36 protein-coding genes are annotated in these 46,472 nt (G+C 68.6%); 18 read left to right on the top strand and 18 right to left on the bottom strand.

The genetic code is table 11. From position 1 onward, the window contains the following. Positions 1–175: 175 nt before the first annotated feature. Positions 176–706 (bottom strand): cupin, encoded by a 531-nt coding sequence (locus ACWDNU_RS29140; RefSeq protein ID WP_449671250.1) that lies wholly within the window; start codon positions 704–706, stop codon positions 176–178. A 109-nt stretch (positions 707–815) separates the two neighbouring features. After that, entirely contained in the window at positions 816–2,198 is a 1,383-nt protein-coding gene (locus ACWDNU_RS29135) for a replication-associated recombination protein A (protein ID WP_370938803.1), read from the bottom strand. Between the two features lie 78 nt (positions 2,199–2,276). On the opposite strand from ACWDNU_RS29135, the gene ACWDNU_RS29130 reads away from it, so the two are divergent. After that, positions 2,277–3,032: a metallophosphoesterase family protein gene (locus ACWDNU_RS29130; RefSeq protein WP_449671249.1), complete on the top strand. Its 756-nt coding sequence runs from the start codon at positions 2,277–2,279 to the stop codon at positions 3,030–3,032. Here ACWDNU_RS29130 and ACWDNU_RS29125 read toward each other — a convergent pair. Continuing rightward, positions 2,998–3,849 carry an SGNH/GDSL hydrolase family protein gene (locus ACWDNU_RS29125; protein WP_449671248.1) on the bottom strand — a complete coding sequence of 284 codons (852 nt, stop codon included), beginning with the start codon at positions 3,847–3,849 and terminating at the stop codon, positions 2,998–3,000. The genes ACWDNU_RS29130 and ACWDNU_RS29125 overlap by 35 nt on opposite strands. A gap of 520 nt (positions 3,850–4,369) precedes the next feature. Between ACWDNU_RS29125 and ACWDNU_RS29120 the strand changes: the two genes are divergently transcribed. Continuing rightward, on the top strand, positions 4,370–7,642 hold the full coding sequence (locus ACWDNU_RS29120) for a GH92 family glycosyl hydrolase (RefSeq protein ID WP_449671247.1): 3,273 nt from the start codon (positions 4,370–4,372) through the stop codon (positions 7,640–7,642). 70 nt (positions 7,643–7,712) lie between these two features. Here the strand turns inward: ACWDNU_RS29120 and ACWDNU_RS29115 are convergent, their stop codons facing one another. After that, the gene (locus tag ACWDNU_RS29115) at positions 7,713–9,728 is read right to left on the bottom strand and encodes a glycosyltransferase (protein WP_449671246.1); all 2,016 of its coding nucleotides are present in this window, start codon (positions 9,726–9,728) and stop codon (positions 7,713–7,715) included. Beyond that, positions 9,725–10,342, bottom strand: coding sequence for a DUF998 domain-containing protein (locus tag ACWDNU_RS29110; RefSeq protein ID WP_449671245.1), 618 nt, complete (start codon positions 10,340–10,342; stop codon positions 9,725–9,727). Before ACWDNU_RS29110 ends, ACWDNU_RS29115 begins: the two co-directional genes overlap by 4 nt. Before the next feature lie 407 nt (positions 10,343–10,749). On the opposite strand from ACWDNU_RS29110, the gene ACWDNU_RS29105 reads away from it, so the two are divergent. Together ACWDNU_RS29105 and ACWDNU_RS29100 are read left to right on the top strand one after the other, a co-directional pair. Then, a complete protein-coding gene (locus ACWDNU_RS29105) occupies positions 10,750–11,316 on the top strand; it encodes an OmpA family protein (protein ID WP_370938215.1) in 567 nt (188 codons plus the stop codon). Further along, positions 11,313–12,485, top strand: a complete 1,173-nt coding sequence (locus tag ACWDNU_RS29100; RefSeq protein ID WP_370938216.1) for a polysaccharide pyruvyl transferase family protein — start codon at positions 11,313–11,315, stop codon at positions 12,483–12,485. Before ACWDNU_RS29105 ends, ACWDNU_RS29100 begins: the two co-directional genes overlap by 4 nt. Here ACWDNU_RS29100 and ACWDNU_RS29095 read toward each other — a convergent pair. Then, entirely contained in the window at positions 12,478–13,794 is a 1,317-nt protein-coding gene (locus tag ACWDNU_RS29095; RefSeq protein ID WP_449671244.1) for an MFS transporter, read from the bottom strand. The genes ACWDNU_RS29100 and ACWDNU_RS29095 overlap by 8 nt on opposite strands. A 189-nt stretch (positions 13,795–13,983) precedes the next feature. Continuing rightward, a complete protein-coding gene (locus ACWDNU_RS29090; RefSeq protein ID WP_449671243.1) occupies positions 13,984–14,724 on the bottom strand; it encodes an IclR family transcriptional regulator in 741 nt (246 codons plus the stop codon). Between the two features lie 123 nt (positions 14,725–14,847). On the opposite strand from ACWDNU_RS29090, the gene ACWDNU_RS29085 reads away from it, so the two are divergent. Together ACWDNU_RS29085 and ACWDNU_RS29080 are read left to right on the top strand one after the other, a co-directional pair. Beyond that, on the top strand, positions 14,848–16,032 hold the full coding sequence (locus ACWDNU_RS29085; RefSeq protein ID WP_449671242.1) for an acyl-CoA dehydrogenase family protein: 1,185 nt from the start codon (positions 14,848–14,850) through the stop codon (positions 16,030–16,032). Beyond that, the gene (locus ACWDNU_RS29080) at positions 16,032–17,234 is read left to right on the top strand and encodes a CaiB/BaiF CoA transferase family protein (RefSeq protein WP_449671241.1); all 1,203 of its coding nucleotides are present in this window, start codon (positions 16,032–16,034) and stop codon (positions 17,232–17,234) included. The genes ACWDNU_RS29085 and ACWDNU_RS29080 overlap by 1 nt, the downstream gene beginning before the upstream one ends. A gap of 36 nt (positions 17,235–17,270) precedes the next feature. On the opposite strand, the gene ACWDNU_RS29075 is transcribed toward ACWDNU_RS29080, so the two are convergent. The 3 genes from ACWDNU_RS29075 to ACWDNU_RS29065 all read right to left on the bottom strand — a co-directional run bounded on the left by ACWDNU_RS29075 (position 17,271) and on the right by ACWDNU_RS29065 (position 24,443). Further along, a complete protein-coding gene (locus ACWDNU_RS29075; protein WP_449671240.1) occupies positions 17,271–21,155 on the bottom strand; it encodes a Pls/PosA family non-ribosomal peptide synthetase in 3,885 nt (1,294 codons plus the stop codon). A gap of 271 nt (positions 21,156–21,426) precedes the next feature. Next, entirely contained in the window at positions 21,427–22,860 is a 1,434-nt protein-coding gene (locus ACWDNU_RS29070; protein WP_449671239.1) for an LCP family protein, read from the bottom strand. A gap of 236 nt (positions 22,861–23,096) precedes the next feature. Continuing rightward, the gene (locus tag ACWDNU_RS29065; protein WP_449671238.1) at positions 23,097–24,443 is read right to left on the bottom strand and encodes an MFS transporter; all 1,347 of its coding nucleotides are present in this window, start codon (positions 24,441–24,443) and stop codon (positions 23,097–23,099) included. A 97-nt stretch (positions 24,444–24,540) separates the two neighbouring features. On the opposite strand from ACWDNU_RS29065, the gene ACWDNU_RS29060 reads away from it, so the two are divergent. From ACWDNU_RS29060 to ACWDNU_RS29020, 9 genes are read left to right on the top strand one after another with little or no spacing between them, the layout of a single operon-like run. Then, entirely contained in the window at positions 24,541–25,032 is a 492-nt protein-coding gene (locus tag ACWDNU_RS29060) for a MarR family winged helix-turn-helix transcriptional regulator (protein WP_449671237.1), read from the top strand. Between the two features lie 55 nt (positions 25,033–25,087). Then, a complete protein-coding gene (locus ACWDNU_RS29055) occupies positions 25,088–26,008 on the top strand; it encodes a hydroxymethylglutaryl-CoA lyase (RefSeq protein ID WP_449671236.1) in 921 nt (306 codons plus the stop codon). Between the two features lie 21 nt (positions 26,009–26,029). After that, on the top strand, positions 26,030–26,746 hold the full coding sequence (locus ACWDNU_RS29050; RefSeq protein WP_449671235.1) for an enoyl-CoA hydratase/isomerase family protein: 717 nt from the start codon (positions 26,030–26,032) through the stop codon (positions 26,744–26,746). After that, the gene (locus ACWDNU_RS29045) at positions 26,743–27,933 is read left to right on the top strand and encodes a CaiB/BaiF CoA transferase family protein (protein WP_449671234.1); all 1,191 of its coding nucleotides are present in this window, start codon (positions 26,743–26,745) and stop codon (positions 27,931–27,933) included. Before ACWDNU_RS29050 ends, ACWDNU_RS29045 begins: the two co-directional genes overlap by 4 nt. Continuing rightward, positions 27,933–28,673 carry an enoyl-CoA hydratase/isomerase family protein gene (locus ACWDNU_RS29040; protein ID WP_449671233.1) on the top strand — a complete coding sequence of 247 codons (741 nt, stop codon included), beginning with the start codon at positions 27,933–27,935 and terminating at the stop codon, positions 28,671–28,673. Before ACWDNU_RS29045 ends, ACWDNU_RS29040 begins: the two co-directional genes overlap by 1 nt. Then, the gene (locus ACWDNU_RS29035) at positions 28,670–30,241 is read left to right on the top strand and encodes an AMP-binding protein (RefSeq protein ID WP_449671232.1); all 1,572 of its coding nucleotides are present in this window, start codon (positions 28,670–28,672) and stop codon (positions 30,239–30,241) included. Before ACWDNU_RS29040 ends, ACWDNU_RS29035 begins: the two co-directional genes overlap by 4 nt. Beyond that, positions 30,238–31,200 carry an NAD(P)H-dependent flavin oxidoreductase gene (locus ACWDNU_RS29030; protein WP_449671231.1) on the top strand — a complete coding sequence of 321 codons (963 nt, stop codon included), beginning with the start codon at positions 30,238–30,240 and terminating at the stop codon, positions 31,198–31,200. The genes ACWDNU_RS29035 and ACWDNU_RS29030 overlap by 4 nt, the downstream gene beginning before the upstream one ends. 53 nt (positions 31,201–31,253) lie before the next feature. Then, the gene (locus ACWDNU_RS29025; RefSeq protein ID WP_449671230.1) at positions 31,254–31,883 is read left to right on the top strand and encodes an SMI1/KNR4 family protein; all 630 of its coding nucleotides are present in this window, start codon (positions 31,254–31,256) and stop codon (positions 31,881–31,883) included. After that, positions 31,880–32,461 carry an SMI1/KNR4 family protein gene (locus ACWDNU_RS29020; RefSeq protein ID WP_449671229.1) on the top strand — a complete coding sequence of 194 codons (582 nt, stop codon included), beginning with the start codon at positions 31,880–31,882 and terminating at the stop codon, positions 32,459–32,461. Before ACWDNU_RS29025 ends, ACWDNU_RS29020 begins: the two co-directional genes overlap by 4 nt. A gap of 14 nt (positions 32,462–32,475) precedes the next feature. Here ACWDNU_RS29020 and ACWDNU_RS29015 read toward each other — a convergent pair whose 3' ends face one another. Continuing rightward, entirely contained in the window at positions 32,476–33,120 is a 645-nt protein-coding gene (locus ACWDNU_RS29015) for a VC0807 family protein (RefSeq protein ID WP_370938235.1), read from the bottom strand. 47 nt (positions 33,121–33,167) lie between these two features. Between ACWDNU_RS29015 and ACWDNU_RS29010 the strand changes: the two genes are divergently transcribed. Continuing rightward, positions 33,168–33,746, top strand: coding sequence for a PadR family transcriptional regulator (locus ACWDNU_RS29010; protein ID WP_370938236.1), 579 nt, complete (start codon positions 33,168–33,170; stop codon positions 33,744–33,746). 2 nt (positions 33,747–33,748) lie between these two features. Here the strand turns inward: ACWDNU_RS29010 and ACWDNU_RS29005 are convergent, their stop codons facing one another. Continuing rightward, a complete protein-coding gene (locus ACWDNU_RS29005; protein WP_449671228.1) occupies positions 33,749–34,630 on the bottom strand; it encodes an SDR family oxidoreductase in 882 nt (293 codons plus the stop codon). Between the two features lie 31 nt (positions 34,631–34,661). Next, positions 34,662–36,290 (bottom strand): AMP-binding protein, encoded by a 1,629-nt coding sequence (locus tag ACWDNU_RS29000; RefSeq protein ID WP_449671227.1) that lies wholly within the window; start codon positions 36,288–36,290, stop codon positions 34,662–34,664. A 91-nt stretch (positions 36,291–36,381) separates the two neighbouring features. On the opposite strand from ACWDNU_RS29000, the gene ACWDNU_RS28995 reads away from it, so the two are divergent. Further along, a complete protein-coding gene (locus tag ACWDNU_RS28995; protein ID WP_449671226.1) occupies positions 36,382–37,227 on the top strand; it encodes a LuxR C-terminal-related transcriptional regulator in 846 nt (281 codons plus the stop codon). A 151-nt stretch (positions 37,228–37,378) separates the two neighbouring features. Here the strand turns inward: ACWDNU_RS28995 and ACWDNU_RS28990 are convergent, their stop codons facing one another. Beyond that, complete coding sequence (locus ACWDNU_RS28990) at positions 37,379–38,158, bottom strand: hypothetical protein (protein WP_449671225.1); 780 nt, start codon at positions 38,156–38,158, stop codon at positions 37,379–37,381. Continuing rightward, on the bottom strand, positions 38,155–38,844 hold the full coding sequence (locus ACWDNU_RS28985; protein ID WP_449671224.1) for a hypothetical protein: 690 nt from the start codon (positions 38,842–38,844) through the stop codon (positions 38,155–38,157). The genes ACWDNU_RS28990 and ACWDNU_RS28985 overlap by 4 nt, the downstream gene beginning before the upstream one ends. Before the next feature lie 194 nt (positions 38,845–39,038). Here ACWDNU_RS28985 and ACWDNU_RS28980 point away from each other — a divergent pair, with 194 nt between their 5' ends. After that, positions 39,039–39,962 (top strand): hypothetical protein, encoded by a 924-nt coding sequence (locus ACWDNU_RS28980; RefSeq protein ID WP_449671223.1) that lies wholly within the window; start codon positions 39,039–39,041, stop codon positions 39,960–39,962. A gap of 72 nt (positions 39,963–40,034) precedes the next feature. On the opposite strand, the gene ACWDNU_RS28975 is transcribed toward ACWDNU_RS28980, so the two are convergent. The 3 genes from ACWDNU_RS28975 to ACWDNU_RS28965 all read right to left on the bottom strand — a co-directional run. Further along, positions 40,035–41,048 (bottom strand): 3-deoxy-7-phosphoheptulonate synthase, encoded by a 1,014-nt coding sequence (locus ACWDNU_RS28975; RefSeq protein ID WP_449671222.1) that lies wholly within the window; start codon positions 41,046–41,048, stop codon positions 40,035–40,037. Further along, positions 41,049–42,359: a DHA2 family efflux MFS transporter permease subunit gene (locus ACWDNU_RS28970; protein WP_449671251.1), complete on the bottom strand. Its 1,311-nt coding sequence runs from the start codon at positions 42,357–42,359 to the stop codon at positions 41,049–41,051. Positions 42,360–42,400: 41 nt separating this feature from the next. Further along, a partial coding sequence (locus ACWDNU_RS28965; protein WP_449671221.1) for an amino acid adenylation domain-containing protein occupies positions 42,401–46,472 on the bottom strand: 4,072 nt, incomplete at its 5' end.

Here is a 46,472-nt window from a genome sequence, read left to right as displayed (position 1 = left end):
ATCGAGGCACCCAGCCCCTCCCCCGCACCCCGATACGAAGCCGCCCTGCGGTTCGGGGGTGCTTGTCAAGGCATCTTTCCCGCCTTGACAAGCACCCCCGAACCGTCAGCACACTGAGGCTTCGGGGTGCCCCACGCAACCAAGACGGCAATGTCGCCGCCAGGCGACGAGCCGATCACCCACTCAACACCGAGCCACCCACCCGCTCAGCAACCAACTCCTCAAACCCAGGAAACTCCCCAGGCACCAAAGCCCGCACAACCCCAGCCCCAACCCCAGCCACGCCAGCACGCAAAACCCGAACAGTCACCAGATCCGCCCCACCGTCATGCCAATGCCGAACCCCAGCCGGAACCGTCAACACATCCCCGGCCTCGCACAACACCGCGTGCACCTCACGCCCGGCATGCAGATACCAAACCGCGGCCCCCCGAACGAAAAACCGATCCTCGACAGCGTCCCCAAGACGCTCGACAAGCCCCGGCTCCCCAGCCGGAACATCCACCGAGCAACCCCCGCCGACGCGAGACTCAACCAACCCCCGATACCGAGCCAGCACGTCCCCATCCGAGCCGCCTTCAACAACGGGGAACCGGGCGAACCCAGCCCCCACCCGCCCCAGCTCAGCGACGATCGCCCCAGTGTCCTCAGTCCGCAAAAGCACATGCCCAGGCTGATCGTCAGGCCACACGGTCAACAGCGTCATCGCCGCTCCCCTTTCCTTGAAAAGAAGCAACCGACGACGCACCCGAATGTTCCCGCCCGCAGCACCACCGGGCAGAAAGTGGCGCCCCTCACTCAGCGAGCCGCAAGCCTCAGACCTGCCGCTCACCCCGAATAGTCCGCCGCAGCCGAGGCACCCGCTCCGCCAGCGTCCGCTCCCCGCCCCGCTGTGTGGGCTCGTAATAGTCCCGCCCCACCAGCTCGTCCGGCGGATACTGCTGCGCCAGCACCCCCTCCGGCACGTTGTGCGGATACCGGTACCCCTGCGCGTTGCCCAGCTGCTTGGCCCCCGCGTAGTGCCCGTCCCGCAGATGCGGCGGCACAGTCCCGATCGCCCCCTTGCGAACGTCGCTCAACGCGGTGTCGATCGCAGTGACCACAGCATTCGACTTAGGCGCGGTAGCGAGATGGATCGTCGCCTGCGCCAACGCGAGCCGCCCCTCCGGCATCCCGATGAACTGCACCGCGTGCGCCGCCGCGACCGCCGCCTGCAACGCGGTCGGATCCGCCAGCCCGACATCCTCGCTCGCGTGCACCACCAACCGCCGCGCCAGGAACCGCGGGTCCTCCCCCGCCTCGATCATCCGCGCCAGGTAGTGCAACGCCGCGTCGACGTCCGACCCGCGGATCGACTTGATGAACGCACTGATCACGTCATAGTGCTGATCGCCGTCACGGTCATATCGAACTGCCGCCTTGTCCACAGTGGACTCGACAACGGCCAGATCGATCGTCTTGTTCTCCGTGGCGGACGCCGCGTCCGCAGCCGCCTCCAGCGCAGTCAGTGCGCGACGCGCATCCCCGCCGGCAAGCCGCACGAGGTGCGCCCGGGCTTCGTCAGTGAGCGTGAGTTCGCCGCCGAGCCCGCGCTCGTCGGTCAACGCGCGCTCCAGCACGGCGACGATGTCATCGTCGGTGAGCGGCCGGAGCTGCAGCACCAAGGACCTCGACAACAGCGGCGACACCACCGAGAACGACGGGTTTTCCGTGGTCGCCGCCACCAGCAGCACAGTCCGGTCTTCGACCGCGCCGAGCAGCGCGTCCTGCTGGGTCTTGGAGAACCGGTGCACCTCGTCGATGAACAGGACGGTGTTCTCGGTGTTGTACTGCCGGCGCCGCCGGGCCTCCTCGATGACGCCGCGCACCTCCTTGACGCCCGCCGACAGCGCGGACATCGCGACGAACCGGCGCCCGGTAGCGATGGACACCAGGTTCGCCAGCGTGGTCTTTCCGGTGCCGGGCGGGCCGTAGAGCAGCACGGACGCCGGGGCGGCCCCCTCGACCAGGCGGCGCAGCGGAGCCCCTTCCCGCAGCAGGTGCTGCTGGCCGACCACCTCGTCGAGCGTGCGCGGCCGCATCCGGACCGCGAGCGGCGACGTCGCCGGGTCGGCCTGCGGTTCGACCGGGTTCGCTCCGGTGGGTTCGGGCGGCGGCCCCGCGTCGGGGTTCACCGTGAAGAGTTCGTCCTGTGCCACGCTGACGACGGTAACCGACCACCCCGACAATCCCGCTCGCCCGGCCCCGCAGCGCCGCCGGAGGGGCAGACTGGGGCGATGGTCTCCTCGGTCGCGGTGTTGTCCGATATCCACGGCGTGCTGCCCGCCCTCGACGCGGTCCTCGCCGAACCCGACGTCCAAGCTGCCGATCTCGTCGTCCTCTGCGGCGACCTGGCCGCAGGCCCACTGCCCCGGCAGACCCTGGACCGGCTGGTTTCGCTAGGCGACCACGCGGTGTGGGTGCGCGGCAACGCGGACCGCGAGCTCGTCACGCTCGCGGCCGGCGGCCCCACGAAGATCCCGGACCCGATCGGCCCCTGGGCCGCGACCCAGCTACGGCCGGACCAGGTGGCGCTGCTAGCCGGATTGCCCTTGACGGTCACCCTGGAAATCGACGGCCTCGGCGAAGTGCTGTTCTGCCATGCCACTCCCCGCGACGACGAAGAAGTCGCGCTGGTAGACAGTCCGCTGTCGCGCTGGGCCGAAGTCCTGGACGGCGTCACAGCGGAAACGGTCGTATGCGGCCACACCCACATGCCGTTCCTGCGACTGGCCGACCGCTGCCGGATCGTGAACCCAGGCAGCGTCGGAATGCCTTACGGCACAACAGGTGCACACTGGGCGCGCCTAGGTCCCGGCGTCGAGTTGCGGCGCACCGCATATGACGCGGAGGCCGTGTGCCGCGAGCTGGCGGAAACGTCGGAGTACCCCGGAATTCAGGACTGGAACGACTATTTCGTACGGAATCCAGCGTCAGATGCCGAGGCACTGCGAGTATTCAGCCCACGCGCTCACGGAACGAGCGCCACATGATGACTGCGGCATAAGGCAGAAACTCGCGTCCACGACGCCACAGCCACGGCACCCCCTTCGCGACGAGCCAGCCAAAGTGCCCCGCCGCGCTTGGCTCCACTCCCCCGGAGCAAGTGAGACTCACCGGCTCCGGGACCGCGTAACCCGCTGCTGCGGCAAGGTCCGTGAAGCCCTGGGCGAGCAGACGGTGCCCCAGTTCAGACGGATGCAGGCGGTCGACGCTCCACACCGTGAGGTTGTAAGCACCAGGCAGGGCATCCAGGTCCAGGCAAGCTATGCCTTCAGTTTCCACCACCCGGTCGATCGCCTCGTTCAGTTCCGCTACGCGAGCGCTCAAGGCCCGCTTGAGCGAGGGCGGAAGCCGAAAAACCTTGCTGTGGTCGTGAAAACGCACCGGCAAGACGGTAGTTCCGACCGCGGTGAGCTCACGAACGATCGCAGTGAGGTCCGCCGCGATGTTGTCCGGGTTGAAGTCCGGACGGAGCGTGTCGTTCATGCCCACGACGACCAGCGCTACGTCCGGCTTGTGAGCAAGCGCAAGGGGAAGTTGTTCGGTGCGTACGCAGGCCATCCTCGCGCCGGTAAAAGACGGATTCAGGTAGCCGGCTTCGTCGATGCCGAGGGCCTGCGCGACCAAGGGCCCCACTCCGCGCCAGCCACCGCGATGGGGAAGCGGATCGCCGAGCCCCACGGCGGTCGAATCGCCGAGGATCGCCAAACGTTCGGCTTGACGGAGGGACGGGGTTCGTTCCGGAACTGGTTCTCGGGCTGCGGCTGGGGTGACTCCGACGCTGATCACGGTCACGACCAAGACCATCCGGCATCGAAACTCACCGCTGGTGATGGGAAGGTAACGCGGTATGGACGGCGGTGGGAACTTCCGGTACCCGGCGAGGACGAAGTCTGATTTAGGGCATTTGAGGCTTCACTGACAGCAACCCACGCCACCCCACCCAACAGCCACCGCTGCACCCAACGTTCGAGGCACCCAGCCCCTCCCCCGCACCCCGATACGAAGCGTCCCTGCGGTCTGGGGGTGCTTGTCAAGGCATCTTTCCCGCCTTGACAAGCACCCCCAGACCGTCAGCACAATCAAACTTCGGGGTGCCCCACGCAACCAAGGTTTCGGAAGGGGAACCCTCACGAACCATCGCTGACCGGGAAGGCAACCACCGGAGGAGAAGCCAGCGAGGCTCCCCACACGAAACACAGCCCGGAAGCTGTCCCGTTGTCGCCCTTCTCAAACCCCCTCCAGGATGAAAAGCTGCTCACCAGCCGGTCGCCCCCGCACCGGCTCGCACGATGACAACGTTGTCAGCCCTGGAGGTAGCGCACCCATGTGGTCGCAGAAGAGACGGGTAGCCGCGATCGCGGCAGCGAGCTTCGCAGTGGCCGGGCTGATGTCCAGCACAACCGGCAGCGCCACCGCAGCAACGACAGGAGCGGATCCGATCTCGCTGGTCAACCCGTTCGTCGGCACGCAGAACTTCGGCAACACCTTCCCCGGAGCCAGCGCGCCCTTCGGCATGGTCCAGGTCAGCCCCGACACCGGCGGCCAGGGCGGCTACGACTACCAGCAGAACTCGATCTACGGCTTCAGCCAGACCCACCTCTCCGGCGTCGGCTGCGGCGTGATGGGCGAACTGCCGGTCATGCCGACCACGGGAGCCGTCGACTCGGTCGACAAGAACTCCTACAAATCCGAGTACAGCCACGACGACGAGAAGGCCGAACCCGGCTACTACCGCGTCGGGCTGAAAAAGTACGGCGTCAACGCCGAGCTCACCGCCACCCCGCGCACCGGCTGGCAGCGCTACACCTTCCCGTCCACCGGCCAGGCCAACGTGCTTTTCAACACCGGCCAGGCGAACCAGTCCGTGAAGGATTCCGAGATCCACGTCGTCGGCGACCGGACCCTCGAGGGTCGCGTGCGCGCGGGCGGCTTCTGCGCCGGGCACGACGAGCACACCGTCTACTTCACCGCGACCTTCGACCGCCCGTTCGCCTCCTACGGCACCTGGCGCGGCACCACCCGCACCGCGGGCAGCCGCGATGCTGCGGGCACGGGCGGGAACGGCGCGTGGGTCAGCTTCGACGCGGCCACTGACCACGATGTCGTCCTCAAGGTGGGGCTCTCTTACACCGGTCTCGCCGGCGCGCGGGACAATCTCGCGAAAGAAACCAGCGACAGCTACGACTTCGACGCCACCCGCACCGCGTTGCGCAAGCAGTGGGCGGACCGGCTCGGCGCGATCAAGATCAGCGGCGGCACTACCGAACGTCAGACGGCGTTCTACACCTCGCTTTACCACGCGCAGCTGCACCCGAACCTGGCTGGCGACATCAGCGGCGACTACGCCGGTTTCGACGGCAAGGTCCACCGCGCCAACGGTTACACGCCGTATCAGAACTTCTCCCTTTGGGACACTTATCGCCCGCAGAACCAGCTCCTCGAGATGCTGGAACCGCAGGTCGCCCGGGATGTCGCGCTGTCCGTGCTGTCGATCGGCCGCGACGGCGGCTGGCTGCCGAGATGGGCGCTGGCGGGCAGTGAAACGAACATCATGACCGGCGACCCCGTCACGCCGTTCCTCGTCGAGGCCTGGTCGAAGGGCTTGCTGGCCGGGCACGAGGAGGAGGCGTACGGGCTGCTCAAGAAGAACGCTACGAGCACGCCGCCCGCCGATTCGCCGTACAACGGGCGCTCCGGGGTGAATTACTACAACGACCGCGGCTACATCCCAAGCGGCCTCGCCCTCGGCAAGGATTGCGCGGCCAAAGGCGGCGACAACGACTGCGAGCATCCGACCTCGGCGACCATGGAGTACTCCGCCGCCGACGCCGCGCTCGCGTTGATGGCCAAGGGTTTGGGCCACCAGTCCGACGCGCGCACGTTCGCCGACCGGGGCCAGTGGTACCGCAACGTCTGGAACGCCGCCGACAAGCAGTTCCGGCCGCGCACCACCGACGGCACCTGGCTCACGCCGTACAACCCGGTCGACGCCGACCACCAGTTCCACGAGGGCGGCGCCTACCAGTACCAGTGGCTCGTCCCGCAGGATCCGGCCGGGCTCACCTCGCTGATGGGCGGCAAGCAGGCGACCGAAAAGCGGCTCGACTCCTTCTTCGCCTACGACAACCTGCTCAAGGACCCGGCGGGCACCGCGCGCAAGGATTGGATCGCCAGCCCGTACGACTACTACGCCAAGGCCACCTACAACCCCAACAACGAACCCGACCTGCTCTCCCCCTACATGTACAACTGGGTCGGCGCGCCGGCGAAGACCGCGACCGTCGTCCGCGCGGCGATGACGTTGTTCACCACCGGCCCGGACGGCATGACCGGCAACGACGACCTCGGCACGATGTCCGCCTGGTACGTCTTCTCCTCGCTCGGCCTGTACCCGACGATGAGCGGCGCGAACTTCCTCGCCGTGTCCAGTCCGCAGTTCGAATCGGCGACTGTCCGGATCGGACAGTACGAGGGCAAGCAAGGCGGGACGCTCACCGTCACCGCGCCCAGCGCGAGCGACGCGAACCGTTACGTGCAAAGCGTTTCGCTCAACGGCCGGGACGTCCGGCAGACCTGGCTCGACTGGTCCGCCGTCGCGCACGGCGGCCAGCTCGCCTACCAAGTCGGTGCGAATCCGTCGAACTGGGGCACGCAGCCGGGCACGGAACCGCCGTCGGTGAACAAGGCGACCGGCGATCTTCGTCGACATGTTGATGCGACGTTGCGGCCGAGTTCCGTTGTGCTGCCGCAGCAATCCTCGGCGCAGACTGTCCACTTGAACCTGGACGTCCTCGGTCAGAACCCTGGAGCGCAACCGGTCTTCGTGACGTCGACGGCACCGTCCGGCTGGCGAGTGCAGACCGAACCGCTGCAGCTGTTGTGGTCCTTCCAGTTGCCGACGCAGAAGACCGCGCCGGTCACGGTGACCATTCCGACGAACACGCCAGTCGGCACGTATTCGGTGCAGCTCAGGGCATCCGGGCCGGGGGCGAACACCATAACGCGCACCGCGAGCATCGAGGTCCGAGAACCGACAGTGTGCGCGACGACGTCCGGAACCCAGTGCGCGGTCGACCTCAGCCACGACCGCAACCATGACGGCACGGCGACGGTCGCAGCGTCCACCGAGGGCAACTTCGACGGCAGCGGCTGGAGTTACGACGCCGACCTGATGCCGCCAGCTGGCCCCTTTGTCCACAATGGAGTCACCTACGCAGCACCCGATCCCACGAGCACCGCGGCGAACTTCGTGGAAGCACGCGGGCAATCGCTGCTGCTGCCCGCCGGAAAGCATCAGGCGGTCCAGCTGATCGGCTCGTCGCACAACGGCCCGGTCTCCACCTCGCTGACCGTGCACTACAACGACGGATCCAGCGCGGATCTCCCGGTGACGTTCGGCGACTGGGCCGGGTCGACGCCGTCCGGCACGACCGTCGTGCTCGACATGCCGCACCGGATCAAGGCGGGCAGCGGTGTCGACGGCCCGCCGGTGCGGCTGTTCGGCATCTCCTCCACAGTGGACGGCGCCAAGACCGTCCAGTCGGTGAGCCTGCCGAACGACCCGCGGGTCCAGCTCTACGCGATCACTCTCGCGTAGAGTCCGGCCGGGTTCGCCGGATCCCTCCCCTTCGTCCGGCGAACCCGGCCATCCCCAGTTCCCCCAAGTCTCAGGCGGCCGCGGGCACTGCCGCAACCCGGCCCATCGCCTCGGCGTAGCAGGCCTCGAAAGAGTCCAAAGAGGACTCCAGCGCGTGCCCGGCGATCATCTTGCCGCTCGCCGCCCCCATCCGCGCCAGCGTCGCCGGGTCGGCGATCACCGCGTGCAGCCGCTCGGCCAGCTCCCCCACGTTGCCCGGCTCGAAAAGCCAGCCGTTGTATCCCGGACGGCACAGGTGCGGCAACGCCATCGCGTCCGCGACCACCACCGGTTTCCCGGCCGCCATCGCCTCCATCGTCGCGAGGCTCTGCAATTCGGCGATCCCTGGCATGCAGAAGAGATCCGCCGCCGCGTACGCGTCCAGCAAGTCCTCTTCGGACACAAACCCGCGGAACCGCACCCGGTCGGCGATCCCGAGCTCGCTCGCCAGCTTTTCCCAGTCGGCCCGGCACGAACCGTCGCCGACGATCTCCGCCCGCAGTCCAGGCAGCAGCGCGACCGCGCGCAACAGCTGGTCGACGCGCTTCTCCTCGTCAAGCCGTCCGACGAACAACACCGTCGGATCGTCGGACGTCCGCGAAACCTTGCGCAACCGGTAGCGGTCGATGTCGATGCCGCACGAAACCGGGATCGCCCGCTCCGGGAAACCGTTGTCGTGCAACAGTTCCACCGCACGCGGCGTCGGCGCCGTCACCACGCGGGCTGACGAGAACACTCGCGTCAGATCCCGCCAAGCCCACCGCGCAGCCGCGCCGCGCAGCCACATCGGCACCCGCACATGACCGAACAGGTTCTCCGGCATGAAGTGGTTCGTCGCCACCGCCGGAATGCCCATCGCGGCGGCGTGCTTCAGGACGTACCTGCCGACCACGAAATGCGCCTGGACGTGCACGAGGTCGGGCTGCAGCTCCTCCAGCAGTGCAGCGACGTCCTTGCTCACTTCCCAGGGCAGGCCGATCCGGAAGGTCCGGTGGAACGGGGTGCGATGCGACCGGACCCGGTGCACCACGACGTCGCCGTCTCTTTCGGTGCTCGCCGGGCCGTTCGGGTCGACGCTGATCACGTGGACCTCGTGCCCCCGGCCGGCGAGCCCGGCGGACAGCCGGTACGCGAACTGCGCGGCGCCGTTGACGTCCGGCGGATAGGTTTCGGCGGCGACCACGATGCGCAAAGCCCGGTCGTCGTTCACAGGGTGCTCCGATCTGGTGGAATGGACAGGAGAAGAGCTGCTGCGGCTCAGCACCGCGACGCCGCCGACCGCCAGGACCGCCGCGGTCAGCGCGACCGCGGTCGCCGTGGCGTCGAGGTGGGTGGCTTCGCCGAGCACTCCGGCGCCGAGACCCACCGCGACCAGCGGATCCACGACGGTCAGGCACGCGACGGCGAGGTGCGGCGGACCGCATCGGTAGGACAGCTGCACGAGCCAGCCGCCGGCCAGCAGCGCCGTCACCATCGCGGCGACCGACACAGCGGTGCTGAAGTCGACCGTGCCCTCTTGCACTTCGAGGGAAACCGCTCGCATCAACACCGAAACGAAGCCGTAGGCAGCGCCGCCGGCCGCGCCGAAACACAGCCCGCGGATCGACGGACGCGAAGAAATCGCGCCGATCAAAGTCAGCAGCGCCACGCCCCCCAGCACCAGCAGTGCCGCGCGCGTTTGCGCGTCGGCACCGACCGCGGTGCTCGTGGTGCTGCCAGCGGCGACGGTGACGAACGTCCCGACGCCGAGCATGGTGACCGCGACCGCGGGCAGATCCCGCCGTCGTCGGTCGAGAATCGCAGTAATCGCAACGGCTATCACCCCGACCGGCTGCACGACGGTCAGCGGGGCCATCCCCAATGCGACCGCGTGCACGCCTGCCCCCGAACCGAGCAGGGCGAGCCCGCCGAGCCAGCGCGGCGCCCGGATCAGCTCCCCGATCCGCGGCCGGCCGGACAGCCCGGTGACCACACCGTGCTGCAGAAGTGCGCCGGTGGAAAAGAAAACCGCGCCGAGCACGGCGAGTGCGATGGCAAGGATCGTCATGCGGCCACCTCGGATCGGGCCATCGCGGTGACGGCGAAAAGCTGTGCGTAGAGCAGGGCGTACAGCACGCGTTCAAACAGCCCGAGGAACTCGGGCACGGACTGCTCCAGCAAGGGCGCGTGGGCCAGCAGAAAGGCGAGCGAAGCGGCACCGGACGCCAGGGAAAGCCAGCGCACCGCCTTCGCTTCCGGCCGCCGGCGCGCCAGCAACCATCCCGCCAGCGGCAGGCACACGAACATCGCCGCGCCCGCATACCGGTGCACCGCACCGGAAAACGACGTTTCGACGCCGTTCGGATCGGTCGGAAAGAACGTCGCGATGACCAATCCGGCCGCCCACAACGCGATCAGCACCGATTCCCAGCTGCGTTTCGGCAACCCCTGCCTCAGCAGCGCGTGCCGGACCGCCAGCGACGCGCCGGCCAGCCCGAGCGAAGCCGCCGCCAGCAGCACCGCACCGCCGGGCGGGAAGACGTAGTCGCTGATCACGTCGCGGACCGGGTCGATCGTGCCCGCCACCACGTGCAACAGGAGGATCGGCACCAGCGAAAAAGCCAAGGCCGCGGCGGCGATGACCGGCGCCGTCGCCCTGGCCTTCCGCGTTATGAGGGTCACAGCAATCAGCATGCTGGCGGCTCTGACGGCTCGGCATCGGGGAACACCCTGAGATGCACCCCTGGAATCCGTAGCGGGTCCCGGGGCTTTCTGTGCCGGAGCGGACCGGACGCGCGCCTCCGGTTCGCCGTCGGCAAGGCTGGGCGAAATGCCTCACGGCGAGCTGAATAGGACGTTATACACCAGCCGGAACACCGGCATTTCAGACTGTCCTTTGTGGACTGACCGGGTCCCTCACCCGGGTGGATGTCGACCTTGCCGGGTGAGGCCGCTGTGCGCCGCCCCCGCCCTGCTGACAGCGCGAAACCGCGTGGTGGCTCGGTGCGGTCGCCGGGCGGGCTGCGGTTGCCGCCGAATGGGTGGCGTGTTCAGATCCCGGCGAACCCAGCCGAAGGAGCGCAATTCCCATGCAGAGGGCACTCGTCAAGGCGGTCGTCGGGGCCGCAGCCGTCATCGCGCTGGTCAGCGCGTGCGGGTCGGGCGGATCGAACGACTCGTCCGGATCCGGTGCGTCCGGGCAGAACACCGCGCAGTCCAGCGGAGCCGCACAGCCCAGCGGAGCCGCCCAGTCCGGCGAGAACGGGCAGAACGGCGCCTCCGGCCAGAACGGAGCCCCCGGGCAGAACGGCGGCCCGGCCGCGCAGGCGGTCACCGCGGCGATCCAGCAGGCCTCGCAGGCCTCGCCGATCAAGTTCGAGCCGGAGAAGGCGGAACTGACCAGCCAGGCCAAGGAAGGCCTCGCCGCGATCGCGAAAGCCATGCAGGGCAATGATGTCAAGCTGAAGGTCGAGACCCACGCCGGTTACCCGGACGCGGAAAAGGCGAAGAAGCTTTCCGAAGAGCGCGCGCAGGCGATTTCGACCGCGCTCGAGGGCGACGGCGTCGCCAAGGACCGCGTGCAGGCCGAGCCGAGCGGCAGCGAAAAGGCCCAGGGCGAACAGGCGTTGGACACGCAGCTTACTGTCGCTTCGTGACCCGAGCCCCGTCCCCCCGCCGGCATTACCTGGTCGGGCCGAGCGGTTATCCGAACTTCGGCGACGAGCTGATCGCCGCTGCCTGGATCCGCCGCTTGGCCCGCACCGAACCGGACGCCGAAGTCTGGCTCGACACGCATTCGCCGGGACCGGCCCAGCATTTGTTCGGCGACCTGCATCCGCGGTTGCGCTGCACAGACACGTTGTGGCGGCTCTGCGGCGAAGCGCCGTCGGACGATCCGTGGGAAGTCGCGTCCTGGGTACAAGCCGCGGTGCACGATCCCGGTCGTGCACCGCGCTGGGACGCGGGGATCGAACTGCTCGGCCGGCTCGACGTCGTGCATCTGATCGGCGGCGGCTATATCAACGCGCTGTGGCCCCGGCACCTGGGACTGGTCGCCGGAGCCGCTGCCGCGGCACAGCGTTCTCATGCTCGCTCCGCGATGACCGGACAGGGCTTCGTCCCGTTTTCTCCGGGCGCGGCCGGTTTGTTGCGAGCGCTCGCCGAGCGGTTCGACGTCGTCGACGTCCGCGACGATCCGTCCGCCGAACTCCTGCACGGGGTCGCGGGCGTCGAGCGGACTTGCGACGACGTCTTTCTCGACCCGCATCCGCCGACGACGCCTACCTCGCGGGAGTTCGTCCTGTGCGTGCAGTCGGACATCGGCGCCGAGCGGCCGTCCGTACTCGCGGCGCAGGTGCTCGACCTCGTGCGCGCGTGGCGGCTGCCGCCGGGCGAACTCGCTGTGGTGGAAGGGATTCCTCGCGTCGACCGCGAGGTTTTCGCGTTGCTGGAACACGAACTTCCCGGCGCGGAGTTCCACCCGTTCCGCGACGTGTGGCACCGCGGCCTTCCGCTCGCCGCGGGTCAGACGTGGATCTCCAGCCGTTTCCACCTCCACCTGGTCGCCGCCGCGGCGGGTGCGACCGGCGTGGCGATCGACGTTTCGCCGGAGTACTACACCACGAAACACCGGAGCCTGATCGACCTCGGTTCCGGCTGGACGCTCACGCCCGCCGGTGCCGAGAAGCCGCCGGAACGTCCTTCCGGCACTGGGTTTCCGGCACACGTGCTGCACCACTGCGCGAACCTGAAACGCTCGGTCGCCGAAGCCGTCTATGGTCCGGAACTGCCCAAAACCCGCACCCGGTGGCCACGGCTCAGTTGAGCGCGCCGCGGCTCTGATCGGCCAGCGCCCCGAGCCCGATGCACAACGCGCCCGCCACGAACAGCAGCGAAACACCCCAGGTCGCGTGCGTCGCGGACGCTTCCACGATCGCCAGCGCGGCCAGCGGCGCGAGCCCGCCGGACACCGCTCCCCCGACCTCGCGTCCGGTGCCGAGACCGGTCGAGCGGACCTCGGCCGGGAACTGCTTGGCCAGGAACGCGCCCTGCGCCGACAGCATCGCCGGGACCACGATGCCGGTCGCCAGCACGAGGCCGAGCCAGATGAACCAGCTCGTGCCGGTGTCGAGCAGCCAGAAGAACGGGAACGCCAGCAATCCCGTCGCGACCGCACCGGCGACCACGACCTTCTTCGCGCCGATCCGGTCGCTGATCCATCCGGCGATCGGCACCGTGACGATCGCCATCCCGCTCGCGATGCTGATCCCCAGCGCGCCGATATTCGCTGGTACACCACGGAAATTCGTCAGATAGGCGAGCGAGAAAGTCTTGAACACGTAGCTGACGCCGTTGTAGCCGATGGTGATCACCATGACCACCGTCAGCGCGCGCCAGTCGCTGCGGAACAGCTTGACCAGCGGCCGGTTCGCCCAGCCGCGCGGCCGGTTTCGCTTGGTGCGCACCAGGTTCTCGAACTCCGGCGTCTCCGGCACCCGGCGGCGCACCCACAGTCCGACGCCGACGAGCAGGAAGCTGGCCAGGAACGGGATCCGCCAGCCGAATCCGTGCAGGAATTCTTTGTCCAAAGTGGTCAGTCCGGCGACGGCGAGCGAGGAAACCAGCAACCCGACGTTCACGCCCAGCGCGGGCCACGAACCTTGCCGCCCGCGTTTACGCGGGTCAGCGTGCTCGTACGCGACCGCGATCGCGCCGCCGAATTCCGCGCCGGCGCCCAGTCCTTGCAACAGCCGCAGCACGACGAGCAGCACCGGCGCGAGAAGTCCGGCGCTCGCGTAACTGGGCAACAATCCAATCCCTGCCGAGGAAACGCCCATCAGTACGAACGTCCACGACAGCACCTTCTTGCGCCCGATCCGGTCGCCGAGCGCGCCGAAGACAATGCCGCCGATCGGCCGGGCCAGGAACCCGACGGCGAAAGTCGCGACCGAGGCCATGGTCGCCGCGGCGTCGTTGCCGGGCGGGAAGAAGACGTGGCCGAACACCAGCGCGGCCATCGAGGCGTAGAGGTAGAAATCGAACCATTCGAGCGCGGAGCCGACGACCACCGCCACCCCGACTCCGCGCGGGGCTTTCCGGGCCGTTCCGACGCTGTCGTCCACAACACTGGGCATGGTCCTGCTCTCCGGAACTGGGGCACAGGCAAGCGGAAGCCAGCCGGCGCGCGCCGTTGCGTGCGTATTTGGGAACGCTTGATGCGTATATCCGGATGCTAAGAGACCGCGAACACACCGGTCAAGGGGCAAGGCCGGGTCTCGTGCGTGTTGATCACGGTTCTCACCGCGATAGGCACGCACGAGCAATCAGCCCTGGCGCGCGGCTTCCCAGCGCTTCACGACCGCCGCCGTGATGTCGCCCAGCGCGTCGCCGATCTCGGGCAGTCGTTCGGAAATCCGCGTGGTCGGGCCCGCGACCGCGATGGCCGCGACGACCTCTCCGTCGACCAGGATCGGCCGCGCGGCCGCGCTCACGTCGGGCAGCGTTTCGCCGCGGTTGAGCGCGACGCCCTTGGCGCGGACGGTGTCGAGTTCGTCCATCGCCGCCCGCACCCGCTCGGCATCCGGGAGCACCGACTTCAGGTACGCCTCGCGCCGGCGCGCCGACCAGTACGCGAGGAAGATCTTGCCCGCGCTCGGGGGGTACAGCGGCCGCCGGGTGCGCAGCGGCGCGGAGTAGCGGATCGGCTGCTCGGACTCGACCGCATCCACGTAGATGAGCGAATCCCCGACCGCGGCGCCGAGCATCACCGTCTCGCCGAACCGGCGGCGCAGCTCCTCCAGCGCGGGCCGGGCCGCGGTCGCGATGCCGGGCAGGCCGCCGGTGAGCAGGTTCCCCAGCGCGGGGCCGAGCTCATAGGCGCCGTCGGCCTCGATCAGGTAGCCGGTCGACACCAGCCCTTTGACCAGGCCGAACACCGAGGATTTCGGCGCGTCGAGAGCCACCGACAGCTCGTGCAGCCGCATCCCGGGCTGCCGCGCGACGCACTCCAGGATGCTCGTGACGCGCCCGACCGTCCGGTGGGCCTTGGCGGTCGACTCGGTCATGACGGACTCCCCTGCGTTCGTACATACGAACCCTATCGCGACAGCCACCCTGGCAGCGCTTGACCCGAAGCGCGCGTCGCCTTACGTTGGACGTATATCCGAACTCGGCGTTCTTATATGCGCATGATGGAGAGCAGCACTGTGGACTTCCAGCTGACCCAAGACCAGGAGGACATCCGGCGCGCCGTGCGCGAGCTGGCCGCCCGGTTCCCCGACGAGTACTGGGCGGAACGCGACGAGCGCGCCGAGTTCCCGCGCGAGTTCTACGACGCGTTCGCCTCCGCGGGCTGGCTCGGCATGGCGATTCCGGAGCAGTACGGCGGCGGCGGGCTCGGCATCCTCGAAGCCGCGCTGCTGCTGGAAGAAGTGGCCGCGTCCGGGGCCGGGATGAACGGGTGCAGCACGATGCACCTGACGATCTTCGGGCTGAACACGATCGTCAAGCACGGCAGCGAGGAAATGCGCCAGGAGATCCTGCCCGGCGCGGTCGACGGTTCGCTGCACGTCTGCTTCGGCGTGACCGAGCCGGACGCGGGCACCGACACCACGCGCATCTCCACGTTTGCCCGCCGCGACGGCGATTCCTACGTCGTGAACGGCCGGAAAGTCTGGATCACCAAGGCGGGCCAGTCGCAGAAGATGGTGCTGATCGCCCGCACGACGCCGCGCGAAGAGGTGGAGAAGCCGACCGACGGCATGTCGCTGTTCGTCGTGGACATCGAGTCCGACGCGGTGCAGCTGCGCGCGATCCCCAAGCTCGGCCGCAACGCGGTGTCGTCCTACGAAGTGCTGATCGACGGCCTGCGAGTGCCGGAATCGGCACGCGTCGGCGAGGAGGGCAAGGGCTTCCGGTACCTGCTCGACGGCCTCAACCCGGAACGCATCCTGCTCGCCCACGAAGCGCTCGGCATCGGCCGCGCGGCGTTGCGGCGCGCGGTCCGGTACGCCGGGGAGCGACACGTGTTCGGCCGTCCGATCGGGCAGAACCAGGGGCTGGCGTTCCCGCTGGCGGAGGCCGCGACCCGGCTCGACGCGGCGGAACTGATGGCGCGCAACGCCGCTTGGCGCTACGACAACGGCCTGCCGGCCGGCAAGGAGGCGAACATGGCGAAGTGGCTGTGCGCGGACGCCGGGTTCCAGGCCGCCGACCAAGCGATCCAGACCCACGGCGGGATGGGGTACGCGCGGGAGTACCACGTGGAGCGCTACTTCCGGGAGGCGCGGCTGCTGCGGCTCGCGCCGATCAGCCAGGAAATGGTGCTGAACTACGTGTCGCAGCACGTGCTCGGGCTGCCGAGGTCGTACTGATGGGCGCGCTCGACGGGCTGCGGGTGCTGGACCTGTCGCGGGTGCTGGCCGGGCCGTACTGCACGCAGATGCTGGCCGACCACGGGGCCGAGGTGATCAAGGTCGAATCGCCCGCCGGAGACGAGACGCGCGGCTGGGGTCCGCCGTTTCTCTCCGAAGGCACCAGCGCCTATTACGCGAACCTCAACCGGGGCAAGAAGAACATCGTCCTCGATCTGTCCGGTTCGGACGGTCGTTCGTTGCTAGGCACCCTGCTCGCGGGCGCGGACGTCGTGGTGGAGAACTTCAAGGCGGGCACGCTCGCGCGGTGGGGCTGGCCGGACGAAACGATCCGGGCGGAGTATCCGGCGCTGATCCATTGCCGCATCACGGGTTTCGGCGCCGACGGGCCGCTCGGCGGACTGCCCGGGTACGACGCGGTGCTGCAGGCGTACGGCGGGTTGATGAGCGTGAACGGCGAGGCCGACGGGCCGCCGTTGCGGATCGGGGTGCCTGTTGTCGACGTGGTGACCGGGGTGCTCGGGTTCTCCGGGATCCTGCTGGCGCTGCACGAGCGGGAACGGTCCGGGCTTGGGCAACTGGTGGATTGTTCTTTGCTGGACACGGTGATCAGCTTGCTGCATCCGCATTCCGCGGCGTGGCTCGCGGACGGTGCGGTGCCGCGGCGGACTGGTTCGGCGCATCCGTCGATCGCGCCGTACGAGACCTTCTCGACGGCGGACGGGCCTTTCTTTGTCGGAGCGGGGAATAACCGGCAGTTCGCGGCGCTGGTCGACGTGCTCGGTGCGCCTGGGCTGGCGTCTGATCCGCGGTTTGCTTCGAATGCCGATCGGGTCAGCAATGTGGGTGCGTTGCGTGATGAACTGCGTGTCTTGATTGGACAGTACAAACGGGACGCCTTGGCCGAGTTGTTGCTGGCGAAGGGAGTTCCGGCTTCTCCGGTGCACGATATCGCGGAGGCGATGAACGCTCCGCAGGTGCGGCACCGGGAAATGGTGGTCGAGCGGGACGGGTATCGCGGGGTCGGGGTGCCGGTGAAGCTCGGCCGGACGCCTGGGTGCGCCGCCGAATCGCCTCGGCCGCCAGGGGCGGATACCCGGGAAGTGCTGGCGGCGGCGGGGTTGCCTGCCGAGGAGGTGGAGGGGGCGTTGGCGAAGGGGGCGGCGTATACCGGGCTTTCGCAGGTGGCTCGTGAGTGCTGATCACGGTTCTGACCGGGATCAGCACTCACGACACCCTCACCGCCAGGGACGGACCGGCGTGCCGCGCCACCGGGTGCGCGGCGGAACGGTCTCCCCCGCCATCACCAGCGAACCCGAACCGACCGTCGCGCCGTCGGAAACCCCGCTGCCCGGCAGCTGGAAGGCGCGCGGGCCGAGTGTCGCGCCGGGGCCGAGGCGGACTGGGTCCAAGCGCATGACCCGGTCGTGGAACAGGTGCGTTTGCAGCACGCAGCCGCGGTTCACCACCGCACCGTCGCCGAGGCGGATGAGGTCCGTTTCCGGCAGCCAGTAGCTCTCGCACCAGACGCCGCGGCCGATGCGGGCGCCGAGGGTCCGCAGCCACCAGTTCAGCACCGGCGTGCCGAGGAACGAACCGGCGAACCACGGCACCGCGAGCGTCTCGACGAACGTGTCGTACAGCTCGTTCCGCCACACGAACGCGCTCCACAACGGATGCCGTCCCGGGCGGAATCGGCCGACCAGCGTCCATTTCATCAACGTCGTCAGCAGCGCGGCGAAGAGACCGGCCGCGACGAACACCGCGGGGGCGATGGCGGCGGCGACCCAGAAGCCGCCCGCGATGTCCACTCCGGCCAGCACCGTCGACACGGCGAGTCCGAGCAGGCCCGCGATCAGCAGCGGCGCGATCCGGCAGGACTCGACCAGCGCGCGGGCCAGCTTCAACCGGCGCGGCGGTGCGAAAGTGCGGGCAGGATCGACCGCGTCCGCAGTGCGCCGCAGCTCCAACGCGGGCCGACCGAGCCAGGACGTGCCGTCGGGAACCTCTGCCGGGGTATCGGACAGGACGCCGACGAGCGAGCCTGAGCCGAGTGTGCGGTCCGGGCCGACCACCGCCGAGTTGCCGACAAACGCGCGTTCCCCGACCTCGGAAACGCCCAGCCGGACCCAGCCGCGGTCGAGTTCGTACGGTGCGGCGAGGACGTCGTCGGCGAGGAAAGCGCCGTCCCGCACCCGAAGCAGCGACGGCAGACTGAGCACAGTGGACAGTTCGACGCCACGGCCGATCCGCGCGCCCAGCAGCCGCATCCAGACCGGAGTCGCCAGCGCGGCGTAGAGCGGGAACAGCTGCCGCCGGGCGATTTCCAGCAGTTCGTGCACGAACCAGGCCGCCCAGCCCGCGCGGCTCAGCACCGGATAGGTTCCCGGCCGCACGGCCAGGCTGGCCAGCCGCACCAGCAGGACGATCGTCAAGGCGTACAAGACGATTCCGGCGAACACGAGCAGCGGCGTCCACGGCAAGATCGCGAGCGCGGCAGTGCGCGGGTCGTCCGCCGCCGGGATGAGCAGCAGCGCGACCACGATCAGCGGAATCGCGGTGACGAACATGAACAGCGACCGCAGCGTCCCGCCCAGAGCGAACGCCAGCGAATACCGCTTCGCGCGCGGTGCCGCCACAGTCGGCCGCGACGGACGTTCCCCGGACGGTCCGGCCGGGGAACCGCCCCAGACCGCGCCGTCCGGCACGCGGGTGTCGAGCGTCGAGCCCGGCAGCAGCACCGATCCGGCACCGAGATCCGTACCCGGCAGCAGCGTGCTGCGGCCGCCGACCCGGGCACCGGCACCGACTCGGACGCGGCCGATCCGCAGCACCGAACCGTCCAGCCACCACCCGGCCAGGTCCGCTTCGGGCTCGACGGCGCATCCGTCGCCGAAGTCGGCGAGACCGCCCACCGGCGGCGGCGAATGCAGGTCCACGCCCCGGCCGACGCAGTTGCCGAGCAGCCGGGCATAAGGCGCGGCGAGTGGCGTCCCGGCGACTCCTGGCGGACCGACCACGGCAGCGAACCGTTCGGCGGTCCACAGTCGCATGTGGACAATGCCGCCGCGCCGGTACTCCCCTGGCGCGAGCTTTCCGCGCAGCAACCGTACCCCGCCCGCCGCGAGCAGCATCCGGCCTGGCGGGCTCAGCAGCACGAGCCACGCCGGGATGAGGATCCACCACGACATCCGCGGCAGCCACTGCAACGGCAGCACCAAAGCGACGAGCGAGCCGAGCAGCGAAACCGAAAGCAGCCACCGCATTCCGGACAAGGCCAGCAGAACCAGTTGGACCCCGGCCTGCCACCAGCCACTGCCCCGAACGGCGGGCACCTGCGGCTCTTCCGCCGCGACAGTTTCGACCGGCTCTCCGGCGAGACGTTCGTACAGCTCGCGCGGCGTCGGGCAGGAGTACACATCGGACACTGCCGCCGTCGGATACCGTTCGCGCAGCACGGAAACGAGCCGCGCGGCCGTCACGCTCGAGCCGCCGAGGTCGAAGAAGTCGTCGTCCGGCCCGGCCGTGGTCCCGAGGTGTTCGCTCCACACCTGCAACAGCCACGCCAGCTTCGGATCGGACGGCACCACGGGCGCGGCGGTCGACTCCTCCAGCGGCCACGGCAGCGCGTCGCGGTCGAGCTTGCCCGACGCGCGCACCGGCAGATCCGGCACCAACGCCAGCCGTGGTACCAAAGCCGCTGGAAGCCGGTCCCGCAGAAGACTGCGCGCGGCAGTGCGATCGAGGCTCTCGCCTTCCGGCACCACGTAACCGACGAGCACCTGCGCGCCGCTGTCCGTGCGCCGCACCACGGTCGCCGCCGCGGCGACGCCCGGCAAGGCACGCAGCGCGGCGTCGATCTCGCCCAGTTCGACGCGCCGTCCGCCGATCTTGACCTGACCGTCCGCGCGGCCGACGAACTCCAAGCCCTCCGGCACCGCGCGCACCAGGTCCCCGCTGCGGTACGCGCGACTCCAGCCGAGACCCGGGAGCGGCACGAACTTCTGCGCGTCCTTGGCCGCGTCGAGGTACCGGGCGAGGCCGACGCCGCCGATCACCAGTTCGCCGCTGCGGCCCCACGGCACCGGGATGCCCGCCGGGTCCTCCGGGTCGACGACCGCGAGTTCCCAGCCGTCGAGCGGCAGCCCGATCCGCACCGGTTCGCCCGCGCGCAGCCGCTGCGCACACGCGACAACGGTGGTTTCCGTTGGGCCGTAGGTGTTCCAGATCTCCCGGTTGCCGTCGTCGAAGCGCGTCACGACCTCCGGCGGGCACGCTTCGCCGCCGAGGATGAGCAGCCGGACGCCGGCCAGAGTGTCCACGGGCCACAGTGCGGCGAGCGTCGGGACCGTCGACACGACCGTCACGCCGCGCTCGACCAGCCACGGCCCGAGGTCCGCTCCCGCGCGGACGAGCGAGCGCGGAGCCGGGACCAGGCACGCGCCGTGCCGCCACGCCAGCCACATTTCCTCGCACGACGCGTCAAACGCGACACTCAACCCGGCCAGCACACGGTCGCCCGGGCCGAGCGGCCGTGCCTGGCAGAACAACCGGGCCTCAGCGTCCACAAAGGCCGCGGCCGCGCGATGCGTGACCGCGACGCCCTTCGGTTTGCCGGTGGAACCGGAGGTGAAGATGATCCAGGCGTCGTCCTGCGGCTGCGGACGGACTCGCGGCCACCGCGGCCCGCGCGAGGAGGGCAATCCCGCGTCGCTCAGGACCAGGCTCACCTGGGCTTCGGTCCACACTGTCTCGGCGCGGTCGGCCGGATCGTCGGCGTCGACCGGAACGTAGGCCGCGCCGATGGCGAGAACGGCGAGAATGCTGCGGTACAGCGCCGCCGTGCCGGAGGTCATCCGGATGCCGACCCGGTCGCCCGGCATGACCCCAGCCGTCCGGAGTCGTCCGGCGAGTTCTTCGACCTGCGCGGCGAAATCGCGGTACGTCGCCCGCGTGGAGCCGTCGTCCAGCGCGAGCGCGTCCGGGTGCCGGCGCACTGTTTCGGCGAAAATGTCGTAAAGCGTGCGCGCGGCAGGCGTCGGACCCGCCCGGTAAACCGCCGTCGCCTCTTCGGCGAGCCTCTCGGGCGCGACCGCGCGCACCCGATCCGCGTCCAGCGTCACAGGAAAACCTCTTTCCAGAAGAACAGGACTCACGAAACCGGCTGGTCGCCACTCAACAATGGGCGGCGTGAGGCCGGGTTGAAGCAGCAGCGCCGTTATCCGGCACTGAAATCGGAGCAAGATCAGATTTCGGGCAATCCCCCTGCCGCGGCTGTGCGGCTCGTCACCCGATCCCGGACATTAGCGGGCACATCACCGCCGCTGTCACTCGGGAGAGTTAATTTCGGAATTCGTTCTCACCGGGTTCACAGGATCGTTGTGCTTCTCCCGTTCACCGCACGCACGGCACCCCGCCTCCGGACAATTCGTCGGCGGGCGTAACCGGGGAGACCGGCACCGGGTCCACCTCGTCGGCCTTTTCCCGGAAATCGGTGCCGAGCACCAGTTTCAACTCCCCCGCGGCCAGCGCGCCGTCGTAGCCCACGCCGTACCCGCCGCCGAGCGCGGCCACGAGTTTCGCCGCCGAAGCGGAATCCCCGCGCCCGTAGCGGACGACGGTGCGGTGGGTGTGCCGCGCGCTGGACAAGCGCCCGGCGCGGTATCCCCGCGACGGGAGCGTCTTCAGCACCCGGGCGGCCGCGCCCTCACGGCCGCTCGCGTTCACCACGTCGACGGCGGGCCCGGCCGTCGCGGCAGGCGGCGGCGGGACCGTCCGGCCGAGCAACCGAGCGGCGGCGGCGCGGATTTTCACCGGATCGACAATGTTGACGTCTTCGCCCCGTGCGTCTTTTTCGAACCTTTCGACCGGAAGCGACGCCAGTGTCAGATCCCCGCCGGCGAACGTTTCCGCCTGCCGGGCCAGCGCATTCAAGTCGAGCCCGGAATCGATCGCGATGTTCTGTTTCGCGACCGAAACCAGCTGTCCGAGTTTCACCGGATCACCGAACACCCGGCCTTCTTTCAGCTGATGCGCCAGCGAAACGAGAAACGCTTGCTGCCGCCGTTCCCGGTCCAGGTCGGTGAACTCGTGCCGCTGATCGTGGCCCTGCCGCACGAACGCGAGGGCCTGCGCCGCGGAAATCCGCTGCTGCCCGGCCGGGAAATCCGCTCCGGAATAACTGTCGCGCGTGCTGTCGGCCAAACACACCGTGATCGGCTGCACGACCTGGGCGAGCTGGAAGAACGCGACAAGGGTGACTTCGACGAAATGGTCCACCGCGACTCCGCCGAGAAACTGGCGCACCGTCGCGACTTCTGCCGCGCGGCCGGCGTCCCGGGACCTCTGCTCGCGAGCCGCCTTCTCGGTGACGCCTTGCGCGGCAAGACGTTTGGACTCCGCGGCGAACGCGTACCCGTAAGCCTCCTTGATCTTGCCCTTGCACACCCCGTCCGGGCAGCCGGAGAGATCGGTGTAGTCGTCGCGCGGGATCGAGATGACCGTCGGATGCCCGCCGTCGGCCGGAACGTGCAGCAGCATCAGGACGTCGGTGTTGTAGCCGCCGACGTTCTGGTCCCCCGCGTGCAATTGTTCGTACAACTCGGCGGGCAGCGGTTCGCCCCGTTCGTCGAGCCGCGAATCGAGACCCATGACGAGGATGTTCGTGTCCCCGCCCGGCCGGGCCTGCCCGTCGAGCGCGGTGGACGTGGTGACCCCGGACAGCAGCGCGCGCAGTTCGGCCCACCCGTAGGCGGCCCCGCCCAGCAGCATGGCGACGAGTGCGACCACGCCGATCCGCTCGGCCCAGTGCCCGTTCGCGCGCTCCATCGCTCACCGCTCCTCCCTCCGGCGGCACCCGGTCTACTCCGGGTTCCCTGTGAGAGCGATGAGAGAGAAGGCCGGTCGGGCAATCCGCCGAGGTCAAACGGGCGACCCGGTGCCGAACAGCACACTTTGGAGGGTCAGCGCCGGCTCCGGCACAGGACGCCGGAAGTACGTGAGGGTTCCCCTCACGGAATCTGATTCCCTGAGGGTTCCCCTCACGCACTTCTGCGGGAGCGGGGTCAGCGGCGCCGTTCGCGAAGATCGCCCGGCCGGACGCCGACGAGCAGCACCACGACGGCGAGCAGGACGATGCCCGCGCTGATCTGCAGCCCCAGCGACAGGCTCCCGGTCGCGGATTCGATGAACCCGAGCAGCGACGGCGAAGCGGCGGCGGCGAACGAACCCATCGACGTCACCACCGCGATCCCGGTGGCCGCCGCCCGGTCGTTCAGGTAGATCGACGGGATCGAATAGAACACCGTCAGCCCGGAGTAGTGCGCGGCCGCCATGACCGCGAGCAACAGGATGATCACCACGACGTTGCCGCCGGACACCGAGATCGCCAGCATCGCGAACGCCGCCACGATCCAGCTCGTCGCCGCGTGCCAGCGCCGCTCCAGGGTGCGGTCGGAGTGCCTGCCGACCAGCAGCATCACCACGATGCCGAGCAGCGGCGGGATCGCCGAGAAGAAGCCGAGGTTCAGGACGTTGCCGACGCCGGCGTTGGCGATGATCCGCGGCGTCCAGTACGAGACGGCGTTCGCGAGCGTGTACGCGCCGCACGCGCAGAGCCCGAGGATCCAGACCTTCGGGTCGCGCAGGGCGAGCAGCAGGCCGCTGTGTTTCTCAGTCGCCGGGCCTTTGTCGCGGCGGTCTGCTTCGAGGTCGGCGCGCACGGCCGCCTTCTGTTCCGGGGTGAGCCACTTCGCCTGCTCCGGACCGTCGGTGACGAAGAGCAGCACGAGCCCGGCCAGCAGGATCGGCGGGATCCCCTCGATCAGGAACAGCCACTGCCAGTCCGCGAGCCCGCCGACGCCGCCGAGCGAGTGCATGATCCAGCCGGACATCACCGAGCCGAGCGCGCCGGACACCGGGATGCCGATGAAGAACACGGCCGTCATCCGCGTCCGCCGCGACGACGGGAACCACAGCGACAGCAGATACAGCGCGCCGGGGAAGAACCCGGCTTCGGCGACGCCGAGCAGGAAGCGCGCGGCGTAGAACATGATCTCGTTGTGCACGAACAGGGTCACCACGGTCATCACGCCCCAGGTGGCCATGATCCGCGCGAGCGTCTTGCGCGCGCCGATGCGGGCGAGCAGCGCGTTGCTCGGGACTTCGAAGAGGATGAAGCCGACGAAGAACAGCGTGACGCCGAGCCCGTACACCGCCGGGCCGAAGCCGAGGTCCCGTTTGAGGCCCTGCTGCGCGATCCCGATGTTCGTGCGGTCGATGTAGCTGACGACGTAACACAGCACCAGCAGCGGCATGACGCGCCGGGCGATCGTGCGATAGGTCGCTTTGCGGTCGACAGCGGCGGTAGCGGCGGTTGCCGGAGCGCCGGTGACAGCGGATGGTTCGGCCACGGCTGAGACTCCTTCGTCCGGATCGGGCGAGTGGCAGTCTCCGCATCGAGTGTTGAGTTTGTCAACACCCATCGGGTAACGGCTACGATGTCCGGCCATGGCCGAACGCGCAGACGGACACGACCTGGTCCCCATCGCCGGACTGCTGTCCTACCGGCTCTCGCGCACGTCGTCGGCGATGTCGCGCAGCGCCGCGGTGCGCTACCGGCGGGACTTCGACGTGAGCCTCGGCGAATGGCGCGCGATCGCGCTCATCGCGGCCGACCCGACGCTCACGCTCAACCGGCTCGCCCGCCGCGCCGGACTCGACAAAGCGCAGATGAGCCGCGTGGTCAGCAGGCTGACCGACCGAGGACTGGTGAACCGCACGGCCGGGTCCGGGCGCACGTCGCAGCTGGCGCTGACCGCCGAGGGCACCCGGGTGTACCGCGGCCTGATCACCGCCGCCAACGAGCGCGACGCGGACTTCCTCGCCGTGCTCACCGGCGAAGAGGCCCGGGTGCTGGACCGCGCGCTCGACAAACTGGCCGAGCACGCGCTGGCCGTCGAGGAGAGTGAGCGGGCTCACCCGGCCGCCGAGCAGTGTTGACTTTATCAACACCCTCGCGTACTCCTGGAACCACCGACGAGGAGGTGGGCCCAGGATGTCCGACGCCGTCACGATCTGCGAGTGTTTCGCCCGCGACGGGCTGCAGCACGAGCCGGAGCCCGTGCCGACCGCGACGAAGATCGCGCTGCTGAACTCCTTCGCGCGCACCGGTTTCCGCCGGATCGAGGCGACCAGCTACAGCCATCCCGCGCGGGTGCCCGGGTTCTCCGACGCCTCCGAGGTGCTCGCCGGGATCGACCGGAGCCCGGGCGTCGCGTTCAAGGCGACCTGCCCGAACCCGCGTGCTGTCGAACGCGCGCTCGCCGACCTCGAAGCCGGGCACGGCACCGAGGAACTGAGCCTGCTGGTGTCGGCCACCGAGGCGCACACCGAACAGAACCTGCGCACCACGCGCGCCGGGCAGTGGGAGCGCGTGGCCGAGATGGTCAAGCTCGCCGACGGACGGTTTCGCCTGGTCGGAGTGGTTTCGGTGGCGTTCGGCTGTCCGTTCGAGGGCAAGGTAGACCCGGGCCGGGTGGCCGAGGACGTCGCGCGGTTCGCCGACCTCGGCGCGAGCCTGGTGACCCTCGGCGACACCACCGGCGTCGCGACCCCGGGCTCGGTGCGCGCGCTGTACACCCGGCTGGCGCGGGAAAACCCGGAACTGCCGCTGGTCGCGCATCTGCACAACACGCGCGGGACCGGGATCGCGAACGCCGTCGCCGCGTTGGAAGCCGGGTGCCGGCATTTCGATTCCGCGATGGGCGGCGTCGGCGGGCATCCGGCGAAGATCGGCTACGGGGCCGGGCTCACCGGCAATGTGTGCACAGAGGACTTGGCCAGTCTGTTCGCCGCGATGGGCGTCGACACCGGCCTCGATCTCGACCAACTCGCCGCGGCGTCCGCGGCCTGCGAAGAAGCGCTCGGCCGGCCGCTGTACAGCATGGTCGCCCGCGCCGGCTTCGCGTCTGTCTGACTTTTCTTTGGGGAGAAACCTGTGCTGCTGACCGAAAATCACGACGCCGTCCGCGTTCTTACGTTGAATCGGCCGGACAAACTCAACGCGCTCGACACTGCGCTCACTCGCGCTCTCGATGCTGCATTGGATGAAGCCGGGCGGGATCCGAGTGTCCGCGCTGTCGTTTTGACGGGGGCTGGGCGCGGCTTTTGTGCCGGTGCTGATTTGAACGAGTTCTCGTCGCTCACCCCTGATCAGCCGGAAGCCGTTCTCGAACGCGCTGCGCTCACTGCCCGGCTGCAGACGCGCATGCAGCAGCTGCCGGTCCCGGTGGTCAGCGCGGTGCGCGGGGCGGCTGTCGGCGGGGGTGCCGGGCTGGCGATCGGGGCGGACCTGGTGGTCGCCGGGTCGGATTTGAAGTTCGGGTATCCGGAGCTGAAGCATTCGATCGTGCCCGCGCTGGTGATGACCGGGCTGGTCCGGCATCTGGGCCGCAAGCTGGCGTTCGAGCTGGTCAGCACCGGTCGGCTGCTCACCGCCGCGGAGGCCTCGTCTTACGGGCTGGTGAACCAAGTGGTCGAACCTGCCGAGATCGTGCCCGCCGCGCTCGCCGTCGCGCAGCGCTGGGCCTCGGTCGAACCCCGCGCGCTCGCGGCGGCCAAGGACCTCTTCTATCGCGTCGCGGACCTGCCGACGGACGCCGCGATGCGGGCGGGCCAGGACGTCAACGCGCTGATGCGCGGGTTCCGGTCATGACCGGACCGCTCGCCGGGGTCACCGTGCTGGACCTTTCCCGGGTCCTCGCCGCGCCGCTGGCCACGCAGATCCTCGCCGAACTCGGCGCGACCGTGATCAAGGTCGAACGCCCTGGTTCCGGAGATGAGACCCGCGGCTTCGAACCCCGGCTGCCGCACGGCGAAAGCGCGTACTTCTTCGCCTTCAACCGCGGCAAGCAATCGGTCACTGTGGACTTGAAGGACCCGCGCGGCCGTGATGTCGTGCGGAAGCTGGCCGCGCGCGCCGACGTCGTCGTGGAGAACTTCCTGCCCGGCACGCTCGACCGGCTCGGCCTTGGCTACGCCGAACTGGCCGCGGAGAATCCCGGCCTCGTGCTGGTGTCCGCGACCGGCTTCGGCCAGACCGGGCCGGACGCGCACCGCAAGGGCTACGACACGGTATTCCAGGCGCTGTCCGGCGTGATGGCGATGACCGGAGATCCCGCTGGTCCGCCCGCGAAAACCGGGGTGCCGGTGGCGGACCTGACGTCCGGGCTGTGGGTGGTGATCGCGGTGCTGACCGGACTCGCCGGGCGTTCGTCCGACGGCCGTGGCCGACACCTCGACGTGGCGATGATGGACGTCCAGCTCAGCCTGCACGCGCTGAACGCCGCCCGGCTGTTCGCACTCGGCGAGGACCCCGTCCGCACCGGGACCGAACATCCGGGGCGGGTGCCGTCGGCGGCGTTCCAGGCCGGGGACGGCGAATGGCTGCACATCAGCGGCAGCGACCAGCATTGGGGACCGCTGTGCACCGTGCTCGGATTGTCCGCTCTGGCCGCTGACCCATCGCTGCAGCACAACGCGGGGCGCGTCGAACACCGCGCACGCGTCATGAAGGCGCTGCGCGGCGCGATCGCCCAGCACGACCGGGACCAGCTGGTCAAAGAACTGCAGGCAGCCGAGGTTCCCGTTGGCGCCGTGCGGTCAGTCCGGGAGGCACTGGCCGATCCGCACGCCATCGCGCGGGGCGTCGTCGGCGAGTTCACGCATCCCGTCGAAGGTTCGTTCCCAGCGCTGCGCACGCCGTTGCGCGAGACTGCCGGAGACGCCCCTTTGCCGGGAACGCCGCCGGTGCTGGGCGCGGACACTGACGTCGTGCTGCGCGAGTTGGCGGGACTGTCGGACGGCGAGATCGAGGGCCTGCGGGCCGCGGGAGTGATCTGATGAACGAACGCGTGACGCTGGACGTCGCCGAAGGAATCGCCCGCGTCGAACTGGCCCGGCCCTCGGCGCGCAACGCCGTGGATCTCGCGATGTGCCACGCCCTGAAGGAAGCTTTCGACGCCGTTGACATCTCAGACGCCCGGGTTGTGCTGCTCAGTGGTGCCGGTCCGGTCTTCTGCGCCGGTGCGGATCTGAAGGAACGGACCGGCAAGGACGCCGCCTGGGTCCGCCGCCGCCGAGTCGCCTCCTTCGCGGCCTACGCGGCGATCGAGGCCTGCCGCTGCCCCGTTGTCGCGCTGGTGCACGGCACCGTTGTCGGCTCCGGCGGGGAAATCACCCTCGCCGCCGACTTCGCTCTTGCCGCGTCGGGCACCGTTTTCCGCTTCCCTGAACCGCATTGGGGCACCGTCGGCGCAACGCAACGCCTCCAGCGAGCCATCGGGAAACGCCGGGCAAAGGAGCTGTTGTTCACCAATACGCCGCTGTCCGCTGTGGACGCTGCCTCGCTCGGCCTGGTGAACCGCGTCGTCCCCGACCTCGCTGCCGCCGGAGCCGAGGTCGCCACCGCGATCGCCGCCGCCCCGCCCGGCGCGATCGCCCTGACCAAACGGGCCGTCGACCTGGGTTCGGAAACCGACCTTGACCGCGGCATCCGGATCGAAATGTCCGCCATCGAACAGAACCTCGCCGACGACAGCTGGCGCGACGGCGTCGCCCGGTTCACTGGAGAGACCCGATGACCGACCTGCGCACCGCGTGCCCGCTCACCGTCCAGGACGCCCTCGCCCGGGCCGCGCTTTTGGCTCCCGATGTCGAAGCCGTCGTCACCGCCGACGCCCGGATCACCTACCGGGAACTGGCTCTGGAGGTGGCCCGCGTACGCGGCGCCCTGGCCGCCTCCGGGATCGGCCGAGGCTCCCGGGTCGGGCTCTGCCTGGGCAACACTCCCGAGTGGGTCACGCTGTTCCTGGCTTTGGGTTCGCTTGGCGCGCTGGTGGTTCCGGTCAACACCCGCTTCACCGCGGACGAGGTGCACTACACGCTCGCCCACGCCGGTGTGAGCACTCTGTTCGCCGCCGAGCGTGTCTTGAACGTCGATTTCCCTGCGCTGTTTTCTGAGGCCGGTATTGAACCTGGCTGCGCGACTCTGCCTGCTTTGCAGCGGATCATCATCCTGGGTCAAGACAGCTGGACCGATTTCCTGGCCGCTGGTTCTCCCGCGGAGCCGATTGCCACTCCGGACGATCTTCTTCTGGTGCAATACACTTCCGGCACGACGTCGCGTCCCAAGGGCGTCCTCCTAACCCACCGCAGCATGTGCGCCGACGCTTTCTTTTCCGGTGCCCGCCTGGGTTTGCGCCCCGGCGACCGATTCCACTCGGCGCGCCCGTTCTTCCACGTCGCCGGAAGCACCCTGTCGGTGTTGTCCTCCCTGCAACACGCCACCACCTTGGTGACGATGCCGAAGTTCGAACCAGCGGAAGCGTTGCGGCTACTGGAAGCTGAGCGTTGTACGCACTTCTCCGGCAACGACACCATCGCCCTGCTCCTGCTCAACCACCCCGACCGTCCGCAGCGCCGCCTTTCCCTGCGCGGCGCGTGGGTCGCCGCGTCGCCGACCGTCGTGCGCCGGGTCATCGACGAACTCGGTGCCCGCGAATGCGTTGCCGGGTATGGTCTTTCCGAAGCCTCCCCCAATGTGGCCCAATCCGCCTGGTGGGAACCGGAAGAGATCCGCGCTTCGGGAGCCATGGCCCCCGAACCCGGCGTGGAAATCCGCATCCGCTCCCTGGACGACACCCGCGACTGCGCCCCCGGCGAACCCGGCTCGGTGCTCGTGCGGGGCTGGAACGTCATGCAAGGCTACCTGGACGACCCAGTCCGGACCGCCGAAACCATCGACGCCGACGGCTGGCTGTCCACCGGAGACGTCGGTCTGCTCGACGACTCCGGCCGGTTCCATTTCACCGGCCGGACCAAGGAAATCATCCGGGTTGGCGGGGAAAACGTCGCACCCGCCGATGTCGAAGACGTGCTGCACCGCCATCCCGCCGTCCGCCAGGCTGCTGTCGTCGGAGTCCCCGATGAGCGGTTGATCGAAGTGCCTTTCGCCTTTGTCGTGCTGACTACGCCGGGCATTTCGGAAGAAGACCTGCTTTTGTGGGCGAAAGAACGGTTGGCCGGGTTCAAAGTCCCGCGACACCTGCGCATTGTGGACGGTTTCGAGGCCATCGGCATGACCGCCAGCGCGAAGGTCCAGAAGAACCAACTGGCTCGCTACGCCCGGGCCCTGCTGGAGAACTCATGACGCGGCTGCGTACTTCGGTCACCGACTTGCTGGGCCTGGACCTGCCCATCATCCAGGCGGGCATGTCGTGGGCTTCGTCGTCCTCGGCTCTGCCTTTAGCCGTCAGCAACTCCGGCGGTTTGGGCGTCGTCGCCGCGGGCCCGATGCGCCTGCCCGATCTTGCCCGGGTGCTGGACGAAATGGCCGCCGGAACCGACCGTCCGTGGGCCGTGAACCTGCCCCTCTACCGCGCCGGTGCTGACGAGGTCATCGACCTGCTGCTGTCCCGCCGTCCCCCCGTGCTGATCGCCTCCCAAGGCGGCCCGCGCCGGTATCTGGACCGGTTCCACGCCGGTGGAACCCGATGCCTGCACGTCGTCGCCGGGGTCTCGCATGCTCTGAAAGCCGCTGCCGCCGGTGTCGACGGCTTGGTCGTCGTCGGTGCCGAAGCTGGCGGACATCCGCCGCCGGGGATGGTCACCACGCAGGTTTTGGTGCGTGCCGTGGTCTCCGCAGTGCCGTCGATCCCGGTGATCGCCTCCGGCGGGATTGCCGATGGCGCCGGACTGGCCGCGATGCTGGCCCTGGGCGCGGGCGCGGCCCAGTTCGGGACCCGGTTCCTGGCAAGCTCCGAGGCGACCGTGCATCGGTCTTATCAGGAGGCAGTGCTGGCCGCTGGCGTCGACGACACCCGGACGGTGGGCCGAGGATTGGGCGTGATCCGTGCGCTGTCGAACGATTTCACCGCGCGGATGGCGGATCTGGAGGCTTCCGGTGCTGAGGAGTCTTTGCGGCGGAAGGTTTTTCAGGATTCCTCGCTGAAGGACGCAGCGTTGCACGGTGACGTCGCTACGGGGAAAGTGGAGGCCGGTCAGTCGGCTGGGCTGATCACAGAAGTCCTTCCGGCAGCGGAGATCGTCGCGCGGATCACGGAGGAATACGCGGCTGTGGTGCGTCGGCTGCCTCAGGTTGAGAGCTGATTGCTCCGTTCAGCGCAATCCTGCCGATGATCGAATTTCGGTAGGATGCGCCGGTGAGCCACCCGCCCCCGGACGATGACCCGGAACTGCTCTCGCGAAGACACTCGATCGACGAACTCGCCCAGGCTTCCGGTTGGACCGGCGGAATCCGCCAAGGCCGAGACTGGGCTGACGTCGAACGAAAACTCGGCGTCTCCCTGCCGGACGACTACAAAGCGATGCTCTCCCGCTTCCCCTCAGGCTTCTTCCGCAACGCCGTCTCCTTCGAAAACCCCATCGACGCCCGCGTCGACCTGGAGGAGTTCGCCCGCGACTGCGTAGGGAGGGTCGTCGCGACCCTCAGCGACGAACGCCTGGAATACCTGTGCGACACCGGCTACGCGCCGTTCCCCGAGCCCGCCGGACTCCTCCCCTGGGGCGGGGACCTTCAGGGCGGCATGTTCTGCTGGCTGACCGAGCCCGCCGACCCGAACCAGTGGCCGATCGCCTACTACAGCGCGGACCTCCGCGAATGGTTCGAATACGACGGCGGGGTCGTCGAAATGATCCGGGAAGTCCTCGCCCGCCCCGGCGGCGACAATCTCCTCCGCCGCGACCTCGATCACGAAGAGCCGGTCTTCCGAATCCCGTCCACCTATGCCGGCGAATCGCGCGGCTGGATCCCGGACGCGGAGTACCGATGACCGCGCGATCGACCGACGAACTCGCCCAAGCCTCCGGCTGGACCGGAGGAATCCGCCGAGGCCGGGACTGGGCCGAGGTCGAACAGGCCGTCGGCATCAGGTTCCCCGACGACTACAAGGCCCTGATGGCCAAGTTCCCGTCAGGCTGCTTCCGCGGCGCCGTCAACTTCGCCAATCCCATCGACGTGCGCATCGACCTGGCCAAGTTCGTCCAGGACGACATCCACGGAGTGCTCGAGTCCTTCGCCGGCCCCTGGGGAGATTTCCTCGAAGGCACGGACTACCGGCTGTTCCCCGAACCCGGCGGCCTCCTCCCCTGGGCCAACGACACCGGCGGCGGCGTGTTCTTCTGGCGGACCAGTTCCGAGGACCCGAACCACTGGCCAGTGGTCTTCTGGGACCGCGGCACGTTCGAGTGGAACGAACACCCCGGCGGAGTGGTCGAGGTCATCTGGGAAGTCCTCACTGGCGCGGACAACATCCTCCGCATGGATCTCGGCTACGAGAAACCGGTCTTCCGCGTCCCGTCGACCCACCTGGGAGACGGAAAATGGCTGCCGCACAAGCAATACCGCTAACCAAGAAGCGGAAGTCAGCTATCCGTCTCCGCTGCCGCGAGACGCTCGATGATCCGCCGAGGCACCTGGATCAGCACCCCGCTCGCCACGCCGAGCGCACCGAGCATGTACAGCGTCACCGTGTTCGACACATCCACCGCATGTGCGAGCCTTGCTTCCGAAGCGCTCAGCAGGATCACCGCCCGCACCGCTGCTGCGGCCAGCAGAATCACGCCCATCAACGCGGTCAGCGCACGCTGCCACCGCCGGTACCGCGGCACGGAACTCCACGCGTACGCGAAAGCCCGTTCCCGCGCCGGGTCGCCGAAACTCGCGGCTGACGCGGCGAAAACGTGTGTCAGCGGAGCCCGTCGAAGCAGCGTGGCGAGGCAGAAAATCCCAGCTGCCAGGACGTAAGCTGCCTCGCGCAACGCGGCCACCCGCGGGTTCTGCGTCACCAGCGTCAGGGTGAGCGTCGCGGCCAGCTCAACCAGGACCAGCAGCCCGACCAGGTCGATCCGGCGACGGCGGATTGTCGTAGCGACGGCGAGCACCGCGACCGCCAGCGCCGGTCCCGTCAACGACCAGAAGACGCCCGCCCCGCACGCGCGCAGCACGTAATAGCCCCCGACGGAGACCGCGACTTCGAGCAGCGCCACACCGAGACTCCGGCCCTCCATCAGCCCCTCCTCCCCGTAGTCTGTTACAGACTAGTATGATACAGACTATGGCACCTCGAGGGAACCTGTCGCCGGTCGTTCTCGCGGTTCTCGCGCTCCTGGCCGAGGAACCGCGACACGCCTACGGGATGCAGCAGCTGATCAAGGAACGCGGTGTCGACCTGGTCGTGAATGTCCGCACCCGGTCGGGTCTGCACACCGCACTGGAGCGGCTCGTGCGCGACGGACTGGTCCGCGTGCACGCTCTCGAACGCGCGGAAGGGCGGCCCGAGCGCACGCTTTACGAGATCACTCCGGCAGGACGGGAAACGTTGCTGAGCGCGGTCCGATCCGGCATCGCGAGCCCGGCTGCGGAGTTCCCGCTTTTTCCGGCGGCGGTGTCTTTTCTGCACCTGCTCACCCCGGAAGACGCCTTGATCCGGTTGCGGCAGCGGATCGACGCGCTGCAAGAAGGTCTCGACGCCACCGAAGCCGTGCTCCGCGCCTCGCACGATGCCCACGTCCCGCGGCTACACCTGCTGGAGCACGAACACCGCACAGCCGTCGTCACCGCGGAACTGACGTGGCTTCGCGAAGTGTGCGCAGACCTGGAGACCGGCGAACTCAGCTGGCAGCAATACGCCTGACCTCACCAGCTGTCCGGCTGCCGCCCGTCCAAGTCAGTCACCCCGTACTCCCTCGCCAGCTCCGCCGAACTCACCGACCGCTGATTCCACCGTTCCCGCAACGGGTCCGCCGCCATCGCGGCCACCCCGCGGCCCACATACCGCGGCGATTCCGACTCGGCGAACCCCGGCGGAGCCCCAGCCTCCAACGCCGAACGCCAGTTCTCCTCGCTGACCCCGTAAGCGTCGAGCATCATCTCCGACCGCAGCCACCCCGGCGTCACCGCAACCGCCGCAGCTCCGCAAGCAGCCAGCTCATGCCCCTGCGAAAAAGCCAGCCGATTCACCGAAGCCTTGGCCAGGTCGTAGAACACCGAAATCCGATACGGCGAAGCATTATGCAGCGCAGTGCCGTCAGTAACCTCGACCAACAACCCGCCAGGCTCGCGAATCACCAGCGGCAGCAGGAAATGCGACGTAACCAGATGCGTCTCCACACCGAGCCGAAGAATCCGCAGCCCCGCATCAAGGTCGTGCTCCCACACCGGCGTATTCCACTCCGCCGGACCGCCTTTGAGCCGCTCCGCACCCCAAATGTCGTTGACCAGCAAGTGAAGCCGACCATACTCGGACTCAAGAAAGGAGGCCAACCGCCGGACGTCATCGTGGTCCAAATGGTCAGCAACGAACGGAACGCCAACCCCACCGAGCTGGGATACCAGCGCAGCCGTCTCCTCGACAGTCTCCGGCCGGTCGTAGTCCGAACGTCGAATTCCGCTCGAGCTGCTGCGTCCAGTACAGATCACCGTCGCCCCGGCCTCGCCCAGCGCAGCGGCAATCCCCCGGCCAGCACCGCGGGTCGCCCCCGCGACGAGGGCGACCCGGTCGTGCAGATCTGGCGGCATCGGGCCAGTGTGGCACCGGCCGACGAAAAACTCAGCTCGAAGCGGTGCTCAGCTCCCGGCCCCGCAACGCGAAACGCTGGATCTTGCCGCTCGGGGTCTTCGGCAGTTCCGCCACGAAGTGGATCCGCCGCGGGTAAACGTGCGCGGCCAGGCGGGTTTTGACGGTCTGCTTCAACTCGTCGACCAGTTCGTCCGACCCGTCAACACCCGGGTTCAGCACGACGTAGGCCACCACCAGCTCGCCGCGCAGTTCGTCCGGCGCGCCGATCACCGCGGCTTCCGCGACAGCCTCGTGTTGCGTCAGCGCGCTTTCCACCTCGAACGGCCCGATCCGGTAGCCCGCCATCAGGATCACGTCGTCGTCGCGCGAGCCGAAGGTCAGGTAGCCGTCGCGGTCGCGGGCGGCGATGTCGCCGGTGTAGTACCAGCGCCCGTCGGCGCTGAAGCGTTCCGCGGTCCGCTCGGGGGCGTCGCGGTAGCCGGAGAACGGCATCAGCGGGCTGGCGGACACGTCGATCGCGACGCGCCCGGTTTCGCCGACCTCCGCGATCTCGTCGCTGCCCGCCTTCAGGACCTCGACGGCGAACCCGGGCAGCGGCCGTCCCATCGACCCGGTCTTGACCGGCGCGATCAGGGCCGGATGCCAGGCGTTGCCGACGACCATGCCCGTTTCGGTCTGGCCGTAGTGGTCGCGCACGGGGCAGCCGAGCACTTCCTCGGCCCAGGTCACGACGTCCGGCGTCAGCGGCTCCCCGGCCGACGAGCAGTGCCGCAGCCGCAGCCCGGCCGGCACCGGCAGGCCCGAGCTGCGCAGCGCGCGGTACACCGTGGGCCCGGCGGTGAAGTTGGTGACGCCGAAGCGTTCGAGCACCTGCCAGGTCAGTTCAGGGCTGAACCCGGCGTGCAGCAGCAGGCTGCGCCGGCCGGTCGCAAGCGGGCCCAGCAAGGCGAAGTACAGCCCGTACGCCCAGCCCGGGTCGGCGGCGTTCCAGAAGACGTCCTCGTCGGTCTGGTCGAGGCAGAACTGCTGGTAGGAGTGGATTCCGGCGAGCCCGCGCAGCGGCACCGGCACTGCCTTCGGGGTGCCGGTGGTGCCGGAGGTGAAGATCTCGACCAGCGTGCCGTCGCCGCCGACCGCGACCGGGTCGGGCAGCGGGTGTGGTTCGTCCAGCAGCGCCTCGAAGGACAGGTCGCCGCCGGACGCTTCGCCGGTCGTCACGACGATCCGCGACGGGTCGGCGGGCAGGTCCCCGCCCGGGTCGAGCTTGGCGCGCTGACCAGCGTCGACGACGACCACGCGGGTTCCGTTGCCGACGATCCGCTGGGCGATCGCGGGCGGGGCGAACGCGGTGAACAACGGCACATGGACCGCGCCGAGCCGCCAGATCGCGAGCAGCGCCGTGACCAATTCAGCGGACTTGCCCATGAGCGTCGCGACCCGGTCGCCGGGACGCACGCCGTGCGCGGCCAGTGCGGCAGCGAACCGGGCGGAGGCGGCCTCGAGCTGGCCGTACGTGAGGTCGCGGCTGCTGAGGTCGGCCTCGACGAGGGTGAACGCGACGGCGTCGGCGGGATGGCGTCCGCACAGCAAATGGGTCGCGTCCGCGTCCGGCGCGGCGTAGGTCTGCAGCAGGTCGAAGGTGGTCCGCTCAGGGCTCACAGCGTGCTCCACGGTCGTCGTTGGCCGGTGTCGGCGGTACTATCACCGCACGTCAGCAGGCCCACTACCCCCGAAAAGGGGTGACGCCCCGATGCCCGTCACCGATCCCGGCCCGGCCGAGGACGTCGCGGAGGTCCGTCGCGCGCTGGTGCGGCTGCGCGGAGCCGCGCAGGTCCCGCTGTCCTTCGGCGGCGTGGTCGCCGACGGTCGCCGCCTGCGGATGACCGAGCTGGTCGGGAACTCGACGACGTCGCTGCTGGGCCTGGTCGTCGCGGAGGGCAAGGGCCTGGGCGGGCGTGCGATCGGCGTGCGGAAACCGGTGGTGCTGCCGGACTACTACACCAGCGAAGCGATCAGCCACCACTTCGACCGCGCCGTGCAGGCCGAGGGCGTGCGCTCGGTGATGGCGGTGCCGGTGATCGTGTCCCGCACCGTCCGGGCGGTCCTCTACGGCGCGGTCCGCGAGCACGTCCGCTTCGGCGACCGCTCGGTCACCGCGATGGTCGAGGTGGCCCGTGACCTGGAGCAGGAGCTGGCGATCCGCGCCGAGGTGCGCCGCCGGCTGGAACTGCTCGCCCCCGCCCCGGACGTCGCGTCCGGCGAACCGGCCGACCGCGAAACGGTCCGGGAAAGCCACGCCGAACTCCGCCGCATCGTCGCTTCCCTCGACGATCCGGACCTGCGCGATCGTCTCGACGCCGTCTGCCGCTCGCTCGCCGGCGGCGCTCCCGAAGGTCCGCGACCGACGCTTTCGGCGCGCGAACTCGACGTTCTGGCCGGTGCGGCGGCCGGGCAAACGAACGCGGACATCGCCGAGGCGCTCGGGCTGGGTGCGGAGACGGTGAAGAGCTACCTGCGCAACGCGATGCGGAAGCTGGACGCGAAGACCCGCCTCCAAGCGGTCAATGCCGCGCGCCGAGCGAACCTGCTGCCTTAGCTGGCGACGGTAGCGAAGCTGTCTGCTGTCGAGCAAGTGACCGACCTGCACTGAGAGCCTGCTCGTTCGGCATGCAGCTGAGCGAGCAGGCTATTGCAGCACTCTCAGTCTCGACGCAGCGTCATGCCGCGCGGCCTCCCCCTGCTTTGGGTCAGCCGTCTCCGCTACTAGATGGCTCCAGCAGATGCCGACGTTCGACCTCCCGCTCTCCCGCCCAGGTGATCGTAATGCGATAATCACCCGCATGCACGAACGCCTTTTCGTCAAGGGAGCGGATTGTTCGCCGAATATTCTTGCGCATCGATTCGTTAACCCATTGAACAAGGTCGGAAAGAACCACGCCGTGTGCGCCGACATGATAAAGGAGAACCAAAACAAACTCGCCCGCGCGGAGGTCAGAACGAAGCACCTTTGGATGATCGCCAAAGGTCTGGATCACCGGATATCGCCGCGTCACCAAGTCCTGCACCATTTTCTGCGCAAGGCTCGCATCCACCCTTCCACTCAATCGAACAAACTCAGCCACAGTCCAGTCAAGCACCGAAGCAACCAATGTCGCATCTTGCAGATTCGGATCGATTCCGTCACCAAGGTGCGCCGCATCCCGACTGTTTCTAATGTCGTACACAACTCGCAATACTCGCGGAAGGTAAATGCGGACCGATTTTGGAAAACTATTCGATCTCATACTTGAAAGACGTCCTTCGATTCCCTTAGTGTCAAGCGAATCGCCGAGCGCAGTGTATGAGCCCGTCGTCATCGACTCAAGAATCCGGTAAGCTGCCTCGCAGAAACGCCCGCCTTCAACAGCATTGAGCCGATGTCCGCCCAAGTAGTAATTTCGCTTAGCTTCCCCGTATGACTCCAGCAGCTCGCGCACCAGCGCCGGCTCATACGATGCCTCCAGAACCTCGCGCGCACTGGCAGTCATTCGTCCGATCCATCAGTCGGCAACGATTTCCGACTACCTCCCGATGTCCGCTTAACCCGGTAGCGATGCTCCTGCAAAGCCGCCTTTACCGCTTCACGGTCGGGCAGCGCTTCAACCATCGCCTCGCCTCGCGCAGTCAATTGCTTCGCACCCTGCCCGGCAGAAACAAGATATCCGCTCGTACGGTCGGCGTTGTCCATGTCACGCGAGAGGTTGCCAAACTTCTGACCAGCTGCTTCGATGTTCATCGCCGCAATGTCCGCCGTCTTGAAATGGGGTTGATTCCTACGTCGTCCAAGATAGTAGGCGAGGCACGCAACACGTTCCGCCTGAGACTGCGGCTTTTTCCGGCTAATGAAATCCCGCGGGTTTTCATCGACAGCCGCAACCTCTAGGGCATCCACACCGCGCGCCGTCGCATTTTCTGAACCTTCAACAACCACCCCGGAAACCCCCAGGGAATCTATCAACCAAGAAATCGCGCGCTTACGTGCCTCTTTTTCCAACACCGAAAGCACCTCATAAGAGGATCGCATTGCGTCCAGCTCCTCCATTCCACGATCCACTAGAAGGAAGTCATCCGACCCACTCGCAGTCTTCGGCGGAACATTCTGATCAATAGCTTCACCTGCCGGATCCAGCGACTTTTTCTCAAATTCCTCAGCAGGAACATCGTTCACATCCATCACATCTCCCGATCTCCTCGTACACCATGACGGATCCAACGGTATCCGCTTCATTGCCTGTCGATGTCGCAGTTAAGTCGCACATTCGCTGCTGACATTTAGACAACAGGAGTCTGCGCAGCTCGTAGCTGCTGGCGTTCACTCGAAAAGGGCACGGCCATGCCCTACTTGTCCGGTACCATCAGCACCGGCCCATGGAGGTGATCACCACGTCGCGGACACGAAAGAACATCCAGGCAACCGGCCACCTGCTGAGAAAAATTCTCTCCGAGCATCCTGGCTGTCGAGAGCAGTGGCAGATTTATACCGAGCGCACCACCGACGCGCTCAACCAGGCCGCAGTAGCAAAAGTGATTGAGAAATACCTCTGGAACAAACAATCCCTACCTGGCGATAAGGACGCACGGGCATTCAAAGACCTCGTCAGTCGCGCGGTTTCCGGCACAACCCTGTCGACAAGTACGCTACTCTTGTTCATTAGGGCGTTTAACCTGGCTCAGACCGACCAAGACAGGCTCTGGGCACTATACACTTACGCCCGCGATCCAGAATGCGAAATCACCCACACGCTCCGCCTTCGACGGGAGACGTTGCGAAAACAGAGGCATCGCACCGTAAATCTGGTCGAGCGATACACTGTGAACAGCGCGGGCCAACTCATGACACGACACACCACGCATACCATACGAGCAACAGAAGACGGCGTCGATGTCTATCTGTTCAATCATGAGCCGCAAGCGACCAAGGTCGAAGTAGTCTACGGAGGACGAACAGGACGCAGTCATGAATACGGCGGCGGCCTTCGCAGCATTGAAATTGAATTGGATCACCCGTTAAGCAACGGCGAGTCAACCAGCCTTGACTACTACACATTATTCGACGAAACCGGAGTTCAGATTAACGAAGTACGCCGAACAGCGTTCGCTCGCGTCGAGAACATTGACATGGCTGTCGAGTTCACTGGCTCGCCCCCCGACGCCGCCTGGTGGTGTGTTTGGACCGACCAGTTGGAGGGGACCACCGTCGAGGAACGGGTTGTTGACGTCGCCAGGGGTTCCATCCGTCAATTCACGAGCTCAATCGAGGAAACAGTAGTGGGGTTCCGCTGGACTCGATAGAAGCGGCCTGGGGCACTTCTGTCCGTGCTTTCAGCGCTGCACCCGATACACGCATGAGAAGCGTGCTGGGATTCACCGTCGGACCTCCGAAGATTCCGATCGGTCCCGGCTGGCCAGAGCCAGCGACTCCAGCAGCGGAACCGTCCGCTCCCACCCGAGGCAAGGATCCGTCCGGCTCACCGCCGGATCCGCGGGCACCCGCTCCGGATCCTGTGCCCCGTCCCGCAGATACGACTCGATCATCACCCCGGCGACCGCGGCCCCGTCCCGGATCTGCCCCGCCACGTCGGCGATCACGCCCGGCTGCCGGTTGTGGTCCTTCCCGCTGTTCCCGTGCGACGCATCAACCACGGCTCTTCGCGGCAACCCGGCCTCCCCCAGCACCGCCATCGCCTCGGCGACCGACGCCGCGTCGTAATTCGGCGCCGGACCGCCGCGCAGCACCAGATGCGCGTCCGGATTCCCGCTGCTGCGCAAGGTTTTCATCCGCCCGTCCACGCCCAGCCCGGGAAACGCGTGCGCCGCCCCGGCCGCGCGGATCGCGTCCACCGCCGGACCCAGCCGTCCGGACACGCAGTTCTTCATCCCCACCGGCATCGGCAACCACGACGCCAGCTGCCGGTGCGGCTGACTGGCCACCGTCCGCGCCCCGATCGCGCCCCAGCTCACCGTGTCCGCGACATACGGCGCCAGCACCGGATCCACGAATTCGTACGCCAGCGGCAATCCGGTCGCCGCCGCGTCGAGCAGGAACTGCCGGCCCAGCCGGACCCCGGTGGAGAGATCGCCTTTGCCGTCCAGGGTCGGGTCCGGGAGAAACCCGGTCCAGCCGGTCACCGATCGCGGTTTCTCCAAGTATGCCCGCAAAACCACCACGAGATCGTCCGCGTATCGAGCCGCGGCACCGGCCAGCAATCCGGCGTAGTCCAGCGCCGCCTCCGGATCGTGCACCGAGCACGGCCCCACGATCACCAGCAACCGCGGATCGCGCCGGGCCAGCACCGCCGAGACCGTCTCGCGGTGCCGCGCGATGTCCGGCGCGACCCCGGCGGTCACCTCCACCGGGCTGGGCAACGTGTCCTGCATCTACCGGCTCCTTTCCTTAGGCAGCTTCGCCGCCCCGGCAGCCGCCACTACGACCAGGCCGAGCACCCACCAGAACGTGTCCGCGAAAGCCGCCGCGACGTCAACCCCTCGTGCGGCCAAACGGTTTTGCAACACCAGCGCCAGAACAGCGGTCCCGATCGAACCGCCCAGCGTGTTCAGCAAATTCAGCGCGCCCGCTGCTTTCGGCAGCTGCGTTTTCTCCAGGCTGCGGTACACCAACGCCAGCACCGGCGCACTGATCATCGCCGCTCCGAAACCCCGCAGCAACAACGAAATGACCAACACGACATCCGGAAGTTCCGGACCCAGCTGGGTAAACGCCGCCGTTCCCAGCGCGACCAGGCCGATCCCGGACAGCACCAGCGTCCGCGGCGCCACCCGATCCACTATGCGATGCACCAGAACCGACCCGGCTGCCGCGCCGATTCCCTGCGGCACCAACAGCAATCCGGTGTCCCACGCGTCCAGTCCGGCACCGCGCCGCAGATACAACGGCAGCAGAAACATCGTGCCGAACACCGAGGCGCCCAGCACGACCAACGCCAACGCTGCGGCCCCGAACGGCGGCCGGGCGAACAATCGCGGATCCAGCAACGGCGCCCGCACTCGCAATCCGTGCCGGACAAACGCGGCCAGCATCAGCAAACCCAGCACAACCGCCGCCGAGGAAAGCAGCTTGGGGTATCCGTCGGAGAATCCGGTAAGTCCGAAAACCACCGCGGCGAGTCCGGGCGAAAGCAAAGCGGCACCGCGGAAATCGAACGGCTCGCGCGGATCAGTCGGTGCGTCCGCCGCGACATACCGCAGTCCGAGCAGCACCGCGACGACGCCGACCGGCAGGTTGACGTAGAACAGCCACGGCCAGTCCGCGACGTTGAGGATCGCCCCGCTCGCCAGCGGCCCCAGCACCGGCGAAAGCAATGGCACGACGCCGACGACACTGATCAGCCGCCCGATCCGCTCCGGTCCGGCCGCCCGCGCCAGCAACGCCTGTCCAGTCGGCGGCAGCAGACCACCGGCCAGCCCTTGCAGCACCCGGAACGCCACCAGCATCGGCAGCGAACTCGCCAGCCCGCACAACAGGGACGCCAGCACGAACACGACCACCGCGGTCAGCCAGGTCCGCCGCCCGCCGAACCGCGCGGCGAGCCAGCCCGACGCGGGTACGGCGGCCACCACCGCGAGCAGATACGCCGTGGTGACCCACTGGACCTCGGTGACGGACGCGTCGAACCGCTGCGCCAGCGTCTCGACGCCGACGGAGACGATCGTGCTGTCGAGCGTCGCCATGAACGTGCCCAGCACGAGCACGAACGCGGTCCGCCACAGGTTCACCGCAGCCACTCGCCCGCGTCGTCGTCCAATCGCGAGGGGAGCTCGGCCAGGAATCGCAGCAGGTCCGCGACCAGCGATCGGGCTTCGGCGGCCGTCAGAATCCCGGCCTGGTAACCGAATACGCCGGACCAGCCGCCCGCGAGTTCGGGCACCACGGTCACCGTCATCGGGTAGTGCGTGCGTTCGCGGAAACGGGTCCCGGTGATCCGCAGCCCGGGAGCCGGTTCACGCAATTTCGCCGGGTCGACCGGGTAGTTCTCGAACACGACGAGGCTGTCGAACAACCGGTCCTGGCCAGTCAGCGCGGCCAATTCGGCGAGGCCTACGTGCTGGTGTGCGAGCAGTTCCTGTTGCCGGGTTTGAGTTTGCGCCAGTGTCTCCCCCACGGTTCCGGCAAACCGGACCCGCACTGGCACCGTGTTCGCAAGCAGCCCGAGGATCTCCTCTATACCGTCCACTTCGGACGTCCGGCCGGACACCATCGCCCCGAAAGCAACATCGGCGACTCCGGCCCGAGACGCGAGCACCGCCGCCCACGCGCCCTGCAGCAACGTCCCAGCCGTAACCCCGTGCCGAGCACCAGCTTGAGTCAGCTCGGCAACCAACGGAGCGTCCACAGTGAACAGTTCCGGTTCGACCGCCGCAGGCTGTCCACACAGGAGCTTCCGCGACGGCAGATCAGCCAGCTCCGTCCGCCACGCGTACCCGCTGACGGCGTGGTCCCGCGCGGCGAGCCACCGCGTGTACCGCGACACCGGCACCGCCTCGGGCAGCGACTCCCCGGAGTACCCGGCGAACAACTCAGCCAGAATCCGCGGCGCCGACCAGCCGTCGGACAGCAGGTGATGGCTGGTGAGCACCAATTCGTGGCGGTCCGGGCCGTGCCGAAGCACAGTCACCCGCAGCAACGGCCCATTGGCGAGGTCGAACGGCTCGGCTAGATCTTCGACAAGCAACCGCTCGACGTCATCCTCGACCGAGCGCACCCGGAAGCCGACCCGCGGCTCCGTCGGCAGCACCTGCACCTCGTGCCCGTCCGGGAAGACCGCGCCCAGGTTCGGATGCCGCCGCACCAACGCGTTCGCCGCAGCCTCCACCGCGCGTACGTCCAGTGCTCCGGCCAGCGAGAACGCCGCTTGCACCGGGTACGGATCCTCGTCCGCGGCCCGCGATTCGCGCAGGATCAGCTCCTGCAGCGGCGTCAGCGGCAGCAGCTCGCCAGCGGGAACCGCAGCAGCCAGCGCCGTGAGTTCCTCCCGGAACGCCGCGCCCAAAGCCGCGACCTCGTCCGCGCTGAACTCCGAGGACGGCCAGGTGAACCGCACCGCGAGCCGGTCGTCGCGCACCATCGCGTTCACCATCAGCGCGTGCGCGAGCGGGCCGCCCTCGGAGCCGAGCGGATCGGCGTCCGGCGGGCGCTGCCACGGCGTCTCCGTCTGCGGTGCCGCCTCGAACCGGCCGAGGTAGTTCCAGCTGATGTCCGCCCCGGTCGACGTTCCGCCGAGGATGCCGTACCCGAGCCCGTCGCCGGCGGCGCGGAGCTGATCGCGGACCGCGGCGATCGCCGTCTCCCCGTCTGGCGGGGTGATCCGTGCCGGGTACATCGCGGTGAACCAGCCGACCGTGCGAGACAGGTCGATGGCTCTGGCGAAGTCCGGCGTGTGGTCCGGACGGCCGTGGCTCTCGAGCGCGACGAGCAACTCCGAACCGCGCCAAGCCCGCGCGAAAGCGGTGAGCAGCACAGCGTCCGGGCCGGTCCGGTACGCGCCCGGCAACGTCGTCAGCACCGCCTGCGTGATCTCCGCCGACACCTCGATCTCGTGGTGCCGCGCAGTGCCACTCACCGGACGGGCTGAAGCCGAAACCCGTTGCCAGTGCGGGCTTTCCACCTGCCGCGCAGGCTTGGCCGCGACCATCGCGCGCGCCCAGCCGAGGAACGACGGGCCGCGGTCGGGCAGCGGGTGGCCGGGATACGCCTGCTCAAGGTCGTCGAGAAGAATCCGCCACGACACCGCGTCCACGACGAGATGGTGTGCAACGAGCGCGAGCCGCCCCGGACGCGCCGGTCCGGCATCCACCCACACCGCACGCAGCATCGGACCCGTTCGCGGGTCCATTGTGGACCGGACGGCGGCGATCCGGTCGTCGAGCAGCGCCCGCAGGTCTGCGTCCTCGCCCGCCGGGACGACCATCAGCACGTCCGCCCCGGTCACCGCGCCAGGCTCCGGAACGCGCAGCACATCACCGGCCAGGTGCGAACGCAGCACGTCGTGCCGTTCGAGCACCGCGTCAAGAGCCGCCCGCCACTTCGGCACATCACCGCCCGACGGTACGCACACCTCGACCCACTGACAGAACCCGTCGGCGGCCGAGCCAGCGCGTTCCAGCAGCTCACGCATGACGGGCGTCAGCGGCGCGTCCCCGACCGCGGGTGTTAGGTCCGGCGACACCACGACGGTCTGGTCACTGCAGCGCGCCGCGATCCCGGCGATGGTGCCGCCCTCGAACACGTCCCGTGCGGTCAGATGCAGGCCCTCCCGGCGAGCACGCGCGACCAGCCGGAGCGACGCGATGCTGTCGCCGCCAGCGTCGAGGAACCCGTCGTCGATCGTGACGTCCGGGCCGAGCAGTTCCCGAACCACTTGCAGCAGCACGGTTTCCGCCTCGGTCGCCGGTTGCCGAGCCGCCGCGACATTGCGCGGTCCAGGCGCGGGCAGCGCGGTCCGGTCGAGCTTGCCGCTGGGCCCGAGCGGCAGCCGCTCCAGCGAAAGCACTGCCGACGGCACCATATGCGCAGGCAGCTCAACGGCCAGATACTCGCGCAGCGCGGCCGGATCCGGGTCCGCGCCGCCGACCGGCACGACGTAGCCGACCAGCCGCCGGTCCCCCGGCCGGTCCTCGCGCACGAGCACGACCGCCGCCCGCACGTCCGGATGCCGCGCCAGCGCCGATTCGATCTCGCCCGGCTCGATCCGGAACCCGCGCAGTTTGACCTGGTGGTCGGCGCGGCCGAGGAACACCAACTGGCCGTCCGGCCGCCAGCGCACCAGGTCGCCGGTGCGGTACATCCGGTCGCCGGGCGCGCCGAACGGGTCGGCCACGAACCGCTCCGCGGTCTGCCCCGGCCGGTTCACGTACCCCCGCGCGAGCTTCGGCCCGGCCAGGTACAGCTCGCCGGTGACGCCGGTCCCGACCGGCCGCAGCCCCGCGTCCAGCACATACGCCCGCACCTGCGGGTCCGGCCGTCCGATCGGCAGCGGGCCGGGATCGTCGGCGGAATACACCCAGGTGACGGAGTTGATCGTGACCTCGGTCGGGCCGTAGGCGTTGAACAGCGCCCGCCGGCCGCCCCAGCGGTGCGCCAGCTCCGGGTCGAGCCGCTCGGCGCCGACGACGAAGAACACCTCCGGGTCCACCGTCGCGTCGTCCGGCATCGCGGACAGGAACGACGGCAGCAGGTTCAACCCGGTGACGCGGTGTTCGGCGGCGTAGGCGAGCAGGTCGTCGCCGGACCCGCGGACCTCCTCCGGCGCGATCACCGAGGTGCCGCCGGACAGCAGCGGCAGGAAGAACTGCCAGTACGACACGTCGAAACTCGTGGACGCGAAGTGCAGGTACCGCTCGCCGTGCCGGATGCCGACGACGTCCTCCTGCAGCGCGACCAGGCTCGGGATGCCGCGATGGGTGATCGCGACGCCCTTGGGTTTTCCGGTGGTGCCGGACGTGTAGATCACATACGCCAGCGAGTCCGGCGACGGAACCACGTCGTCCCAAGTAGACGGTCCATTCAGGACGAGCGGGTCGATCACCGGGATGCCGAAGCCGGGGTCCGAAGTGGACACAACGGCGGCGGGCGCGCTGTCCTTGACCAGATGCGCCAACCGTTCCGCGGGATATGTGGGGTCCATCGGAACGTGTACCGCACCGGCCTTGAGCACGCCGAACAGCGCGACGACCAGGTCGATGTCCCGTTCCAGCAGCACCGCGACCGGGTCTTGTTCCCGCACCCCGGCCTCGCGCAAGGCGTGCGCGAGCTGGTTCGCCTTCCGGTCCAGTTCCGCGTAGGTC

Source organism: Amycolatopsis sp. NPDC003676 (genome assembly GCF_053587275.1).
The sequence above is the reverse complement of the archived record's forward strand: the minus strand, read 5'-3'. Positions and strand labels throughout refer to the sequence as shown.

Excerpts from the sequence above, each read along its gene's own strand:
- ACWDNU_RS29090 (WP_449671243.1), bottom strand. The coding sequence starts at position 14,724 with ATGACCGAGTCGACCGCCAAGGCCCACCGGACGGTCGGGCGCGTCACG.
- ACWDNU_RS28985 (WP_449671224.1), bottom strand. The coding sequence starts at position 38,844 with ATGGATGTGAACGATGTTCCTGCTGAGGAATTTGAGAAAAAGTCGCTG.
- ACWDNU_RS29140 (WP_449671250.1), bottom strand. The coding sequence starts at position 706 with ATGACGCTGTTGACCGTGTGGCCTGACGATCAGCCTGGGCATGTGCTT.
- ACWDNU_RS29105 (WP_370938215.1), top strand. The coding sequence starts at position 10,750 with ATGCAGAGGGCACTCGTCAAGGCGGTCGTCGGGGCCGCAGCCGTCATC.
- ACWDNU_RS29030 (WP_449671231.1), top strand. The coding sequence starts at position 30,238 with ATGACGCGGCTGCGTACTTCGGTCACCGACTTGCTGGGCCTGGACCTG.
- ACWDNU_RS29055 (WP_449671236.1), top strand. The coding sequence starts at position 25,088 with ATGTCCGACGCCGTCACGATCTGCGAGTGTTTCGCCCGCGACGGGCTG.
- ACWDNU_RS29045 (WP_449671234.1), top strand. The coding sequence starts at position 26,743 with ATGACCGGACCGCTCGCCGGGGTCACCGTGCTGGACCTTTCCCGGGTC.
- ACWDNU_RS29005 (WP_449671228.1), bottom strand. The coding sequence starts at position 34,630 with ATGCCGCCAGATCTGCACGACCGGGTCGCCCTCGTCGCGGGGGCGACC.
- ACWDNU_RS29125 (WP_449671248.1), bottom strand. The coding sequence starts at position 3,849 with ATGGTCTTGGTCGTGACCGTGATCAGCGTCGGAGTCACCCCAGCCGCA.
- ACWDNU_RS29015 (WP_370938235.1), bottom strand. The coding sequence starts at position 33,120 with ATGGAGGGCCGGAGTCTCGGTGTGGCGCTGCTCGAAGTCGCGGTCTCC.
- ACWDNU_RS29070 (WP_449671239.1), bottom strand. The coding sequence starts at position 22,860 with ATGGAGCGCGCGAACGGGCACTGGGCCGAGCGGATCGGCGTGGTCGCA.
- ACWDNU_RS29060 (WP_449671237.1), top strand. The coding sequence starts at position 24,541 with ATGGCCGAACGCGCAGACGGACACGACCTGGTCCCCATCGCCGGACTG.
- ACWDNU_RS29040 (WP_449671233.1), top strand. The coding sequence starts at position 27,933 with ATGAACGAACGCGTGACGCTGGACGTCGCCGAAGGAATCGCCCGCGTC.
- ACWDNU_RS29035 (WP_449671232.1), top strand. The coding sequence starts at position 28,670 with ATGACCGACCTGCGCACCGCGTGCCCGCTCACCGTCCAGGACGCCCTC.
- ACWDNU_RS28970 (WP_449671251.1), bottom strand. The coding sequence starts at position 42,359 with ATGGCGACGCTCGACAGCACGATCGTCTCCGTCGGCGTCGAGACGCTG.
- ACWDNU_RS28980 (WP_449671223.1), top strand. The coding sequence starts at position 39,039 with ATGGAGGTGATCACCACGTCGCGGACACGAAAGAACATCCAGGCAACC.
- ACWDNU_RS28990 (WP_449671225.1), bottom strand. The coding sequence starts at position 38,158 with ATGACTGCCAGTGCGCGCGAGGTTCTGGAGGCATCGTATGAGCCGGCG.
- ACWDNU_RS29095 (WP_449671244.1), bottom strand. The coding sequence starts at position 13,794 with ATGCCCAGTGTTGTGGACGACAGCGTCGGAACGGCCCGGAAAGCCCCG.
- ACWDNU_RS29020 (WP_449671229.1), top strand. The coding sequence starts at position 31,880 with ATGACCGCGCGATCGACCGACGAACTCGCCCAAGCCTCCGGCTGGACC.
- ACWDNU_RS29010 (WP_370938236.1), top strand. The coding sequence starts at position 33,168 with ATGGCACCTCGAGGGAACCTGTCGCCGGTCGTTCTCGCGGTTCTCGCG.
- ACWDNU_RS29085 (WP_449671242.1), top strand. The coding sequence starts at position 14,848 with ATGATGGAGAGCAGCACTGTGGACTTCCAGCTGACCCAAGACCAGGAG.
- ACWDNU_RS29130 (WP_449671249.1), top strand. The coding sequence starts at position 2,277 with ATGGTCTCCTCGGTCGCGGTGTTGTCCGATATCCACGGCGTGCTGCCC.
- ACWDNU_RS29120 (WP_449671247.1), top strand. The coding sequence starts at position 4,370 with ATGTGGTCGCAGAAGAGACGGGTAGCCGCGATCGCGGCAGCGAGCTTC.
- ACWDNU_RS29115 (WP_449671246.1), bottom strand. The coding sequence starts at position 9,728 with ATGACGATCCTTGCCATCGCACTCGCCGTGCTCGGCGCGGTTTTCTTT.
- ACWDNU_RS28995 (WP_449671226.1), top strand. The coding sequence starts at position 36,382 with ATGCCCGTCACCGATCCCGGCCCGGCCGAGGACGTCGCGGAGGTCCGT.
- ACWDNU_RS29080 (WP_449671241.1), top strand. The coding sequence starts at position 16,032 with ATGGGCGCGCTCGACGGGCTGCGGGTGCTGGACCTGTCGCGGGTGCTG.
- ACWDNU_RS28975 (WP_449671222.1), bottom strand. The coding sequence starts at position 41,048 with ATGCAGGACACGTTGCCCAGCCCGGTGGAGGTGACCGCCGGGGTCGCG.